The organism is Sporosarcina sp. OR05 (assembly GCF_041414805.1).
Lineage (GTDB): Bacteria > Bacillota > Bacilli > Bacillales_A > Planococcaceae > Sporosarcina > Sporosarcina saromensis.
In genome coordinates, this window is the sequence record NZ_JANKJL010000013.1 from 1 (window position 1) to 57,671 (window position 57,671).

A 57,671-nucleotide genomic window follows, 5' to 3' on the forward strand; every position below is an offset into this window, starting at 1 on the left:
AAGAACAAAATAGTAAGCTGAAAGTAACGCAAGAAAAGACGATTTCTTAGAAAGATCCAAAACATCAAGAACTAACATGAAATCGTCATGAGTGAAAGACTATTAATTGACTGCAAAGTTCAATTTTTCGTATTCACATCTTTAAACAAGATACAACTTTTCAAGGTACATGACAGCTACTCTTCGGACAGTTTGTCAGCCCCTAAAAATTTCCATTATATATTCCATTTAAACGATGCAAGACACTTGAAAACCGTTCCTCATCTAAACAAATGGCATAAATCTTTATTTTGTCGCAATGAAAAATCAAACGCAGCATAATTCCGAAAAACGGCTCATATTCTGCTAAACACCGCATAACTCGTGAAATCGCCGCATACTGCCTACAAACACAGCATATTCCAAAAAATCGCGGTTCACCTCTAAGCAAACCCTTAATTTGTAAAAAGCCATTAGGCGCGAGCTGGGAGCATAGGAGATATAAAACTCCCGCGATCTCGTACATCGGCTCAATAACAATCACGGCATATTCCCTAAAATCGCGGCATATTTCTTACAAACACAGCATATTTCCGGAAAACGGCTCATATTCGGCTCAAACACCGCATAACTCCAGAAAACGCCGCATATCCGCGCCCCATCAAAAATCCCCTATTGCGCATAATCCCCCGTATACTGCACAAGCGACACATCGTTCACGCCTTCAATGTCACCAATCGCTTGAACAAAAGCTGTATTGTCATCCTTCAACCGAATTTCAACGGTCAATTCCGTGAAGCCTTTTCGGACTGTTTTTGACTTCAATTTCGTCTTTAATTTCATGAGCTCAGTCCGTAATTTCACTTCGGCTTCTTCTGTATGGCGGATAATGAGTAAAAACGATTGCTCACGGATTTTGTGTTTGGAGAGCCAGAAGACGACAAGCCCGATGACAAGTGATCCGCCGACGGCAAGCGGGTAAATCCTTGCGCCGCAAGCGATGCCAGCAGCTAAAGACCAAAACATGTAGACAATATCGAGTGGGTCCTTCACGGCAGTTCGGAACCGGACGATACTGAGTGCGCCGACCATCCCGAGTGATAAGATAATATTTGTACTGATCGTCATAATGACTAAAGCGGTAATCATCGTCAGCAGCACGAACGAGATATTGTAATTGTAGCTATAGACAACACCTCTGAAAGACTTGCGGTAGATCCAATAAATGAACATTCCAATTAAGAATGCAAATAGTAGTCCAAAGAACATATCAAAATAGGAAACTGTTCGAAACGCCTCTAATTTTAATACACTATTTTTAAAAAAATCTTGAAAACTCATCTTGTCTGCTCCATTCACACATCATTCTTTAAAATGCTGCAATGTTTTTTCCCTGCATAATACATACTTTGAAATCGAAGACCGGACATGACTTTTCGGGCTAATTAGCATGCGTATGTGCTCTGGTAAGAACGAATCGAATTTCACTTCCATAATTGTCAACTCTGTCGGTAACACTTCTTCCAACGTCAAATTCGGATCGAACACATCATACGTATTGACCGCTGCAGACAGCTTTTTATCAAACGTAATCCGCACATTCCCCCACGTATATACATACGCCTCCCGCCAATAATCGACTATCACACTCGGCCGATAATGGCGGGTCGTGAGGGCGGCGTAAAATTCATGCAGTAAACGTTCCTCCCGTTGCAATAAAAACGAAAAGTCACCCGCCAAAATGGCTGTATATTCCTCTAAACTCAACGGAGCCGATTCCTTACAGACATACTCTCCAAACTTACTCTTGCGTTCTACATTAATAACCTCATTGCTATCGTTATACATCCGAATCCGGTATTTCTCCCGATTGAAAATCCCGTCATTTTTAGTTGTCAGCGCTGTTCGGTGCGGATCGTCAAAATAGAGACTACGAATGTTGTAGCCTTCTTCATTGATGGAATGTTTATCTAAATCCATTACACTGGACAATCGATTCCTTAGCGATAAATAATCATGGATATGCAAATAGTATTTTTGCTCCGTCCGTAATTTACGTCTTTCGCGTCCTAACAATCACTCCACCTCAAATTCTCTAACGCCATCATGGAGGACCTCTTCGTCGTCAACAATCAAATCAAATGCAGTTTGACGATTTCCATGCTCATCTCTTACACTCGACTTCCAATAATAGGTTCCTGTTGGCAACTTAGCAATCTCAACTGTATTCAACCGAAGATCGTTCTTTTCAAACACCACTTCAGTAAATGCTAAATCTTTCGCAACAACAATTTCATAAAACAGTTCATCGTCTTGCAGATCAAATGACAAGTCCCATGTGAACTTCAGCTTCGAGCCAACCGTTTCAACTTCCCCCATATAATAAGGTTTCGGGCGTTCCAAATCGGCATAATACCGTTGTAGACTCGCTTCCGGTGTTTGCATGAGCACTTGTAACTCTTCCTCATAATCGCCTGCATGACTCGGCAAAAACCGAGTATCCGGATAGCGATACAAAAACGGCTCCACAATTGGACGGTAGCGTTCCAGCTGCTCGGCAACACGTTTTTCATTGATAAATTCCGCATGCAATTGTTCAATCTTCGCGGTTAATTTATCCACATTTTCCTGTTGCCTGAAATAGCGGTTTGCAAGCTTCGACACCCAGAAATTGCTAATCCCGTTTTGCCAACTTTGGATCGTTTGAGCTTGTCTTTGCAATTCCCACCCGCCATCATAGTCCCACGGCAGGATGTACCACTTATTATTGTTGATGGGTGAATACAGGAAGAAGTTATTCGCTTCTGTATCCATATTGTCCATCAGAATATTCATCGCCGTCCACGTCAAAAAGTTCTCCTCATCGAAATGCTGTTCCATGACGTCATTAATCGGCATACTTAAATTATTTACATCCTCAAGCATCTTAATGAGCTTGCCATGTTCTTTTCGGCCTTTCACTTCTAAAATCGTCTCGAACTGCTCCAGGTCAAAATCTGGATCTGTTTCTTCTTTAATAAATTCTGCATATCGGTCAAATTCAAAAAACTGCACTTTATACAAATAGCCATTCGGATCGAGCATATGCGCCTTCAAAAACTTCTTATTCGGTTGCTCCACATGTGTGAATAAACCGTAGTCTTCGTAAGCCGCATCCGCCTCACCTCTCGACAAATCCTTCACATACAAATGAATGAACTGCGTCCGCAAGCTCGTCATATTCGGGATTGTCTCCATTAAGTCAAAACTCAACTTATTGCGCATACGGGAAAATTCACTAATGTGCTTGTTTAAGTTGATCGTTTGCTGCCCCATAAATAAGCCCGCTTCGTCGTTCAGTTTAATGCGGAATGATTTTTGCGGTTGGTTCCATGCCGAACGTCCCCGCAGTTGAATTGTCGCGTTTTCCATCGTCGTTCCATAACCGAACATCCCTGAACGCGGCGCACCTTCATCACTAAAGCCTTCCTGCATAATGATCGGTAACTTTTCGCCGTACGTTTTTTCCGTCTTCCGGTTTAGTCCATACCAATCAAGTGGTTCGTCTTTTTGCTTCTTGTCAGGAAGAACTGTAATATACAGTGTCTTGAGCGACTCATCTTCATCCCGCTCATACAACCTTTTATCTTCTAGTAATCGTGTGTCGATTTCGTCCGGCATTGATGCACGATTGGCTTTCGCTTCAGTCTGTTCGTCCGTTCCTTCGTGATCATCCGCTAAACGATCCGGCATACACCCGGCCAGAAACATCGTTGAAACAAGCAATAAGGCCGCAGTCGATGTCGCTTTGCCAAATTGTTTATGCTTTTTCCGTGCGGTCTCCACAGTAATCGGCTGCGCACAAAATGTATAGTAGTCGAGGTTTCGGAGGACGTACAACAATCTTGCAAGTACGAGAAGGACAACAATAGCAGAAGCGATGAACATCCCAAGCCCGTCGAATTCGATTTGCATCATCCAGTAAGTGAAGCCAATATTCAATAGCGCAAACAGCATACTAATGCCGAGCACCCCTTTACGATCATCAAAATACATTAAAATATGCGTGAACATGAAAAAGATGATGAACAAATAGTAACCAAGCGCTAAAATGATGAACAAATCCAGTTGCGCCATTGTAAAGCCGATTTTAGGCAAGAATTTGATCCCTAGTGCAATGGATAAGACGGTGAATAACAATTGAACTTCTACGAGAAACCCAACTTGTTTGATTAACGTCTTCTGCATTTGTTGCTTTGCCGCTTTGATATCCCGAATCGTTCCACCATTTATGATTTGTAAATAATAAATCCTAAACTTCTCATAAAAAGCCGTCTCAACAGCCACGACGAAAGTGACAAATGACGGTAAAACGGTTATGAACGCATAGAAAACCGGCAAATCATAAAAAGGCATAATGCGGAATTGATCGGCCACTTCCCTCCCATTCGGGCTTAGCCAATAAACGAAGTTATGCAAGTAAATGCCCGAGTATACAAAGCACCCCGCAAAAAATAACGAAGAATACTTCTTGAAATAGCGAAGATATTCAAAGAAATAACCGTACTCCGCACGTGGAAAGCGCTGTTCAAAATGGTAGTTTGATAAGATGACAATGACCAAAAAACCGATATCCAAGCTCAATAACGGTATAATCGTCGAATCAATTTCCGTTAACCTCGAAAGCAGCCAACCACTCACAAGTGCGGTAACAGAACCACTGGCAAACCCTTTTACAATACGGACATAATCTTTTAATGCAGATAAAAAGACGCCTTGAATCCACACAATAATAAGCAGCAAAAAGAAGAAGTATGCGGATAGCTTATACAACCATCCAGCGGTCACACCACTTAAAAACAGCGCCCCGATTATCGCCGCAATGGGCAGCATGACAATGAGTGCTCCGTAATAGGCTGACATCAATCGACCATATTTCTTTTCGTAAAGCATGTCAGCCGTATAGCGTGTGAGCACCATCGAAATACCGCTCGTTAAAACGATGGAAAAGATGAAGCAATAAGAAACAGTTGCAATATACAATTCCCAGTCCGTATATTCCATCTGCTCCGTCGCTGTTATGCGTTGCAAGGCGACAATAAGCCCCATGCTCATAATCATCGGTCCCACCGTTGTCAATGAAGAATAGGTATAAGCTTTCAACTGATTTACCAAGCCCTGCTCACGAAACATCTTTCTCAACTCAAAGCCAATGCCCGCCATCTTTTCCACCTCCTATCGTTTCATATACGTTACGGTAATTTCGAATGACCTCTTCATGTTGATAAAATCGCTCTACCCGCTGAAATGCATTTGTCCCCATTTCAAGACGCAACTTTTCATCTTTACATAATTTCACCGCAGCATTTGCAAGTTGTTCATAATGCATAACCGGTACAACAAGCCCTGAAGGTCCAATGCCATCATCCAACCCTTCAAGTAACTCTCTGCAACTACCGACATCTGTTGCAACGAATGGTTTTCCAGCTGCCATTCCTTCTAAAATCGCAAGTGGCTGCCCTTCGCTTATGCTCGTTAGCATGAGCACATCCATCTTGCCAATATAGTCTTTAATCGGCACGAGTCCAGTGAAGATGACGTCTTTAAGTTCTAGAGCATTTACGAGTTGTACACACTCCTCGAAATACGCCTCGTTTTCTTCTGTTGGTCCCATAATGTAGAACACGGCATTCGGCAACTGTTGCTTAATAATGGCAAAGCTTTGTAACATCGTTTTTATATCTTTGATTGGCACAATCCGGACAATCGCCCCGATGTAAAATTCGTTGTTCGGTTTCGTGGACGGCAATTCTACATAATCGGTCACTGAAACGCCGTTAGGAATAATCTTAATCTTGTCTTCCCGGCAACCCAATTCCACTTCGATTTCCTTATTCCGGCTGAAGAGTGTCGTCACGCAATCTGCCCCGTTGTAGGCACTTGAAGAGAGGCGATAAAAATAGTGGATCCACAAATCTTTGAAGTATCCTTTCACCCATTCCGCTTTGATGATTTCCTCCTCGCGCTCGCGTGAATAGATGCCATGCTCCGTCAACAAAAATGGCTTCGCATACACTTCCTTCGCAACAGCGCCGATAATGCCGGCATATCCGGTAGACACACTATGGTAAAGATCCGCTTCAGGTAGGTCCTCCCGGATAATGATGAGCAACGGTAAAATCATTGAGCGAACCGTCCAAAACATTTCAGTGAACGGCACGAGTGGATAGTGCTCCTCACACAACTCGCGCAGAATATCGTAAAAGTCCCGGCTTGTTAGAAAATCGGATACGTTGTTAAAACGTGCACTACGGACCATTCGTATAAAGGCTGACCAGTCCATCTCTCCTTCACTTCCAAGCAACGACTTCACATTGCGTTTTTCCTCATCCGTCAACTTGAATTTACGCCCCCACCTGACCTTCTCTTCCAAATAGGAATCAAGAAATGACTCACGTACTTCAATGAGGTTCTTCGGCAACTCATACTTGAACTGACCTCTTTGCTTTTTCTCCGGCGAAATCGCATAAATGATAAATTCATGCTCAGGCATGTCTTTTATCATACTTTGAATCCAGCTTGAAACACCGCCTGTTACGTAAGGATAAGAACCTTCTGCAATGATACAAATCCTCATTTTGTCACCTACCCAGTTCCATAGAAAAATCATTACTTGTTGCTTTTACTAGAAAAACGCCCTTATCGATTTTTTGTATTGTACAATGTTGCATGTTCCCGATTTTTTTATCCGTACGTAAGATGAAATAATGTTCATCCAAAGTTGTCGCAGTCGTGACCTGAAGCGTGTTTCCTTCTTTTGAAACAACCATCCCGCTTTGCAATTGATCAGCTACACGAATAGCCGCTTCTGAAGACGTAAGGCTGCGCAACCACGGGTAGGTCGTATGCAACCGCGTTAACAACTCTTCAAAGTCTTCATATAGACTTTTCCACGTTTGTCGGCGCCCTCGTTCTTCATCCAACAAATCATCCGGATGAATGAAGTGGGAAAACACACCGATTGAAGAAATCGCATTCGCTTCCACCCATCTGTTGTAATCCGTGTCAAAATACCCCGATGTAGTACGCGGCATATCGAGTACGCCATCTTCCCCCATCTCAAACTCTTGTACATAGGAGCGGTTAAATTGGTCAGGCATATACAAAGAAGCGATGACTGCAAGATTTGGCCAAGCATTGACTAATGCTTTTCTTCCTTCACTGTCAAGCACATTGGAAGGCGGAACATAGGACATCATGCTGTAACGTGGAAATGCCTGCTCGAGATAATTCAACATGGTTTTAATGGACACTTCCATATCTTCAATCGTTTCCCATCGCTTGTAACCAAAATAATCAGCTATTTCTTGATTCATCTGGAGCGACTGATGATTGTACCCATGAACCCCTATTTCACCACCGCTCTTAAGAACTTCCCGTCCATATCGGATTACGTTATGCAATTCCTCATCACCTAAACTCGTAAAAGGCTGTTTGACTTGATCCCCATATGTTTGAATCGCTACTGCTGTATACTTCACGTTGAAGTTGCTCGCCGCTTTAAGCATTTGCGGCCACCATATATCATGGAAAAAAGTCGGAATATCCATTTTATATTCTTGATAAATCAAGGCGTCAATCCCTTGAGGAATGGGTGCAGGAAAATCATCAATGTAGAATAATTTCGTATTAAAAATCGGATAGATGTAATCGGGCGCAAGGAGGCTGATGCCGCCAGCGATAAGTCCTCTTGCGTCCTTGCCAGAAAGATTGCTCCCGTTGAACACCATGAAAGCGCCTTCGCCAAATTGTTTTCTCCACATGAGCGGATTTTGATCGGCCGTCGTTGCCAACAATTCCACTTCTTCATCCAACTCTACAGGGAGCACATCATTGTAAATGAAGTCCCCTTCGTAGCGAGCGCCTGCTTGATTGATTAAAACGTTAGAAGTAAGCGTAATGCCATACTTGCCTTGTAAGTATTCAAAATTTACGATGCCTAATTTTCGATGGATGTTAATAAACGCATCAGAAGGATTATCGGAGCGCATCCAAAACAGATACCCCCCATTTTCGATGAAGTCCAAAATGGCGGGAATTTCATACTCCACACTATCAACAGAAGCTGTCAACAAGACGGCTTGACAGTTCTGTACTTGAAGACTGGTTGCATCCAAATCGATTGTTGAATAAGGCTGTTGCATATAACCGAGTACACGCTCGGTATTGTCTTTAATACGAACGCTCAATTCATCCTCGCTATCATACGCCAAGCAATAATCCTGATGCGTTGATGCCGGCAGAGATTGCTCCAAATTCATCGCCAAATAATCTTCTTTTATTGCTTGATATTGTTCATGTGTCTGCTCATTTACAGTAGAAGTCAACACGAGTTTAGATCGGGTTAATTGCGACACACCTGCCAACAGCAGAACAAACAGTAGTATGATGTATACTTTCTTTTGTAACTTCACATCTCTCTTCATTGTTACGCTCCTTCTGACCAAAACCGCACCATCGTAAGCGCTTCGCTAGATAATTTAATGGGTGAATTCTTCAACCTTTCCAACGTTTCGTGCAGCCGTTGAATTGAACGGGTTTCATAATGGACCTTCATCATCGTTACATACGCTTTCTCACTGTCCGGTACCGCCTCCATATAAGCATGAGCGATCCGTTCAGCGTCTACATAAGATCCAAGTGCCAATTCGAGATCGACACTTTCTTGATACGCCCATTCATGGAGCGGTTCCAATAGCAGCCACTGTTTTAATACCGCACGATATATATAGCGATATTTCAGCAATGTCCGTTCGTCTAAAAACCCGCTCCTCATATAGTCATGCAATACTTCCGCGTACGTTTTCACGACGAGCAAATCTGTCGGATCCTTCTCAAATTTCACCGAGAAATCTTGCAAAGCAAGTTGTAGTTTCCTCTTTGCTTCCATAATTGCGCTCACTGCGTAGTATGAAGTCTCTTTGTCTTCATTGCTAATTGCGCTCTGTAAAATCTCCAAATAATTGACAGTATCTTGTTTCAACATATCAATGAGCACGCGTCTGCGTGTTTTGTGCTCACTGACTAGAAGGGCATCTTCAATCGGAATGACATCAAGTTCTTGTTGGCGCTCGATATGCTGATAAATGCCAATCCTCTTCACTTGATGCTCTTCCGCTTGTCGTGTAATGAATTCTTCAAAGTCTTCCTTGCCCTCACCGATCAATCGTTTCGACCAAAATATCGGCAACAGCCATCCAATACCAGGAAGGGCAGCAATACTGACCGCTTTTAGAAGTCGGTCTTGCCAAGACTTCCGATACAATACAACAATCAGCAAGAAAGATAGTAGTACGTAAATGCTATAGATTAACCAAAACATCTCGTTCACTCCTCTGTTGCTGTGAGAATAATGGAATCGTGTGCCAGTCGGTTGACAATTATCTCTTCATCATCCTTACTCGTATTCGATAAGAGAATGAGCAAATTCCCTGCATAATCCATACCAAGGTAATCCGTCTCTCTTAACTTTGTCGATAAGTATTCGGCAGTAGCACTCGTAGAAAGGTCAAAGCACTCAGTATTCAATAACAGATAAGGTACGCCATAGTCTTCATACATCTTTTTCTTAGAGGTAACGATATCGCTGAATACTTCAGGTTTTAAAATGATGGAATCCTCATAGTAACGTTGTGATTCGGTCGCTGAAATATGTGTGAATGCTTTGTTCAACGCAGATGAGATCAAGTCCGTCGTAATCTTAAACAAGTTTTGGTGATACATCGAAAAGCTTTCAAATGACAAATCGTCAATTGCGATGATTGCGGTCACTTTCTCGTTATGGAAGAGCGGGGCCACCATTAACGGCACATCCTCCCGCAAATGCTCATTCCGATAAATCGCTCCAGTGTTAATGACTTCATTCAAATAGGCATGCTCAGCAACCTTCAACGATTTCGCTAACCCACTCGCGTCATAACCCGAACTGGCCATTAGGCGCAAGTACGTTTGCGGTTTGTTCACGACATAGATTTTTACTTTTTTTACATGCATAATTGATTTCACGACACTAACCGCAGAATTGAAGACATGTTCAGGTTCTAAGCTTTCCAATTCTTTCGTGGCGGCATAAATCTTCCCGTAGCTATCCCCTGCATTTAAAATGCGCGTCTGCAATTCATCTTTTACGTCCCGCACATCCGTATAAATACGGTCGAGAAAAACATAGCGGTTGTTCATCTCATCCAACTCGTACGCTTGCTGTTTGATAATCGTTTTTTTCCGCTCAATCGTATAACCGATGACAAGTCCGACAAATAAATAAATCGCCAACTGAAAGAAGAAGTCCGTGTCATACGTCAGTGAAATGACATCACGCCCACCTTCAAGCTTCTGGTAGGTGAACAAAGCCGTTGACAGGACGACAGCAAGCATTGCTTGACGACTACCGTGCATAATCCCGATGATGGTAATAAAGAACAATTTCAAATCGATCACGCCACTACCACTACTGGGGTAAATGAACGTCAGCCATGTAATTAGACCGAAAGCAACGAGCGTTTCCAATGTAGGGATCGCTTTTGAAAGGATTTTCCTCGCCTTTACGCGGGCTGGTGAAGGCGAACGTTTTTCAGCTTTCAGCGGTTTTTTAGACTCTTTTTTAAAATGGGCTACTGTTTTCGCAAGACCTTCCTCAATTGTATATAACGGCGACCAATCTAAATCTCGCATTACTTTTCGATTATCCAGCACGGAATGCTCAATATCCCCAGCCCTTTTCTCCTTATGAACGATTTCAGAAACTGGCTGGATTTCATTGAGCACTTCGATAATCCGATTGACGGACGTTTGTTCATTGACCGACAAGTTATAAATGCCTGTTTGCGGGCTATTCGCTCCCCGATAAACTGCAAAAGCAACATCTTCAACATAGATGAAATCTCGGGTCTGCTCCCCGTCTCCATGGACAACAAGCGGTTGCTCCGTCAATAATCGATTTGTGAAAATCGAAATGACGCCACCTTCCCCTACCGCGTCCTGACGTGGTCCATAGACATTTGAGAAACGAAAACCGAGCGTTTGCAAACCATATAATCGCTCCCATTTTTCACAATACATTTCACCGCTCAGTTTGCTCATTCCATATGGTGAAATGGGTGCACATTCCATCTCTTCGGTAATCGGAAGTTCCTTTTGGATGCCGTACACAGCCGCAGATGACGCATAGATAAATTTCTTAACACCATATGTAGTAGCAAGATTCAACATATTGACAAGTCCAACGATATTAGAGCCAGCATCCGCGATTGGATTAGAAACAGAATTGGCGACACTTACTTGTGCAGCCAAATGCACAACCACTTCAATTTTGTGCGACTTGAACACTTCTACACATTTCGGATCTTCAATGGATAATTGATAACTTTTGTGCTTAATCGTCACGTTCTCTTTCTTGCCCGTCGTCAAGTTATCGATAATGATTACGTCATAGCCTTCTTGGTGAAAACGTTCTGCCACGTGCGAGCCGATAAAGCCATAGCCACCTGTAATTAAAACCTTCACTTGTATCTCACCTTCCTTTTCAACTCACAAACTGCTGAGACAGTAGTCATCTATAAAAGAGCTTTCATTTAATTAAAAGAGTCAGTAAATGTAAAAAGTAGTATAGACCATTATACTAATGGATTCTTAAAAAACTCTTACATTGGAATTTTCACTATACAATTAGTATATTATCTATCTATTATCATACTTTCGGCGCGTGTTAAATATGCTAGATGACAAAATAAAAGTCGCTAGGACAAATTGCTAAATAGACTGTTCCTCTGCACTCCACTCATAAAAATAAAAAAATGCAGTTGGCGAATTGGCCTTCTGCATTTTTTATCCTAGTCTTCCTACCTTATTCAGTTGTAGTCTTGTTCACGTCAATCGTGACCATCTTACTTGTCATCGGTAGTTTAGCGCTCGGTGAATCGTTCCACACATAACCAATTGAAACGGTTTGGTGGACACCGATTAAATCCGCTAGCGGGATCGCATATTCCACTGCCGTTGCACTGACGGCATAGCGGTTCGTCATCCGATAAGTTGTCACTTTCGACCAATTCCAGTTCGTACCACCCGTGCCGTTGTATTGATAAAGCGTTCCATTTTCGATTAGGAAACTTGATTGATTGGAAGACCAGTACGGCGCTTCGAACGCTTTTACTCCGTTACCAATATCGATGAACAACTGGCCTTTCTCCGTCAGCCGATGACCTTCCACAAGTACATATAACGTATCCAACGTCCTAAACGCTTTAAGACTTCTTACATTCGATTGACTTGTGTGAAGAGCAGGGAACGATGACCAATCATTACCGATTCCATCAATTGTTACGTCCACTAGCTTGGCTCCTATTTCACCCTTTGACGGTGTCCCTTGTTCTGGTTGTAGTTCATCCGGCCACGGCTCCCCTTGTCCAGTCGGCGGATTGCTTGGGGCGTATACGGGTTTGTTCGGAATGTCACCATCACGATATTCAGCGGCTCCAACATCAATCCGCCCACCCTCAACGCGTGGGTTGTTGTAAAAATCATTTCGCATCGATCCGATCACATCCAGCGAACCACGGTTGATCGCAGGCGATTGAGCAGACAAGTAAGGTCCATATCGGTCTATTTCCATAAACAGCGGATCTGCGAAAAGAGAATGTTGATCAAAACCAGTCGCATTTTTAAAAGCAGTCCATGTTTGATAGCGAATCCCGTTGTACCGCCAACTTTTCCCGTCCACTCCATCAGACCGATAATAAACGTTATAGTCAACCAAATTCCCTTTGCCATTCGTTCCACTCATTTTAATAAAGCGCTTGTTTGGGAACGTATAAATGATGTTGTTCAAGAATGCATTGTTCACATTGTAGTTCTGCAACGTAATTTCTGCATACCCTTGCTGCATCGTATCGTTCATATAGAGCGTATTGTTAACGACGTGATTCTGACGAGCCCCGCCATTCGTGGAACTTGATCCGCCCATAATCACCCCTGCGCCATCGTTATGGTGCAAATAGTTATTGCGCACTGTCACATGACTTGTGTCTTTCCCTGGAATTTCACTCGCCAGTTCGATGCCAAAATTACTGTTGTACACTTCGTTATTTTCGACAATGACATTTGTTCCCCCATCGATGTAAATACCGGCAGCAGCACGCACGCCTGTATTGCCATAGGCAGGATTCTGTGAAGTGTCAATATGATGAACGAGATTATGGGCAACAATACCGTCTCGTGCCTGGTCCACACAAGGAGCTGAACACGTTTCATAATGGCCGATAATATCAATGCCAATGTTATTGTTATGATGTACGTGGTTAAAGGAAATGACAAAGTCTTTCACATTTCCGTCAAGCGTTAAGGATTCACTCGACCCGGAAGTTAAATGATGAATCTCATTCCCAGTTATCGTAATAGACGAAATCGGTGTCAATGAATCGCCGTAGACGAGTAGGCCATGGGCATTTCCCTTCGTCGCCAAGTTCGAAATGCTATGGATATCATTATTCGTAATAACAATATGCGATCCGCCCCCACTCACCTTCAAACCCGCCAAATAATCGTGTGGGCTGTCCGACGTGAGTCCGCGTATTTCAAACCCTTCAATTACTACATAACTCGCTTTGTGAATAAAAAATTGGGATTGGTTGCGACTTGTCGGTGTCAAGTTCTTCCCTTCAAGGATCGGCTGCTCTCCTGGATACGCTTGAAAAGTAATATAACCGTCCTTCGCAGAACCCGACCGATGAATCCGAACGAACTCTTCGTAAACGCCTCCCCGCACGAATACCGCCTCACCCGCAACGAGCGTATCCGCCGCCTTCTGAATCGTACGCCAAGGCTCCTCGAACGTACCCGGATTATCGTCATTCCCATTGACCGACACGTAATAAGCATCTTTGGACGGCGCGTCACTCGAATAGACAGAAGGAGACAAATAGACAATCCCGATCATTACTGACAGAAGTGCCGTGAAACTTATTCTGGAGTACCTCAAGAAGCGTTCATCCATTCGGTTAAAGTCCATACGACGCACAACTCCCTTCTGCCCTTATTTGCCATTAACTTTAACATGAATATTTTGTATTTTACAAGATGAGTATTACGGTCAGCATTTTCGATAAGCCAATTTCCATGCATCATCTCCACAATCGCAGCATCCCCCGAAATTCGCCGCATATATTTCTCAATCGCGGCAAACATCCTCCAAACGCCGCATTTCCTCCGAAAACAAGGCATAACCTCTCAAAACAAAGCATAATTCAAAGTTTCGCCGCATACTTGCCACAAACACCGCATAACTACGCAATGTTAATACCCCTCTAAACAAACCCATTAATTTGTCAAAAGCATTAAGCGCGAATGGTAATTCCTGTTTAATAATCCACCCGCGCCAAAAGAACTCCTCATAAAAAGGCAGTACGCGGCATAAATCCAGAAAACGAGGCATATTCGGCTCAAACGCAGCATACCTGTCTCAATCGCCGCAAATTTCCGGCAAACACCGCATAACCATGCAACGACAATACCTATCTAAACAAACCATTTAATTTGTCAAAAGCATTAAGCGCGAACGGTAGTCCCTGTTTAAAAATCCACCCGCGCCAAGTGAACTCCTCATAAAAAGGCAGTACGCGGCATAAATCCAGAAAACGAGGCATATTCGGCTCAAACGCCGCATACTTGTCTCAATCGCCGCATAACCTCGAAAATCGCCGCATAATCCCGGCAAACACCGCATAACCACGCAATGTCAATACCCCTCTAAACAAACCCATTAATTTGTAAAAAGCATTCAGCGCAAATGGAAATCCACGTTAAAAAATCCACCCGCGCCAAAAGAACTCCTCATAAAAAGGCAGTACGCGGCATAAATCCAGAAAACGGGGCATATTCGGCTCTAACGCCGCATACTTGTCTCAATCGCCGCATAACTTCGAAAATCGCCGCAAAATCCCGGCAATCGCCGCATAACCTCTCGAAGTAAAGAGCCTCCTATCCACCAATCCGCCGAATGATCGCCTCCATCTCCTTCTTTCCAAAAATCTTCGGAACGGGATAGAGTGGATTGGCTTCTTGGAGCGCTCGCTTAACCATGAGAGGAATATCTCGCTCAACGATGCAGCCGACAGTTGACGGAGTGTCCATTTTTTCATTCAACGTCTTAATGGCTTGGATGAATGCCTGCGCTTTTTGTTCGGTTGTGTCCGACACTTTTGAAACGCCGGCAGCTTCGGCTAGCGTTGCCAAAGATTCGTGGACAGCTTCTCCGTAATATTCGAGGACATGCGGTAAAATCACCGCGTTTGCAAGGCCGTGCGGGACATTGTAAAATCCGCTAAGCGTGTGCGCGATTGCATGTACGTTACCGACGTATGCACGGGTGAACGCCATGCCGGCCAAGTACGCGGCTTTTTGCATATCGTCTCGCGCTCGCACATTTCCACCGTTTGAATAAGCTTCGTACAAATTATCGAAAATGAGTTTTACCGCTTCAATGCTCCACTGCCTCGTCTGCTTCGTCGTACTTTTGCCGATATATGCCTCAACCGCGTGGGTGAGTGCGTCCATTCCTGTCGTTGCGGTTAGATGGTTAGGCAGATTGACGGTCAGTAACGGATCGAGCACCGCCACGTGCGGGATGAGTGCGGGATCCATCAGTGCGTATTTCTCATGCGTTTGGTGGTTGGAAACGACGCATGCAAGTGTCGCTTCACTACCTGTCCCCGCGGTCGTCGGGACGGCAAAAAGTGGCGGTATGTTATTTCGCACTTTTAAAATGCCTCGCATTGCCGAAATGCACTTCGTCGGCCTGGCTACGCGGGCACCTACCCCTTTCGCACAATCCATCGGCGAGCCCCCGCCGAACGCGATGACACCACTACAGTCCTTCTCATGATACAACTGCAACGCCTCCTCAATCTGGTCGATTGTCGGATTCGGCGTCGTCTTGTCATATACGATGTACCGCACTTTTTCGCGGTCCAATCCTTCAAGCAATCCATCGATGAGACCAGCTGCCACGATGCCCTTGTCCGTAATGATGAGTACCGAAGCAACCCCTCTTTTTGTAATCAAACCCGGCAACTGTGCGACACTATTTTCCCCAGTGATCAGCTCCGGAACCCGCCACGGCAAAAAAGCTGCCGATACTTTCATCACTTGCTGGAAACTGCGGCAATATAATTTGTACATACGAGATTCTCCCTTCTAGGTAGTTATTAGACTACCATAAGGTGATTGACTATTCACTCAGTATTTAGAAAATCCGCAACAACCACTCAAAATCCATTACTCTTCCACATTCTACAAAACTTCATATAGTGCTAATCACTAAGCGTCTAGATACCAGAATTTTGCGTATCATCATTCTTATCGATATACTATTCATATGTATTGGAATTAATTTCCGTAGTGTGGTCGCGGCCACTTTTTCATCAGATTCACCTACATTTGCTTCTCGAGCCATTCGGATATATGGAGGTTTGATTATGAATAAACGCAAATTCAAAAAGTGGCAATGGATCGCCGGGATTTTTGGGCTATTCGCTGTCCTTATCCTTATTTTCGGGATAGCCGTGTATATGAAATTCGCTGACACAGTAAAGGAAATACATGAACCACTCGATCGAACAGTATCGGAAAAACGTGACGAACCGGTTTCCATTCAAAAGCAAGAACCTTTTTCCGTTCTACTGCTAGGAGTCGATGAGCGCGAAGGGGACAAAGGACGTTCAGATACCATCATTGTGTTGACGGTGAATCCAACGACCCAATCTACAAAGATGCTCAGTATACCCCGTGATACGTATACAGAAATTGTCGGCAAAGGCTTTTCAGATAAAGTTAACCACGCATACGCTTTTGGCGGAATTGATATGTCCTTACGTACTGTCGAACAACTACTCGATATTCCTATTGACTACACAGTTCAAGTTAATATGGACAGTTTCAAAGAGATTGTGGATGCCGTTGGTGGAATTACAATAGAAAACCCGCTGGAATTTAAATCGAGCGGCTCAACGTTTAAGAAAGGGCAAATTTCATTGAGTGGCGAAGAGGCATTGACGTATATTCGCATGCGCTATGAAGACCCCCGTGGAGATTTTGGACGCCAAGACCGTCAAAAACTCGTCGTCCAAGCGATTTTACGAGAAGGTGCATCCCTCAACAGTCTGTTAAATTATCGGTCGATCTTCAACGCTGTCGGCAAAAATGTACGAACGAATATGGATTTTGACGAAATAATGGATGTGCAGAAGAATTACAAGAGCGCTGTCGGAACGATTAATCAACTGTTTTTCGAACAAGGTACGGGTAAGACAATGAATGGGATTTGGTACTATATTGCAGACGTAGAGGAGCTGGAAACAATTCAAAATGAGTTAAGAGCCCATTTGGCGTTGTAATCGTTTTGCCAGTTTAATGTTTTCTAGCGGCAAATGTCCTTTAGCACAATACGCAGCTTTTGCAGTTCATATTAGGTGTTTCTGTGATTGGGAACACCCAAAAATCTTGTTTCCATTAATCATCATAAAAAGCTCCACCCTTCCTACATTAGAAAAAGACGGAGCATTTTATAGAACGTAAACCGGTTATACTCCATGCGGGTAGACTTACCCCATCGATACTGCGAACCCACGCACTGTTCTCCATCCATTAGTACGTGGGTCGTCGCAGCATTCCTTATGAAATCAGCTCATCTTCTTTCAAACCAATGCAGCATGATCTATAGGTTCTCCCGCGTAAATTAACTCGCAACTTCAATATCCTTCTAAACAAACCCTTAGTTTGTTCAAAGCATTAAGCGCGAATGGAAATACTCCCTCAAATATCCACCCGCGCCAAAAGAACTCCTCATAAAAAAGCATTACGCGGCATAAATCCAGAAAACGGGGCATATTCAGCTCAAACTCCGCATACTTGTCTCAATCGCCGCATATTCCCGGCAAACGCAGCATAATCCAGGCGTTCGCCGCATACTCACTCAACGACAATACCCCTCTGTACAAACCCTTAATTTGTCAAAAGCATTAAGCGCGAATAGAAATCTCTCCTCAAATATCCACCCGCACAAAAAGAACTCCTCATAAAAAGGCAGTACAACGCATAACTCTCTCTAACACGGCAAACAACCTCTAAACACCGCATAACTTCTAAAATCGCCGCATATTCCCCTCAAACACCGCATAATCCAGGCGTTCGCCGCATACTCACTTAACGACAATATCCCTCTAAATAAAACCCTTAATTTGTAAAAATCATTAAGCGCGAATGGAAATACACCCTCAAGTATCCACCCGCGCCAAAAGAACTCCTCATAAAAAAGCAGTACGCGGCATAAATCCAGAAAACGGGGCATATTCGGCTCAAACGCCTCATAACCTCGAAAATCGCCGCATTATCCCGGCAAACGCCGCATAAACCTTAACTACATATTTCAATAAATAAATATTCCTGCCACTTTAATCATATTGCTCCTTTATTCAAAATATAAAAAAATGGGTGTTGAACTTTTCAGAGCAACACTCCATTATTTGAAGAGTCAAGAAGGATTTAAAAGTGGTATCATGTACCTAAAAGTACTTTCATCTGGTGACTCAAACTTTTCTAACTTTACACCTTTTGTTCTAAAACCAAATCGGTGCACTAGCCTCATAAAATTAAAACACATAAAGGGATCGTACACATTACACTCCATTGTAGCGTAAAGCGTTGGCTCTAGTTGCTCTATATACATATTACCCGCCTTGTCACACAAGTTGGATGGATACTCTTTATTCAGGATGAATCCAATCTCGCCAACCATTGAATTCCCTTTAGATTCCAATGTTCTTATGAAAATGCCTGGTCTAACTCCTAGTCCCAATTTTTTAACCTTCTCTAATTCTGAGGTCATCACAGACTGAAAAGGGTTTATTTCTCTTGGCACTTCATGTCTAAACCATATGAAAAGTACGGGTTCGTCCCATTTAACTAAATTAATATGTTGCTCTTTAGCAGTCACACCACTTAAATATTGTTTTGCGATTTTTAGAGTAGATATCTTTGAATCTACCTCATGGTTCCAATTTGAAATTAATCGTTCCTTCTCTTTCTCGCTTGAATACATATACTGATAAATGTCTTCAATGCTAATTCCAGACAAACGAAGTGAATGAATAATCAATGCGTGTGATACTTGATCGTTTGTATAGATCCTGTAGCCGTTCTCTAAACGTTGTTTGGGCTCTAACAATTTTTTTTGATCATAGAAACGAAGAGTACTTGGTGGCAGGCCAGTTCGCTCAGAAAACTCATTGATTTTCATACCCATTTCTCTCCACTCCCTTTTGCTGTTATGCAGGATAAGACCAAACATTTATGCGGTTTCCATCTAAATCAAAGAAATGAAAACCTGCCCAGCCATTATGGGGATTACCAGCAACTTCGGATGGATTCAAACCATTATCCTTAAGTTGATTGTAGGTTTCATGAAATAACACTGGTCTGACGTCAAAGTAATTCCGAACAGAAGGGTTTGCTTTTTCGAAAGTTATACCTTCAATCTTTTCCAACCATATATTGTCGTAAAACACTTGAGACAGCTGCATCCAATCATATGCATCCTCTACTTGTAAGTGGGCATAATTGTCATTTTGTTCTACTACTTTAACCCCAAGATTCTCACGATACCAAGCGACAGCTTTATTGATATCTTTTACACCTATTCTTACATTAACATCGCCAAAACCTGTTACTCTAGCTTCAGGGAATTGCCCTTCCAAAGATCTATTGTGTACCGCTGTAATCCTTGCGTTATCAAAAGAATGGATATCAAAACTAACTTGTCCAGTAGGTAAGGTAACCATATTTGAAATCTTGATTCCCTCCTTTTCAAAATAGGAAAGGGCATCCTCAAGATTCGTCACTTCAAATCCTACTCTTGTATGTCCTTCAAAATCACCTTCAGATTTTAAATGTTCAAATTCCCCTTCAAAGGACTTCAATGTCACCACACCTAATCTAGGCATTTTGAGGAAAGCCTTTTTTCCGACAGGTGTAACAACACTGTCTAAACAAGTCCATCCCATATGTTTGGTATACCATTCAATCCCCTCTTCAAATTTGTCCCAAGATACCATAATAAATCCGCCGTCCCAACGGAAAGTCATCTGCTCCATCCCCTTTTTGTTAATAGTTTCGGTATGTTCTACCAAATTCATTCTAAAGGTTCGAGTTAGTCGAAGGTCAAGTACAATTTCACATGTTTTTTAAAATAGGTAAATACTATTGATTGAGTCCCCAATTCATTCAATTGCCTTCTCTATAGTGAAACAATTCAGCAAGAAGAGCGTTAATTCGATAGGAATTAACGCTCTAACACCAATTTTCTTATTGATTTATTCCACGCAGTTCCTTAAAGGATGGACTTAGTTCGCTCCATACGTCAAACAAATTTCCATCTAAATCATAAAAAACAAAATTGTTCCCAGCATGTCCACGGTCTTCAATTACACCGACACGGACTCCCTGTGCTTCAAGGGCATTATAGAATTCGATTAAACGTTTAAATCCATCCACTTCGAAAGTCATTGTAAAATGTTCCTTCCCGTGGACATCTGAAAATCTCGCAATCTCTCCTGAACTAGCTCTTACAAGGAAGAAGCTCTGATCTGCAAAATCTAAAATTGCCTTATCTTCATTTCGAAAATTTTCAACTGCACCAAGTTTTTCTTGATACCATTTTGACGACTTTTCAGGATCTGATACAGGTAAGTATGTAGTCCCTACTCTGTGAATAAATGTACTCATTATATACACCCCTAGATTAAGTTCTTTAAAATTCCTCTTAGAAAGTTACAATGCCCAAACCATTTCCATCAGGATCGTACAGATCAAAAAAGCGCATACCGTCTCCTCCGTGAATTTCGCTTACTCTGTAATTATGTTTGGATAAATAATTATGGTATCCGTCAACATCATCACAATAAAAGTTGAATGCAATGTGATTCCGTTCAGGCATTTTCCCAACTTTATAAAGGGTTAAAGCTGTTTTAGTCCCCCCGTCATCGCTAAAACGAAAACCTACATATTGTCCATCGCTGCTTCGGTAGACCACTTTAAAGGGGAAAGTGTTCAAATACCAATTTTCCGAACTTTCCAGATTGGTAACAGGAACAAATACAGCATCTATCCTCTTAACAGATTTCATTAAATCACCTCCTACTTAAATAACGGATGAAAAACAAAAAAAGATACGGCCACTCTTTAGATTTTTTCTTTAACCCAAAAACGGTTATTATCCGGGTCTAACAATTCAAATATAAAATGGTCATCTGATTTATTGATCTTTATTCCTCTGGAAACTAAAAGATGGTATGTAGATACAACACATTTGAAATCATTTCGTTTCAGACCATTCAACATTCGATTCAGAAGGTTTAGAGAAGGTTCTTCATTGGTCCGTTGCGAATCTTCTAAGTTTTGTAGATTATTTCTTCCTCTACTAATCGCTGCTTTCACTCCACCTAGAGTCATGTCCAGCATCTTTGCAATCTCATTTGAAGTAAATCCAAAATATTCTTTAAGCAATAGAGTAGTAGCTTGTTTAAACGGTAAAAGAGAAATTAGAATTTCAACGGATTCTAACAGACTATAATCAACAGTACCCAACTCAACTTCGTTGTTAATTCCTATGATTTCACGCTTTGTTTTCCTAATTGTGTCGTACCACTGATTCGTTGCAGTCTTAAAAATATATCCTTTAGGATTTGGATGTACAGAAAGACTCGAGTGATTAGTCAATAGTTTTAATAAAGTATCCTGGAATAGGTCTTCTCCATCCCAAGGTGTACCCGCTAACATATAGCAGTACTTTTTAAGTTCAGTTAAAAATGGCTCAAAATTATATTCTGACATTAATTCAAAGCTCCTTCTTCAAAAAGGGCGAAACCCATTCAAGGTAAATTAATCTGTCCAAATCAATACTCCCCCTTTTAACAATTATAACCGTTTATTACCACTTAAAAAACAACAAGATTCGGCTATAAAATTCAGCTACTTCTTAAACTAATCTGCTGCGTTAGTTTAAGTGAATAACATATTTTATTACAATAATTACCGCTAATTCAATTTACACCGAACTACTTAATTAAGTAAGTAAGTCTCTTACAAGGAAACAGCTCTTAGATAAAAATCCAATGGTGTAAAGCTACATTTTGATTTTATCTATATGCAATTGTAGTAAATTGTGATTTCAACCTTACACCAAAAAAGCAGAACCCTGGACCATTCCCAAGTTTCTGCCCCTTTCTCATACTCCTCGTTCCTTATTCAGACCCTCCCTCCATTACCCCACGCAATTTCTCCAACAACCGTTGCCGCCTCTTCTTCACACCCGCTACAGAAATGCCTAATCGTTTGGCACAATCCGCCTGTGTATCCCGCTCAACAAACAACCAGTTCAGCAACTGCTTCTCTTCCTCGGCTAGCTGCTCAACAGCCTGGCTTAGACGATCAACCCACCCCTCTTCTTCGGATACTCCCTCTTCAATCCATAACGTCAGCTTTTCATTTTCCGCCGGCATGAATCGCTCCTCCGATCGATTTTCCTTCATCATCTCATCCATCATTGCGCCACGGATGGACCGGTAGGCATAAGGTGTGAAATTCCCTTTCTCCTTATCAAACTTTCGCCACGCCTGCCACAGTGCCACCCTCCCTGTTTGCCTGTACTGTTCATGTTCACGATAAATGTTCAATTGCCGGATATTCGCGGTAATCATTGGCTCATATTGTGCCAACACGTCTTCAAAATTCAACACTTGCTTGACCTTTCCAATCGTGCACGATTCAACTATTCCTAGGTGGCTTCATCATAAGGTGCATTTGAAAGGAAAACCAATTCCAGTTTGGAGCAGTTACGCTAGTAGGAATAGGTGAACGGCTCGTGCATACTACACGTTTGGTCGCACAATAGAACTTGAATCCAAGTATTTTCTTTGTGTCGCGGCCTATTCATTCGTCCCACTCTTTACATACACATTTCTATAGAACAGCATTGTACGCAGCTTTACTTTTTACGACTCGTTTCGTTCGTAGAAATTCTCCAAAACAAGGTTCATCAAGATTCCCACTCCAACTAAAGCAAAAAAAGAGACGCCACGTAATCAATCATCGTGGCGTCTCTTCGTTCTTCAAATTTTTATCAAACCGCTTGGCTTTAACGATTCATGTATTCCTCCGATTCTACTTGTTGGAAAGTATAGTTCAACTGTCCGCTATGTTTACTGACTTCGTATGTTGTACGTTGTTCACGTATTTGTTCCGTTGCTCTAGCAGTCCGTGTCTCAATCTCATAACGAAGTGTGCATGTACGTTGAATCTTCTCTTCAAGCGATTTCTTGCTAATTGGTACAATGATAAAACTTCCCCCGATCAACCATACCTTTGTATGCGTTTTATCGACTACTTCGTAGCTGTGTATGTTGTGTAAGGCAAGCCATATACAAACGGGCTTTGCTGGAGAGATGACCGGAAACCAATAGTGTCCAAGTGTCTCATTCACCATAATCGGCATTTTTTTAATTTTGCCAAGTATCGATTGGGCACCATCTCTTGCTCCACGCAAGCTGGCGCCATAGTATAGTAGCGTTGCGTTCAAGATTTCTTCCTGCTTTTCCTCTACCAACAACATACCATTCCTGGTGAGCACTTTTGTAAACTGTCTTCCGTTCCTAAATTCCGGTATTAATGCTAGCGCATCTTCATCTAATCGATACTTCTTCAGCTTCATATACGTCTCATCCCCCAATTTCTAATTTTGTTTCTTACTTTTTTGAAGTGAAAAGAGTATACTAACCAATAGGTTGGTTTTCTCCAATCTCTTCTCAGGTGAGATCTTCATGTCTGGCCGGACAAACTCTCACCTGGGATGTCTTACGTTATAAATTCCCCAACTCACTCACCCCCTTTTTGCTGCAGCCAATTAATTAAAGCCCTTCGATTGCTATTGCTAGGATCTAAGTAAAAATACGCCTCCCTGCCTTTTACATCTCCCTCAAAACGCGTCCAAACGTCTTGGTCCCTCTCCCAATTGATCGTTGATAGATTCCGCATCCGACGCTGCACCGTCTTTATTTGGTCTTCGAATGCTAGCTCTCCAATGGAATCGACTGCATAACTTGCAACTGCATAGAGTAATGGAAAGTTCGCAAGCATCGATTCATGGAAGTTGCCAATCGCCTTTACCGGATACAGCATGAACAATTCCTCAAACCAACTGTTTACAAGTTCAATATAGTTCTCCTCTTTACTAATACTATCAACATCTCTTTTCGTCTTTTGTCCGGTTTCAATTTCCGCTATGAACAGTTCAACAATTCTCCGAAGTTGAGCGAGTGACATCAGGTTTTTGTTTGCTGGACGCATAACTGCATTCTTTTCTTGTTCCACGCCTGCTTCTTTTAATTGTTCATTCGCGTTCAACAAGCTGTTTGTAACGACGTTAATCTGATCCCTGGAATCATACGCAATTCGTTTGGACAAGCCAACTTTCTTCCCCTTCCGGTTGTGATCGATGTACAGCTGATTCACTTCTTCGGTCGACAAACCTTCAAATATTTGAAAGGGTACTTCAATTGAATCGAGCACGCGCTGCAGATTAATCGCCTCGCTATATTCCACATCGTTGACACTGGACATCCCTTTCAAAATATATGTCTCTAGCTGTAAAAACGCTTTCAGTCGATGGTTACCGTCAATTACCACAAGTCGCGACGGTTTCCCTTCAAGCTCACCTTCCTGACAGCTCGCAACCAAGGGAGGCAAGTAAATATCCCCTGTTGCATAATTCTCGGTAATGTACGAACGCAATTTCCGCACATTTTCTTTCCTTGTCGTGCGCGTTTCAAGCCGCCCCTCCGTTTCCATCTCCATCAGCTCAGGGATTGAATACGTTAACAGCGCTTGTTTCGCATTGAAAACGCTTTCGATTGTCATTTAGTTAGCCTCCTCTCTATCAATTGCCGCTATCAAGCGAAGAGCTGTTCTTTTGACGGCTGTACCGCTAGAATGTCCCGTTATCCGCTTTCCTTCCGCATCATACATATGGGCAAACAGCGGGTCATCGTGCTTCCAGGAACAAACCTTTTTCAAGCAATCAAGCTTCCGAAGTGCTTCGGTATAGCCCTTCTTCTCTTGTCTCACATAATGAAAGACTGTAAATGCAAGCGCGATTTGGATGCCACTAACCCCAGAGACGTACTTCTTCCGATCAGCTGCTTGCTTCGGAAAAATCTGTTGCAACTTTTTAAAGAACTGAATCGCTGTCTCTTCCATTTCAAATTCGCTCTCCGGGAGGATTAAATCGCCTGACATAATGGTCAACTTCCCTTCAAAGAGAGCGACCAGGCATCTTCGCATAATCGTCAAAGAAGTGAGTGCAGGATTTCCGAGCATGAGCCGGGATAGTTCCAGTTCAATTTCCATTACATCCCGCAATTGGTCCGCAACATTCCGAGTCAAACCAATGTATTCATCACGCTGATCATACTTCATGACGATGCCCTGATGGATTTCCCTCCGCTCAGAATTCAAATCAGAGAACATTTGCTTCTCCTCTTTTTGAGATAAATCCAAATAAATTTGAAGCGCGACCGGATAGTTTTCAATTTGACTAAGCTGCCTTGCAATTCTTTCAGCCTCTTTGTACTTGCCCATTTCCTCCAGCTTGATCTTGCTATTCTCCAGTACATTCACAGCAGCAGCCATAGCCGAACACCTGTGCTGTCCATCAGATATATACAAAGTCGTCCCTGGCTCAAGTTCAAATTCTCCATTTACCTCTCGCAGCATCCCCCTTGCAGAGAAGATGAACGGTGAAAAGTAGAAGTATTCATTCGTATCAAGACTTCGGAGGATGAAATCACGGATTTCAGCTCGACGCCTAGGGTCTAATTTCCGTTGCACTTCATGGTCTACTTGGAAGAAAGCACGCAAAGTCCCAAATCGCAGTTGCGTCACCAGAATTTCTTTGTCAAACTGTTTATAGACGGTTCCCTTGAATCTAACAGTAGTTCCTGCTATAGTCATATTTTCCTCCAACCTCCTTTATTACCAACTGACTATATTGTACCTACTAATTCTACGCTTGTCTATTAAATTCAGTTTTTTCCGAACTTTTATCTGTTTACCTGTAACTCTTGTCTCCTTTGGATCTTGGTTCTTTACTGTTAATAGAGGAAGTACTATACTAGTAAGTTTACAAAAATCTGTCATTTCACAAGGTACTTCAGGTATATTTACCAACCCTCGCCCCAAAAGTTCTCTTCGAGTAAGTGAGGAGCTTACAAACCAATAAAAAGGCCTCCCGCAGAAGCAGAAGGCCTTACACAACTTTAACTAGCTACTTAATGGTATACACAATCATACTTGAATTCTTGACGGTACTTGCACCAGAAACTTTCACGTTAATTTAGTAAAATCGAGTGGATATGCATGAAAACAACCTGGCACAGGCACCTATTCTCCGTTAGAACGGAACAATATCACGGTAAATTAGCTGTACAGCTGTATGGGTTTTATCTTTTTTGAGAGAGAGCAATACCGAATATGTCCCCTTATTCCAGTATGTAGCAACACTTGTCTCTTTAATGGGTTGTACGATATCTGGAGTTCCTAATTCTTTTTCTGCCCTACCATGAATAATTGCATGTAAATACATCATTTCATTCCAAGACAGGTTGTATTTCTTTCCTGGATCGAGATCATACACGATCGAGGTTAATTTCCCGTCAATAAAGGAATACGTCAGGTGGGCATTATACTTAAATTTTTCTACTTCATAAATCAGTGAAGTTTTGTTTCCATCAACCACTTTGTTAAGCAATTTTGCAGTTTCAGCTTTTTCAACCTGACTTGGACTCATCGTAAAGTTAATGCCGGGAATTACATAGGTGCCTATTCCAATGTCGGGATATTTTTGCATGGCCCTTGCAATAAATGCCGAAATCTGACCTCTTGTTAATGGATCATTTGGACGAAAAGTCTTATCAGAATAACCGGTTGTAATGTTTGCCTTTACAATTTTTTTAATCGCTGAGTAAGAAGCGGTCTTAGGGTTAACATCTTTAAATTCCAAAGGTGACTCTACACTTAGCTTGAATGCTCTTGCAATGAAAATAGCCATTTGCCCTCTCGTTACAGCTTCATTAGGTCTAAATGTTCCATCTGAATACCCTTGAATGATTCCTGACTGAACAGCAGAATTGATATACCCGGAGAACTCGGAACTTTTTGGGACGTCTTTAAAAGGTGTAGTAACCTTGTCCCCGTTCAATCCTAATGCTCTTGAAATCATTACTGCTACTTCTACGCGGTTAACATGTTCATTTACACCAAAGGGTCCCGATGAGGAAATAACGCCTTTAGTCAATAAAAAACTAATTTCTTTTGAAAAAACGTGATTTGCAGGAACGTCATTAAAGACATTTGCCGCTGCTTGTTTATTGCCGAACATCGGAAACACCAAGAACATTACGAGTAACGCAATCATTAATTTCTTCAAGTCTTATCTCCTGCTTTCTCTAGTACTACTATAATAGTACATTATAGACAAGAAAAAGGATAGATTGGAAAAACTCAGTATCTAATTATTTTGACGATACGTTTGCAAGAAACATTAAAATTCTCCCAACCATGTATCCCTTTCGACCACCCCCATCTATATAGAGGGTAAAGGGGGTATTCACATGACACACTACTTAGCGCAATACACGAAATTCGAGTCGATTGAAGAAATGGATGCGGCGGCTGAACGGCATATGAAGCGCCACTGGGACGAGCTGACGAAATCGGATCGGCAAGTGTTCGATAACATCCGTCGTTATTCGGTCAAATATGGCGCAGCACACTTAAAGCACGGCACGATCGAGGACGCAATCGGCAAATCGAACACAACGGTTAGGCGGGCGATTCGTAAACTGACAGCGCTCGGCATCATCGAAAAAGTGCCCTTCATCCGCCCTGTGATGAGCGGGCTTGGCGCAAATATTTACATCATTTTGCCGTTTGATGACCAGGGGGGAATGAACGACCGGGACACAGTGGACAAACCGCATGACTGCAAGGAAAACGAGGAACTTTCGACAGATGAAGCCCTTCTTCCTAAATCTTCTTTAACCCATAAAGTTCTTAAGAACACGTCTCTGCTCGAACCGTCTACGTTATCCACAAGTCTGTTCAGTAGAATGAAAGAATTGCTTTCGAACACAATTGGAGACACGAAACTAGCCCGTGAATTTTTCGGCATCCACAAATCCGTATCCACACGTATGTTGAAATTTGAAATCTATCAGCATGACCACAAGATTTTCGAGGAATTGGCCTACCGTGCACTCATGATCACCGTCATGGCCACGAAGAAAAAAGCGATCCGCAACTTGCCCGGCTATTTCAAAGGCGTGCTGAATCAGTTGGTGGAGGAAAAGTATTTTGAGGAGATGTTTATGCTGTTTGATAAACCAATTGTGTATGACTTGCCGATGAATGTACGGGGATGAAGGATTTTTGACGGTCTCTTAACAAACGCTTTGTGCTAAAATGAAGCTAAAAAACGGAGTGACTTGAATGAAATGTACAATTTGTGGAAACAGCCCGTCGCGCGTACAGTTTAATGGGCAGCCATTTTGTATGGATTGCTATAATGCTATGATGGCGGAAGAATTCGAAGTGGATCTCCCTAACCTTCCTAAAATATTTTCGATGGACGATGTGAATGGGGTTCAACGTATTTTCGAAGTTGAACGCCAAGTCATGAGCACCGCAATTGTCTTAACAGCTCGCGAACGATGGGAGCACGGCTATGAATTTGCAGTGGATGGAGAGCTACAGGCCGATCAACATGCATTGTTCGACCGACTCAAAGAAAAGACCAAACAAGGTCTGTCGGAGACTTATGTAGCAACCGGTCAGTTTCCAAACGGCATGCCATACACTTCTGTCAAAGGCAATCAGTTGAGAGGCGTGCTTTCGTATCATGAAACCGACAGCGAAGGACCGCTCGTTATCATTGACGGCAAACCCTTTACATGGATTGAAGTCGGTCATCTTTTGCAGGCATTTGAAGGCTTTCAAGTGAAGATTGAAATGAAGGATATAACGGATGCGTGGGACGAATGAAGTCCTCAGGTATTCGATTAAGATAATTTGTATGGATATGCAATCAAAATATACAAACACCTCAACTACAACATTCAATTATTATGAATTTTAGTTTGTAGCCGATTAACTGAATTCAACCTTACACTGGTACCCCAAAAATAATTCTTTAGGTTCGCAAAAAAGTCCCGAATTAAAATGACAACAAACTTATCCAATTGAGCGGAGTGAAAAAGATGTAGGCATTTTTAATTGTCAGGGAAGCGTTTTCCTTATTGTAGTGCTCCATTAGCTCCGTCTCCTCTCGAATGATCGGCCGTATGAAAAAAGCCAGGTTCTAGAACAAATTCAAGTTCTAAAACAACCTGGCTCTCCTAGACTACACAAGGATACAACTTTCACTGCAACATTTCCCTCATTTTCTCAATTTCCTCTTTTTCCAAGTGCGTCACTTCTGCTATTAAATCCGTTGGCATTCTCTTTCTTAACATTTCAACGACCACTTTTTTCACGCCTTGTTCCAAGCCTTGCTCCAAGCCCTGCTGAACACCCTTTTCCCATTCCAGATCAAAGGCATTCTTAATTGTCGGGGAAGCGTTTTCCTTATTGTATAGCTCCATTAGCTCCGTCTCCTCTCGAATGATTGGCCGAATTTCGTTTGATAGCTGTTTCGTATAGGCTTCTGACAATTGTAACAAGTAGTCGATAAAATGAAAAACGGCTTGCACGGCGGTGCGGGAGTAATGTGTCAAAAACATTCATGTTAATCCTATCAATTCATATAAATATGCACTCAATAAAAACAAACACACTAACTACAGCGAATCAGTTTTATGTATATGCTATTGTAGGGAATTAACTGAATTTAACCATGCAGAGGCACTCGATTTCAAGTAAGCGACTGACGCGAGAATTGTTTTGTGTGAATCATTTTCCATGCGAAGTTATCAACCCGAGCATGTCGTGGTACGTATTTGTAATGCACTTCTTGAATGCTCTCGTCACGGCCATGTGCAACTAAATCGGAAGTGATGTAAACAACCCCTTCGTACTTATTCATCTGCGTTCTCTTTTCATTTGTTACAACCGTAATTAGATCTGTCGCTTGTGCACGTAGATTTTCAATCAACGTTTCCGTTTCCGGATAATCTCCCCAAATAATCGCATTCGTGTACATTTCCATATCCCCTTTGATGTTTATTTGCTTTCTCATCCCATTATACCACTACTAAAGCAAAACGGAACTATATTGTATAATTTTTTAGAATAAAATAAAAATTATAGTCTAATCCTGACGATTCCGGTTTACAACAAACAAGTTTTAGGGACATGTAATTGGAGTGAATCAACTGAATTCCACTGTACACAGGCCCTGATTTAAAAATTATAAAAAATATTCTCGCTCCCATGTATCCTTTTCGCTAACCACCATCTATATAAAGATTGAAAGGGCTGTTCACAATGGAAAGGGGAAGATGAACATGAATCAAGGTTGGATTAACATGCAGGGATCACTGATTGACAAGCCGGTGTGGAGGGAGACAACAAACGAAGAGAAATCGACGTTTATCACGATGCTAGTGTGTGTGAATGATCGCGAAGAAGAAGGGGTTTGGAAAAATGAAACGATAACCGTTAAACCGGGACAGTTGCTCACAACTTTAGGAGCATTTGCTAGACAGGTCCACTACTCAATGACAAGTGAGAAGGTCAAGGTTGCTTTAGAAACACTTGCTCGCTTAGACGTTTTGAAGTATGAAATACATGGACAAGACTTGCTCATTACAGCTTTAGAGTGGAACCGGTTTGACGGTGGGGAAGCATCGAGGAGACAACGCTAAGCTTATGGGTCTTCTGCAAGTACGGTGAAATATAAAAATACGAGGAGTGTGTATGATGAATAACAAATATTATGGACATTTTAAGTTCGAGAGTCATAATTTTGTCGGTGCCTGTGCAAGAAACATTCATGTACATTCAGCCATTTTGTATGAATATGCAATTTAAAAATACAAGCACATCCACTACAACACCTCAGTTTTATGTATATGCAATTGTAGTGAATTGACTGAATACAACCTTGCACAGGCACCCGATTTACTATCCCCTAGGTCGAAAGAAACATGGTAATATAGAACTGAATACGAAGTACGGCCGGGGGGAAGAAGTGTGAGTTTAGAAGAACTAAGAAAAAAGAGGACGGCGTTAAGTAAGGATACTGACATCACATTAAATAACATCACTACAATTGCTGAAGAATCTAATCGAGTGGCATGTGTGGCGAATCAAGCAGATAAATATTTGCGCGAATTAACGTTTGAATTTGAGAGCCAAACTGGGCTAAATGGGGTAGATTTGAAATTTTTATTCTTTGCTACTGCCCTTCAATGTGCTAGACAATATTTGTTGACTCCATTTCAAGAACGTTTAAATGACAAAGATGCAGCAAAAAAAGTGAAGAGCAATCATCCGAAAGAAACGAGTAATCGGATGCATCAATGGTACTGGCCAACTATTGAAGAAATCCAATCAAATCCTGTCCCATATGATGCGATCTATGGTTCAAAAGATTTTAATTTAGGCTTTAGCGGGCATAACCATCGCCATAAAACACTTGGGCATGATCCTTTGCTTGGATGGATTTTTGGTCTTTCCAATATTGTAACCAGCACACTTACTACATGGGATTTTCAATCGTTTCATGTTAAAACTGGCCTAACAGCTAATGCACATCGACGGGATAAAATTAGCAATAGAGCAGATACCTTGAAAGTCCTATCCTATACCAAAGATCGCTTTCTTGAAGATGGGGTAGAAGGAAAAAAAGCTTTAGAAATTGCTTTATTTAAACATGCTAGCCACTTAAAATCTGATCAGTATTCGACTGCAGGGTTACCGATACCAGCTATTAGTACTTTTTCCCCTCAGTTATCACAAAAACTAGCTGAATATGGGATAGATATGGGCAACGTCGCAACAGTAGGTAAACAAACGTCGCTGTCGATTTTGATTAACACTTTGATTGCCACTATACATGGCTTGTATTATGACCCAACCAAGTATTCGTCGTGGTCACAATACGAAGTAAAAACAAGGAAAATACTAAGCTATTCGAATCTAATTGCTTCTAGTAGCAACCTCATCTATGTAGGGCTAAGTAGAGATGTTAAAAAACTAGATTTTGGTGGTCTTGCCGTCACATTTTACCGATTGATCTCTGATATTGACTTTATCCAACAAGTGAAAGATGAGTTTGTATTTGGCGGCTTCAACGAACTTATTCGAGGGAAAATCTAACATTTAGGAGTGAGCTACTGTGGGTTTTAAACGATTTATGAAGAAAAATTTTGTTCCATTTTATAATACAAGAGACATGATAGATAAGGTTCAGACATACGGTTTGGTTGATGGCATTAAAGAAAAAATACGTGAAGACTTTTTAGAAGATACCCCTGTAACTAGCCATATATATAATGCTGGCAAACATGAAGGCAAGATAGATGGTTATAAAAAAGCCTCTAGAGAATATGAGGAAAAGTTGCTCGCTCAAGCAAATGCTTTTCTTAACCAAAAGGAAATATTTGAAGGGCAAAAGCAAGAATATGAACAACTTCTTCAAGAATACGAAAACTATATCGATGAAATGAATGCAAAAGAGCATCTAACTAGTGAAGAACAAGATAACCTTTTACAAATCATTAGCATGGAACGAAAATTAACAAAGTTGGTAGTGTAGAAGAACCTGTATTTGTGACGGTGCCTGTGCTAGAAACATTCACATTAATTCAACCAATTTGAATGGTTATGCATGAAATACTATAAAACACAACGCCTATAACATTCTGAAGTTATGTGTATGCAATTGCAGTGTTTGAATGAATTCAATCTTGCACAGGCACCCGATTTGATACATTAATTAGCATTTAATTCTGATTTAATTTCCAAGGGACTAACCCTATTACTTGATCGGTGAATAAAACAAAAGTGGTTACTTTATATACTTCGTTATCTATCGACTTAATAGTAACATCTTCAAGTATGATTGCCTTAGTATCCATATTTCCAGGACTATAAGCAATTTCTTCTGTATTTCTCAACATAATCCCTAAATTCGCATCCGCAATTTGATACAGACTGACAGTTTCTTTTCTTTCCTTCCTTTGCTTAAGTTCTGAATAAAGCATCTCACTAGATTCAGACGGTAGGCTTTCCACATCTACCTTTTTGCCCACAATTACACCAAAGTTAGTGAAGTAAGTAAAATAACCAATTTCCTTTTCGGGAATTTCTTCCGCCATCATAGATTGAGAAATTAATAACGAGCGAATCAAGTGTTTTTTTATATCATGCATTCTGTCCCCTCCCCATTTACATCAATTCGCCAGAGAAGGTGTCAGTTCCTCTTTTTATCACTCGTATGTATCATTTTGTCGGTGCCTGTGCCAGAAACATTCATGTTAATTAAACCAATTTGAATGGTTATGCATGAAATAATATAAAATACAAAGCCTACAACTCTCTGAATTTATATATATGCAATTGTAGTGAATTGACTGAATTCAACCTTGCACAGGCACCCGACACTTTTGTCTACCTGCTTATACAAACAATGTTGCAAGCGCTGGATGCCTATTTCCTGATGATTATCTTTGTGATCTTTTGCTTGATTGCAATGCTTACAGCGTCGAGCAGTGAATTACATGGTTGGACATCTCTATTAATCAAGAACGTATGGCTGGAAAATTCAATGACAGATAAAAAAATAGCAGGTTATCGTCACCTCTCTGTTTGGATACTGGCACTTGTCATTTTTGTCATCGTCTCGATTGCTTTACCGATGTCCCTTTCCTTGCTCTTCTTTTTCGGGAATCTGTACGCAGCTTTGATCCCAGCTGTGCTGTACATATTGATTATGGAACATCGCACCGGACCTGCCCCTGCTATAATCGTTGCAATAGGTTTTGTCGTAGGAATTATGAGTCAGCTTTCACTCCATTCCTTCTTTTCAATTTGGGCAAGCTTTTTGGCGGCACTCCTACTTTCTATAGCGTCTTATTTATTCAATATACAAAGATATAAGAGAGCAGCAGAATAGGCGTAGCTTTACGATTGAAATATAGAGCGGCGACTTAAAAGAAAAGACTGTGCAGTCACCAATCTTCATGGTGTTTGCCACCATCTATTTCGGCGAAACTAATCATCATCAATGCTTCGTCCTAGGGCGAAAAACAGAGAAAATAGAAATAGCAGACCGTCAAGGATATCCCACTTCCATGGCGGTCTGCTTCTCTTAATCACGCGCGATCTTTGTGTTGCGGACTCACTTCTATTCGTAATGACCTACATTCCTAGCGTTGCCCACGCTTTCCTTTCTCAATGTCAAACTTCTGCTATGTCTGCGAGAGAGCCACCCGCCCATAACTCAAGTCTAATATTTGACAATTTTGTTCAAAATTCAAAAGCTAAAAACCCGCACCCATAAAACACATCAGTCATCCAACTAAAGCCGCCTCCCTAACCGCATCCTCCAGTTCCACCCTATACCGACCTGCCTGCTCTTCTGTCCAGTTGAACTCTCGTTTCAGGAATTGGCAAACGGCTTCTTTATGGGCTTGCACCCATTGGATATCAAAGAACAAAGCCCCTGTCCGCCTGATGAAGAAGTCAGATGGTTTATAGATCAGTTCGTGGTCAATCGAATAGCGCAGTTGCGCGTAGACAAGGGGATCCATGTTTTCTGCTTTTGCTGCACTTTTCCCGTTTTCGTAATGGGAGAAAACTGCATCGACATTAGATCCGTATCGATGGATCAGTTTTTCAGCCATTTCTTTTGGCAACCCGAGCTTCATTCCTTTCTCCACTTTTTCGGTGATGAATGTATGGAACCCTTTTGCACCGCCGACATCTCCCCCTGAAATCGGCAGATGTTTCGTCCGGGAGCCGGGGTAATCCTTTCCTTGCGTTTCATTCAATTGTTTGACAACGACATCCATTACGTGTTCAGCCATTTTGCGGTATCCGGTCAATTTACCGCCGGCGATCGAAATGAGGCCTGACTCGGAGACGAATATTTCATCTTTCCTTGAAATTTCAGTCGGGGATTTTCCATCCTCGTGGATTAACGGCCGCAATCCCGCCCAACTGGATTCTACGTCTTCCGGTCCGATATTCACAGAAGGGAACATGTATTCAATTGCCCGTAATATATAGTCGCTATCTTGCACAGTCACTTCCGGATGGGCGATGTCGCCTGTGTAGACGGTATCGGTCGTACCGACATAGGTTTTCCCCTCTCTCGGAATCGCAAAAATCATCCGGCCATCCTGACCGTCAAAATAGATCGCCTGCTGCAACGGGAACTTTTTTCCATCGAAAACAAGATGGATCCCCTTCGTCAATTGAAGTGATTTCCCTTTCTTTGAATGATCCACCTCCCGTAACGTATCTACCCACGGGCCGGCAGCATTGACGATAGTCGATGCCTTTACTTCCACCACTTTACCGTCAATCCTATCTTCGACTTTGACACCGACTGCCTGTTTATTTTCATAGATGAAATCCACCACCTTCATATAATTCAATGCAACCGCGCCTTCCTCTACGGCTTTCTTCATAACTTCGAACGTTAAGCGCGCATCATCCGTTTTGTATTCAACATAGTAGCCAGCGCCTTTCAATCCTTCTTTTTTCAATAAAGGCTCATGAGCTGCAGCAGCATCCGGCTTCAACATCTTTCTCCGTTCACTCTTTTTGACACCTGCCAGATAATCATAGACCCGCAGCGCAAGATTTGTTGTGAATGGACCAAACGTCCCTCCTTTGTAAAAAGGCAGCAGCATCCATTCGGGCGTTGTGATATGGGGCCCGTTTTGATAGACGATTTCCCGTTCTCTTCCGACTTCGGCTACCATTTTCACTTCAAGCTGCTTCAAATAGCGCAACCCTCCATGGACAAGTTTCGTCGACCTGCTCGAAGTTCCTGCCGCAAAGTCCTGCATCTCCAGTACAGCTACTTTCAAGCCCCTCGTTGCAGCGTCCAATGCGATACCCGCCCCTGTAATGCCTCCCCCAATGACGAGTACATCGTATGTCTGTTCCTCCAGTTCGTTCTTTAATCCAGCCCTGTTTGCATTTGAAAATCGCATGATCATCCACTCCTGTACGTATTTTGTGAATAAAAAAAGAGACCACGAATCATCTCCATTTCCTGAACGGAATATGGAGTGAAGTGGTCTCTCGAGTTCTCTACCAAATTTATTAACTTGTCTATAGAATATCATGAAGCGCTCTATTTTCAAAGCATTACCGCTTCACTTAAAGGCCCTCGCAGCAGCAACCGCTTTTTTCCACCCTGCATACAACTCTTCCCGTTCTTCTTCAGAAATCGTAGTTGTAAAGGTCGTTTCTCCTTCCCATTTTTGCAAAATCTCCTGTTGGTCTGCCCAATATCCGACAGCCAAACCCGCTAAAAATGCAGCGCCAAGCGCAGTGATTTCTTTAACAATCGGGCGATCGACAGGTACGTTTAAAATATCGCTTTGAAATTGCATCAGGAAATTATTTGAAACCGCCCCGCCGTCAACACGGATCGACCCCAGTTCAATACCCGAGTCGGCAACCATCACTTCAAGCACATCCCTCGTCTGGTAGGCCAATGATTCAAGCGTCGCCCGGATGAAATGTTCTTTTTTCGTCCCCCGTGTCACTCCGAATACGGCACCGCGGGCATCACTGTCCCAATAAGGCGTTCCGAGGCCGACAAAAGCGGGGACAACATACACACCTTCGGACGAACTGACGTTTAACGCATACGACTCACTATCCGCGGCGTGGTTGAACATGCGTAATCCGTCACGGAGCCATTGGACGGCAGACCCGGCAACAAAATTACTGCCTTCAAGTGCATAGGTCACTTTTCCATCAACAGACCATGCAATCGTTGTCAATAAACCATGCTTGGACCGGACGCAATCTTCTCCTGTGTTCATCAACATGAAACTTCCTGTGCCATAAGTTGTTTTAGCCATCCCTTTTTCAAAGCATGCTTGCCCGAATAATGCCGCTTGCTGATCGCCTATCACACCCGCAATCGGGATCCGATGACCCGAAAATGGATAATCTTCCGCATAACCGTAGATTTCCGATGAAGATTTCACTTCCGGCAGCATGCTTGCAGGGACGGACAATATATCCAACAGTTCTTCATCCCATTTTAATTCCTTAATATTAAACATGAGCGTGCGGGAAGCATTGGAATAATCCGTGACGTGGGTGCTGCCACACGTCAATTTATAAACTAACCATGTATCGATCGTCCCGAATAGCAAATCACCTGCAACAGCTTTTTCCCTTGCCCCTTCGACGTGATCTAATATCCACTTCACTTTCGTACCTGAGAAGTAAGGGTCGATCAGCAGTCCCGTTTTTTCAGTAAACAGCTCACTGTATCCATCACTTCGCAATTGCTCGCAAATTTCTTCAGTCTGTCTGGATTGCCAGACAATTGCCTTATGGACGGGATTGCCACTATTCTTATCCCAGACCACTGTCGTTTCCCGTTGGTTCGTAATGCCGATTCCTGCTATCTGTCCAGGGAGCACATCTGCCTTGCGCAGCACTTCTGCTATACAGGAGAGCATCGAATTCCATATTTCATTTGCATCTTGTTCGACCCATCCCGGTTGTGTAAAGAATTGTTCAAACTCCTGCTGTGCTGTTTCAACGACCCTGCCTTTTTTATCAAACAGGATCGCACGTGAACTTGTTGTCCCCTGATCCAGGGACAGTATGTATTGTTCCAATCTACTTACCTCCGCCCGTTGCAAAAGTAACGCCTATAAAAGGAGCTCGGGACCCCACGTCCCTCGCTCCTTCCGAAAGGGTTTAGAATATCGTGTAAAGCGTTGTATTAGCTATTGTCACCATCGTCATTACCAACGTGTTGATAAAAGCGCCTACATAGACGTTGCCCGTAACCTTGAACAGATACCGGTTGAAGATGGCAGCAATCATCAAAATCGGTACAAGGCCGATTACGATAATGGAAGACAGGGATTCTCCCGGATAACCTGCTGTACCCGTTATGAACAACAATCCATACTGATAGATGAGATAAAGTGCCAAACCGCCAACGAAGTGAAGGATTGAAATGGCATAGCCTTTTATACCATCGTATTTTTCCCCCGCTGTGTTCACGTTGACCGACATGCCTACGATGAAATAATAAACAAAGAATAGCGGTGCGTATTTCAGAAGTGCGATGAAATGGTGCACTTCGAACGTCTTCACTGCGACTGTCCATAGTCTGAAATCCACTTTGAACAATGCGTCTACCGCAAACAAAATGCCAAAACCGATGGCAGCTGCCAGGATGGCTGCCGCAAGCGAAGCGGCAATCGTTTTAACGTTCGCCTTCACGCCATAATTCGCAACTGTAGCACCTTCAGATTTCTTGGCAACATAATGGTAGCAAATTGTCACCATCAGCATGACAACCGCAACATTCAGCGCCCAGTAGACAATCGGGTTGACCGTAGGCGCTCCGAAAAACGGCGTTGTTTCAAGGAACTTTTCCTGACTTCGCAAAAGTACATATTGAACGACGCTCAACACCAACACAAGAAGCGATCCTGTTTTGGTATTTTTGCTGTTGTTCTTCATCAACGAATAAATATAGACGATCGCTGACAGGGCAATGAAGATCATGCTCACTTGTCGCAACAACCTCATGCCTGTTACGTCTCCTCCATAGAGCGACGAGAAGAACAGCGCCGGGAATAGGCTGACAAAGACGATGAGTAAAAATCTCATCAACTTCGATGCTTCCGTCTTCGGTTCGTTCATTGGAATTGTTTTTGTCGTATAAATCGATTTGAAGAAAGGCAGTTTAGCCAGCAGTAGGATGACTGGGATGAAAAGCATAAAGAATCCGATCAGCGCGATGAAGGAGGCGTACTCTTTAAACATCCATGATTGACCAGTCTCGCCGACTTTTACAAGATCGTTATAATCCGCAAACGCCATATCATAAAATCCGATTGCATCCCCTGTAGATTCCTTCGAAAAATGATTCCATGGATGTGTTTCATTCGGCTGATAAATCACCCTTTTGCCGCCATCCACTTCATATACTTTTCCTGCTTCAGGATTCTCGGGATTGCCAAGGAAACCTTGACCTTCTTCCGTTCCGACATAGTTCTTCTTCACGACTGGTTTGCCAGCCCCCGCAGCGGCTGCATCAAAGAAGAATTCATCATATTGTCCGGCAACTTTACCGGATAACCTCGGTCCATAGGCTTTGTTAATATCCTCTTCACTAAGCCCTAACATTTTAAGCCATTGGTAATCCGAACCCATCGTAAGGGAAGTGAAGATTTTCCTCACTCCGGATTCCGCGAAATCGGCTTCATCCAGTACGACTGCGTGTGTAGATGAAAAACCGCCCATGGAATGGCCAGAAACAGCAATTAGCCCATTTCCGCTTTCATCTTTCAGCACATACTCCTGATCATACATATACTGAACGGCATCATAGATTGCATGAGGCCAGAAAGAGAAAAACGGCACTGGTTTCTCCATCGTTCCTGTAGAGTGTCCATGATCATACTGATCCAATGCCAACACAACATACCCTCTTTTGGACATCTCGATTGCCTGCGCATCCTGCATTTCCCCCGAATTCAAGTACCCATGTGTCGCAATCAGGGTCGGCCTCGGCTGCTGATCTGCTCCTTCAGGTTTATATAATAGACCGGAAAGCTCCCCTCTTGGTGTATCGAAATAAATGCGTTTTACATCGACATCTCCCCCGGAACTATTAAACTGGGAGGCTGCCGCACTTCCGATTAAAATCAATACTAACGATATGACCAACCATACGACCGGTTTCTTGAATCTGTTCATAATATCCCCCTCTTTTTTCGTTTTTCCCGCTTAACGTTCGACTTCCTTCTAAACTATACGTCTGCTTCAATGGACAAATACATAGTCAACTACTAGTAGATCCATCGCCCTTATAATGAAGCCACCCCCAATTGAACATTGTTATAGCGGACGAAAAAAAGACACATTAAACCTCCCCGGTAAAAACCCCGAGGAAAGCAATGTGTCTCATCATCTCATCACTAGCTATTAACTTATTGACAGTATACAATTCTTTGAAAGCGTTGTCAATTCACTTTATGCATAAACTCCTGCACAATATCCCAGACCCTTCTTCCTAGTGGCATGTCGACAAGCCCCATATGGTAGGATAGAGGCAGGTAGTATTTATAAATTAAAAGCTACCATATATAAAATTATCCAGGAGTGATAATATGGGCAAAAGGATCATACCCGCGGTACGCAACATGAAAGATTTTGATGACGTGCTCAAGACCGATCATGAACTCATCATCTTTTTAGAGACCCGCCTCTCTCAGTTGGAAAGCACTGTCAAATACGCCAAACAACATAAGAAGAAAGTGCTGATCCACGCAGACCTTGTTCAAGGATTGAAAGTGGATGAATATGGGCTTGAATACCTGATTCATAACGTCAAAGTCGACGGCATCATTTCAACGAAATCCAAAGTGATCGCCTATGCAAAAAAGCATAATATTATCGGAATACAGCGCCTGTTCGCATTAGATAGCCATGCCCTCAACCACAACTTGAAGATTTGCCAAAAGATCAAACCCGACTACATCGAAATCCTGCCTGGTGTAATTCCTGAAATCATTCAAGAAATCTATGACGAAACAGGGATCCCCATCATTGCCGGCGGCTTAATCCGCACCCAGATAGACGTGGACAACGCTATCAATGCTTCCGCTTACGCGGTGACGACTTCTAATAAAGAATTATGGTAATCACCACACCCTCTTGTCATAGCCCGATTATATCAATAGTAATATATAGTTAATAGTTCACCACAGTGTCAAATGCCCAATGGCTGCTCCATTCATATGCATATGATCGTCATGTTTCAATTTGCCTTTCAACTATCAAGTGAAAATAGTAAAGGATGGATGAATGAAAGGAATTAAGCAAATAAAAAGAATTGCGTGCATAGGCGTACTATCAGCGGGGCTAGTACTGTCCACTGGGTTTACGGGGCATGTAGGGAATGTGTCAGCCGAAGAAAGTGTGAACTTGAAGACTGGAGATATGCATCTTCTCTATAGTGTAGATATGATGTTCCAACCTGCATTTTTCAATGTCGTCAATGGAAAGTTTGAAAAGAATAAATTCCATTACGGTGCACGGATTGAAAAGCATTTCCAAAGTATAAATCAACATCCCACGGGCACTGGTTATGCAGCAGGCGTGAAACAAAAAATGACAGAAGACAAACGGTTCGAAAGTGATGATTCAACGTTTGGTAAAGACGATTACTTTGAAAAGATCGAGTGGATTGAACGAAATGGTGTACTCTCGTTGAGTATCTATCCGAAATTCCCCTCCTTTATAAAAGAGGATGGTAAATTGGATGAACAGCGTATTCAGCATTCCTTCGAGTTAATTGAAAGCGAATACGGAGTAGATGAAAAGTGGAACAACACCGATTCAATGAAGGTGCAATATGAATGCCATGCATATTTTGCAAGAGATCGTAAAGTGCCGTGGAATATCGAACCACACCGAACAGAGTCACGGTTTTCGGAGACGGTATTGAAGTCATGCAACCCGTAGATATTCCAACAAGTGCGCCTTATTTTTGTTTCTGAATAAAAGACAAAACTACACAACCATCCATTCTCACGACTGATTCGTGGGATGGGTGGTTGTTCATTGTTTTCGCAAAGTTATTTTTTCACGCAGTATCCTTTCTGACCCCTCCCATTTATATAGAGGATAAAGGGGGAAATAAAATGACACACTACCTAAAACAATACGCTAAGGAACGCAGTGCCAGGCACCAATTCTTCAAGGCCGTATGCAGCTAGCTCTTACCACCTCATCCTTTATCCAATTAATAAATACTCTACCGATTCGACTTTGAAGTACTCTGAATTGTATTGCTGCCTAGTTTCCAACACTGATCAGAACGAAAATTGGTTTCAACCACAATAATACAGAAAATGTGCCAAAGTTCAGCAAGATGAAATATTTTAATGTAGTCCTGGCCCTTCATAACTAGTAGAATAGTAATATGTACTAAAGGCGGTGAAAATCATGTGGATAGCAATCACTTTAGCAATCCTCTTCGTAATAGGAATTGTTCTATATATGAAAATCAGACGTACAAATGGATTCGATTTCAGTAAAGAAATTGAACTTCCAACATACGAAATGCCATCAGCTCAGGATATATCGCGGAAGCTGTCAGTGAATGACAGCATTTTTACAATAGAAGGGAAGGAAAACCGTTTCATTATTACTAAAGATGATCGGTTCGAATTTCTAGTCGAAAATGGATTGATTGTCGCTTGCAAGGATTTAAATAGGCATGAGGTATTCATTTATTACGAGGAAGTGAACAGTCAATGAGCATAATCGATAAACTTGCGAAAAAAGTACAGGACAGCTCCGGGGAAACGGAGCGCCGAGAACTAGTAGAGGAAATGAAGGACACGCACGATAGGCACGTTCGAAATATCCAATCGAAAGTTGAACTACTCAACAAAAGCATTGCGCTATACAATCGGGTCATACATAACATAAATGACGTGAGGAATAGAAAAATCTCCAAAAGACTTTCTTCACTCCATCAATTCCTGAATCAGTTCGGCCAATTAAAACCGCGTGAAACCTATCAGGCGGAACATGAAAAACAATCATTTCACCTTCCGCAACAAGCATTCGTGGAAGCAGAGCAATACATCGGTGATATAGACTGGTCCAAGGATTTCGTATTCAAGCAATCATTTAAGAAAGGGTTCTTCGGAACGAAAAAAGAGAATCGCAAATCCAATCTAACAATCATCGGAAAAATTGGCGAATACAAAATCACTGCGGATGCCCAGTTGGATTACTTAAGGATTGAAAATGAAACAGTCCAACTTCAAGAAGAGGTAGCCAACATATACGTATCTACGATTACTGGCATTGACGGTGTCATCGAAGCAAAAATCATGCCTGAACTGGAACTTGCCCATGCTTTTCTCGAAGCGGAAGAAGTCAAGAACCACCTCATTTCGAATCGGAACATCCCACAAGTTCTTGAAAAAACGGATGTAAGCCTGCTGCAAAATACACGATATCATCATCATTATCAATTCGTGAAAAACACTTTCCTATTTTACGTACTATCCGAAAAAGTGTACAGCACACCAATTTTGACCAATCTTATGAATCAATCGGCTACAAAAGAAGATTACTTTTTGTTGAAAGGTCAAGCGCAAGAGTTGGCCATTCAAGGGGACAAGCTGACAAATATCGAAGAAAATGACAATAGGGGGAGCAACTTATGAATGTAGCAGAGTTGCTGGAAGTGCGGAACGTGCTCGCCGTTGAACACCGAAATTTCTACTTGAAGACGATCAATAACCTCAATGAAACGTATAAAGATGAATTGAACAACGATCTTGGCTATAACTTCTTTGTTGCATGCAAGGACGATCTGCTTGGCCAATTCGTAAGACGCTTCTTCAATACGAGTGACTACTATTTGACAGTCGATCAGCTTTGGCAACGAATTTCGACGTTTTCATATGAAGATGATTACAATCCTTTATTGACAGATGAAGGCTACAAAAAATCAGTCATGAACTATAATGATCCTTCCAGAAACAAACAGTGGAAATCGACGACGACTAAATGGATTGATGAAATAAATGAAAAACATACAAAACTCGTTTACGATGAAAAACGATCCGGCAACGAACCGATGTATGGTGAGGACGGAAAAAAATATTATGACCGTACAGAATATAAACGGACGCAGATTAATCCTGATTCTGATTTCATGGAAGACGAACTGACTGGCGCTACCGTGCGTAAGGACTCACTGCAGGGCGATCATATCATTCCCCGAAAAGGCGCAACCGCGAACGAACGGTATATGAAAGACTCCTTCAATGAGAATAAAGAGAAGTTCTATGATTCTCGTTCCAATATCCAATATATAAACGAACGTGCCAACAATGTGAAGTCGAATGAAGTCGATGTAGCGGCCGTCGTGAAAAAGTGGGAAGAGACGAAAACCGCTGAAAGCCGACAGATTTTGGAGGAAACCGGCTATCTGAACAAAGACGGAACCGTCAACAAAGATGTGAAGAAACAATTGGAGAAGACAATAACTGCCGCTGAGAATAAAGAGAGCCAATTCAAATTAAAGCATGTGGATTACAAGCAAGTGGGCCAAGACTCCGCAAAACAGGTGGCTGGTGCTTTATCGAAGATGGTGGTCGGACAACTGATCTACTACGCACTCCCCCCTATCGTCTATGAAACACGGCGGATCATCAAGGCGGGTGTAAATACGCTTGATCAATTCTTGGAAAGCTTTGAGCTTGCCATCAAACGAACGATTAATTATGTGGCTGCAAACATGAAGAACATGTTCAAAAATATTTCCAACAGCGCTATCAAGAAATTCGTAAAAACCTTTTTCGATATTTTATTAAGTTTGGTGAAGCATACCGTCCGCAGACTGCTCATGATCGTCAAAGATCTGGCGCTCGCGGTCATCGATAGCATTCGAATCCTCTTCAGCAAAGAGGCTACAAAGGCGGAGAAAGCAGATAGCATCGTTAAGCTTCTCGTGCTGACGATTTCCAATACAGTCGTCATCATTGGATTGGAGTTGTTGGAGAAAAGCCTTGGACTCCCCTCATTTGCCATGGAAGGAATCGAGTTGCTAGCGGTCATCCTAGTGTCGAATCTAGTCACACTCCTATTGCATAAAGCGGATTTATTCGATGTGCAATACGGATTAAAAACAGAAAACTTGAAGCGGCTCATCGATGAGCATCACATCAGCTACACGATGCATGCGGATGAACTCATTGAAGCAGCAAACAATAAATCGGAAGTCATCCTCTCTGCACTCAAAAACGACATAACAGAAATCCAGAAAACGTTGTCGACCAAGGATGTATACAAAGACGATTTGTTTACCGAACTCAATAACATCAATGACATATTCAACATGGATATCGATTTTGACCGAGAGTGGGAAGACTTCGTAGCAAAGGGGATTTAAATATGATTATCATACTCGGTATAATAGTGCTATTCATTGTCTTCAGAGTCATATGGTCACTTCTGAATAGCAGATAAGGAGAGTAGATTTCGTGGAAACCAAGTACAACAGCTCCCAATCGATACAAATCGATTTGGGAAAGAAGAATGGATTAACCGAAACACAGCTCGACATTTATCGCGAAACCGCCTATTCGGGCGAACAAATGGAAGCAATCCGCGTAAGCCTCCAAGAAGGGGTCAATTCCATTCAGCTAAAGCAATACTGCAACCCGGCAATCGACTATAAAACGTTGCGCATCATAGGCTGGGCACTCAAAAACAAATTCACACAGGACGAAATCCAGCAAGTGCTGGCAGCGGAAGAACCGTTTGCGGTGTATGAAGATATTCTTGTGGAGAAGGAAGGGCACTGAGTTTTTTTCGCACAAGCCCCGTATGTAGGTAAAGTACCAGGCACCCAGTGCCCAGCGTCTTCCTCCCTTTAATGAAAAAAAGAGCCCTCAAATGAGGACTCTTTTAGTTGTTATAAAGAAACTTCTATATGTGCAAAGTCTTGATAATCGAGTTCATTTACGTCAATTTCATGAGATCTCATAAGGTCAATTAGAGTGGCTACTTTCATGGAAACTTTAGCACTGAAAACCGGCTCTTCAATGTTATTATTAAAAACTTTACAAGGTACGTTTTTTACAATGTATTTCTGATCACTATCCAAAAACTCATAGTCTTGTGTGTAAACAGGTTTATTGCCAACCAGCTAATGTATTGACCAGGTCACTCCCAAAGTAAGGTTGGATTTTTAGTAACACAATCAATGTGCACGTTTGTCTTAATGGTACCTCCAAATGTGTGATTGGAGCCGAATGCGATGTGAATGGTATTGTACGCTTTTTCATCTTCAAGTATATTACCAGTTAAACGGGCTGCATGGTTTGTCCCTATGCCGAGTTCACAAAGATACCGTCCATCTCCATCGCCTAACAGTGTGAGCAACGTTTCTCCATCTGTACCCGTCGCATTCACGAGACGGCCATTTTCGATCGTCAAGACAACTGGATATTCAAGTAAGCCTATACCGGCAATCGAACCGTTGATTTCAATCGTTCCTTCTGCTTCGCCTTCCGGTGGAGCTATGTAAGCTTCACCTGATGGAAGATTTCCTGATGCACCCGGTTCCCTGAACACGCCTGTGCTTGGTACACCGTTTCTACCTTGTACAGGAATGACGAGCTCATAATTCGCTCCAGTACGAATGGTAACCGTTTTAGCCTCTGTTAGTTTTAGCGTCATTTCATTCGTTTCTGCTTCTACTTTGCTGTAATCTGCTGACATCGCACCATGTAAAAACATATCTTCGGTAATACCGGGCATTGTGATCACGCTTATTCCTTTAGCGTTTGCATTTTTACGTGCCACCGTATGTGTTAAGGAGTGCTTCGTTAAACAGAAGACGAGTTCATAATTCAGCATTTCATTAGCTGTTTCTTCTGGAGGCTCTTCACCCGATTTTTCACGATCTTCCATGCAGTGATTGCTGACTTGCCAACCGTCATCCTTCAACGCTTCTGCAAATTTCCTCCCTACTTTTTCTGTACTTCTATCCATCAACACTAAAATACGCACATTCTTTTCCAGTGAAAAGTTGTTCACCATTAATGCAGCAACTGTTTGTTGGAAGTTATTCATTGTTCAACATCCTTTCGTTTCGATAAAAACACACTGTATAAAACTAACAATAACGCAATGAGGGTTCCAATACCAACCGGTTCATGCAATAGAAAGAACCCTAAAAGAATCGTCGTTATCGGCATTAAATATGTAATCGACAGGGCAAAGATGGCGCCCCTTGATTTCACAATATAATAATAGAGGAGATTACCCACACCTGAATTGATTGCACCTAACATAAAGAAAAAGAAAATATTTCGAAATTCACCTAATCCTCTATAGCTTGCGGGTTCCACGAACAACATAAGAGGGGCTGCAAATAATGTCCCCATGACCATCGTAACAAATGAGAGCGTTACGACAGAATAGCCGTGTAGGAATCGATTTGTTAAAACCGCAGACAGTGCGTATAAACTAACAGCCAAAAGCAACATAAGCGCACTGGTGAATTGAACGTCTCCCACAGAAGAAGAACCAAAGAGGAATGCAATGAATATGCCAGTGAACCCAACCGCTACACTTACTTTCTCCTGCTTTTCTACATGCCCTTTCATTACAAACAACGTAAGCAACACACCAAAAATGGGTCCAGTCGCATTTAAAACAGCGCTGACCGTCGTATCCAAGTGGCGTAAACTACTGCTCATAATTATCCAAGGTACACCCGCACTTAGCAGAGAGATTCCCATTAACAAGTGGATCTTTTTCCAAGATAGTTCCTTGTAGCCTTTCCCGATAATTAAAAGCGGCATTAACAGGATAGCTCCGAAAAGACATCGAAAAAAGACGATGGATATAGGATGGAATTCGGGCAAAAGTAATTTTGTGAAATAAAACGTAGATCCCCATAACAAACTAAGAACGAGTAATGCAATCGTTGGCAAACTACTCCCCCCATCCATAGGATTTTTCTCAAATTCTATAGAATCCTAAAACAAGCAAAACAGCAGGACTCCTCGCTATTTGCGCGTCTATTGGCGTCCCAGCTGTTTTGCTGATATTTATCTTCTGATAGTATGTTTTATTCAGCGATATACTCGGCAATGACCCTTGAAACGAGTGTACGAGGTAGTAGGACAGGCAGCCCGCTTCCTTTTACAGCCTCCGATTTATGTTGTTCATTGTATCCCATACAATCCAACACAATTAGATCAGCACCTTGCTTTTGTAGTGCACGGGCTGCGCCAGCAATATCACTTTCCTCATATGGCGAAGCAACCTCGGTAAATATCTTCAACTCTTCCTGTTGCCATTTCGAAATCAATGTCTCACGCTGCTCTTCAAGTGGAATGATGAGTCCAAGAGACCCCGAAGGCAGAAGTGCGCTGACGGTATGATTTAGCACTTTATCGGGATACACAATCGGTTTGTTCGCTCTTAAAGTCGGAAAGTCTCCTGTGCAGAGCATAAGCACGATATCAACTGTCTCTTCAAGCGCACTCAACTCCGCTTGTAACAAAGGCAACAATTTGCTCTTGCCTATTTTTACGGATTTTCCGTCACGCATCCTTGAAATATAAGTTGTATCAGATTCATCTGGTGTAACAGACTGTACGGTTTCATTGGTTAGGCTGTCCAACCCACCGCTCTCAACAATCGACACCCTTTTCCCAAGAATCGATTCTATGGAAGGTGTTACATCTGTGCGCGGAGATTGTCCAATTGTCAAAACGCCTACGCTCTTAGCTGACATTACTTGTCACTTCCTAATGTTTGTAAATGTTTCATGGAACCATAAAGTTTCTCCAAGAGGGCGAATTCCTCTACGTCATAGAATTCGATTTCACCTCTTGTAAACTCTTTTGCAATTTCAATTGAAAATCGAACAGCTTGGGCTATATCCACTTCATGACTTGCACCAGTCCCGCTGCCAGGCACAGCTGTTTGTGCCGTAATCGCCACACCGACTACAGGAGCATCTGTCGCCACTGCTGGTTGAAGAATGCTATTAATATGATAAACATCATTGCCATACGGTGTAATGTCTTGGGTCGTTACCGTAAATGTCACTGGAAGTTCACCCGTTGTCATCTCCATAATACGCAGTAATTCATCAGCAAATTTCAAAATATATCCTGACTTCACTGTTGGTGAAAGGGCAATTCCACGATGATTAAATACACGATTCCCTTTCGTTGTATCAATCGAAACGACCGCATCCATTTCAGGAACGACTTCATATTGGTTCATCGTTAAAATATCAACTGGCGATCCCATGAAGTCGACCGGCTCGTGCGGCTGCGTCGGAGCGGTCGGACAAATATGAGTCGTGACGATCACATCTCCAGGCAACCGATCCCCTTTAACAGACATGTTCGCAAGTTTCAAAGCGATGGCTACTGCTGCCGCAGCTCCGTCACCGTCCGACACAAAGCCAATACGCTGCGGGCGGGCTCCTAGTCCACCCAACCGGCCGACAATACCTAATGTGCGCGCGTCTCCTCCGCTTGACTTGCCTTCCGTCCCTTTAATGACAACTTTTACAAAGTCGGTAGAACCCTCTTGTCCCGCAACCGTTTCATATGTTGCTGTACAATGTTCAAAACCATCAAATAGACGCACTACCGATTCTCCGTTTGCATTCACGTCATCTAGCAATTCAATAACTTCCATTGTATATTTTAACGACATTTGTTCATCATCCTTTTCAAATAATACTTTTATTCACAATTGGTTCAATTGCTTGCAGTAGTTTCTTATTGGACATCGTAGAACTTAGCTTCAAGTATTCTTTCGGAACTGAGATGACTGCGATTGCAAGACCTTCTTTTAACTCCGCACTCACTAAAGGCATTCCGGTTTCCGCATCGAAAGTCATGATGAGATCTGGAAACGTCCCTTTTCGTTCTCCATTCATTTCCGCTGTCATATATTCGTTCCAAAATGTCAGCTCCAAACTGTCTACTTGAACGAATCCTACGTCAAACCCTTTGATAGCCTTTAATTCAAAGCTGCTGATGGTGCCAGAATGAATGACGCGTCCATGCAAATGGGATGCAACAGCTTCAATTCGTTCCGGTCCTTCGGGTACAGAGAAGAATACGTCTCCGAGTTCAATTGCTTGTGTAATTCCTCCGACAGCAGCATGCTCTTTTACATACTCTACGGACACGGGATTCCGGCAAACGGCAACCATACCACCCGCCTCGACGGAAACGGAACGAACTATATTGGAGGAAATATCAAGCGTACTGGTCACTACCCCTTCCACTTCCATTGACCCTTTTCCACCAGCGAAAGCCTGAATCGATTGATACCCTTCGACTTCCGATAAATTCAAGGAGCCCATGGAACCGGTCGGATGCGCTCTTCCATTACACGGTGCATCGAGGAAAGGAAGTCCTGTTGCAGCGGCTTGAAGCCAACCATTAATTGTCGTTGCTGCTCCATTTTCATTTGTCATCAACGCTTGAATCGGTCGATCAAATTCCTGTTGCATCCGCTCTACAGTTGAAATGAGTTGTTGACGGTCTGTATATGCCGCCTTTGCAGATGGGGCTCCGACAAGTGAGACACATGCCACATAATCCGTATCCTGCAATTCGTCTACTGTGATGAGCTCAGGTGCCCCGATTGCAAATGCCTGCTCGGTCTTCGCAAGGCCATCATGAATCCAGCCACCCCCTCCTCCACCTAAAATACAGCCTCCATACACGGCTTTCATTGCATCTACTTTTGTCAGTTTTCTTCTTGTCATACTAAAACCTCCATTATTTCGCTTTCCATAAAGAAGTGAAGAAGCTATAAATTGCATCCCCTGCGATAAACCCAGCGGCCATCGTATACATCGCATTTTCCGCTTCCTGTCCTTTTACTTTCAAAACGATGAAACGGATTACTATCCCCGCAATAACAGCCCATCCGGCAATCGGATTTACAATTAATAGCCCCGTCGCAAACAAAATCCCCATCTGACGCTTAGGTCCACCTATTAACTGAATGATTGCTCCAGGAATGGCCCATAACAGCAAGAGCATACCAATGTTTCCACTCAACCCACTGTCGATAGTCGCAGCATACACATGATCGACAGGAGGAACGAGATTTTGTGAGAAAAAGGAATTATGGAACAAAGAAACCATGGCAATAGCGACTCCAAAACCGATTAATGAACTTTTCAATTGCTGTCTTCGGCCAAATAGTTCCATCGCCATCTTTTGGTCTTTCCGTAAAATAGCGCCGGATTTGAAGTCATACCCCAAATCTGCAAACGCCGGTCCTGTTGCCGCTGTAAAACCTGTTAATAACGCTAGAGCAACAGGCGGGAAGCCAAGCAGCATACCGAGCAGCAGCGAAATGAGCGTGACAGCAAATGCTGGAAACCAGCCGGAATGCATGGCAGCAATCCCGACAATAATCTCACTGGCAAGTGCAGCAAAGGCAGCAAAAACAACAAACATGACAATCTGGAACACAGACATGTCGCCAATAATTCCGCTTATGACAGCTAAAATGGCAGCCGCTAGCAAGTAAAGAACAAATCCAATTCCAAACCCTTTCTTGATATCAGCGTCAGTACGTGAATTGATATGCTCCCCTTCTTGAACGTCGCCTGGGTTCTTTTCTTTCCTTGACTTAACAAGCACTAAAATGAATTGCAATAAGGCAACGGTTCCTGCCCCGATCATCATGCCGTGGGGGATATAATACGCATTCAAGTCAACACCGAACAATGAATCTGAGTAGCCTCGAAGCAACAAACCGATCCCGAACATGAGCAAAGCCCATATGTTTCCGATAAAGGCAACTCCGAATGCCGACATGGCAACGCCAAAATGTGAACCGACAATCCCGCCTACAATCCCAATCCCTAAGAATTTAGCTTTGGATCCACCTTCATCCCCAGCCTTCAATGCCTCAGCGGTGGCAACGCCAGGCGGCCATGTTTCATCTGATGAAAACAACTTAGAATCAAATACCTTATACAAGATGAAAACATCAACTAATAGGGCAAGTCCCGAACCGATCAACATCGGAATAATTAGTTCCGGCATTCCCATAACAAAAGGAATTCCGATGGGAATCAACAAACTGTTCGCAGCCCCAAACGTTGCAGCTGAGATTGATGTTTGGATTAAGTTCTGGTTTTCGATCGAACGGTATTTGTAAAACATCTTCATCGGAATCCGAGCGATCAACATTGCAATCAATGCCCCGACAATGGAAGTGTTGGGCGTGATCCCCAATGATGTAATCAGTTGCATACCGATTATTGCGCCAAAAACGGAAATGATGATTGAAAATACGATGAATGGAAAATCAAATGTCTTAGTGTTCATCCTATCTCCTCACCTCTTTTCATGAGTTCGTATACTTTAGCTTGTGCCTCCACTAAGTCAATTACTGGAATATCGATATGTGTAACCAAGTAATCTTTCAACCTGATTGTGGAAAAGCCTGTACAAGCGAATAAAATAACATCAGCCCCGTCAGCGATAGCGTCCCGAGCTACGGCAAGCAACTTCTCTTTCGCATCCGGCGACACTAAATCCGTTGTTTTTCGTAACGTCGGATCAAACCGATACGAATGGAATCGATCTTCTAATCCCTTTTCAATCGTTAGTAGAACTTGGTCCGTAATCCCAATGACAGCAACGCGTTGACCAATCAGACAAGCCGCCATGACACCACAGGCACCTGCACCCAATATCGGAAAATCAGTCAAAGCCCTTAATTCGTCAAGTCCGGGGTCGGCAGCGCAACTAATTGTGATGGCATCAATATCCCCCCGTTGCATGAACTCATCGGCAAGAGCGATGATTTTAGGAATGGCAATCGTTTCCGACTCATCATCATAAATACCGTTTGGTTGGTCTTTGATACATTTTGTAATTGTCTTTACTTGATGGGTTTCCCACATTCGTTTTCCATGTTCGAGCAACACGTTATCGTCATCCGTCGTGAGCACTCTAATTATTCCTAACATTCCAATCACTCCTTTTAACTGATTATAAATATTTAAATTATTCTTTGTAATGCAAGAAGTGTGAAATAATAAGTTCAAACTTTTGCCCATCTTTTCTATCATCAGATGACTACACTTGGAGAGAGTCACTAGACTTATGTAAATCGTGATTGCCAAATCCATATAAAAAAGTCGATGAGAAGATAGTCTTCTCATCGCCCTTTTAAAAATATCATTTATTGACTTGTACAAGCATTCATCCTGATAATTGCTTGATTTTCAAACAAAATTGAAGGATAAATCTGCTCTCTGCATCATCCATATTCACATTCAGCAATTCCTCTATCTTCTGCAATCGATACGTAAGCGTCCGCCGATGTATGAACAGTTTTTCAGAAGTCTTGGTCGCATTTCCATTCTCATTCAAATACATTTGTAATGTATCCAAGAGTTCTTTATTCGAGCCTTGCAATAGAGGGCTTAACAATGTATTCGCATAGTTTTGTACATGCTCATCAGCCGTCAACCCAATTAGGATTTCATAGATTCCTAATTTATCGTACGTATAAAACGTCTCGTCCTGCTGTAATTTACGGCCGATCTCCATCGTTTTATCAACTAAGCGGATAGCATCGTCCAACAGCCGGCTATGTCCTAATAGCGGTCCCGCCGCAACAAATAGGTCATCGTATACTTCGTTCACTCGTTTACTTAACTGTCCTATTATCATTGAATACTCGTCTGAATTACACTTGACAACTGCATAGAAGTGATAATACTTTTCAAAGATAATGACTGAACGATCCACTAATAGACCAGTAAGCAAGGCATGCAACTCTTTTAAGACGAGGCAAGAAGGATCGAGTAAATAGGGAGATGAAGATATAAGTTTTTCTGTCCAATTTGCTTGAAAACGTATGACAAAGTATTCTTCTTCATCCTGCCCGCGAGACGAAAACTCTTCCAATTGCTCCAAATGCTCGATCCGCTTTTTCTGCAAATACAACTGCTCATTCATGAACAGTTCATTCAGCTTCGCAACCAACGTCTTCAATTGACTGGACGACATGTGAATCGAATGAAGTCTTTCAACATATGAAATGTGAATCGTAGCAAAAACTTGCTGATTGGATACGAGCGGCAAAATGAGACAATCACGGAAGCCTTCTATTTTAAGAATTGTCCGGTCCCGGGTCGCTAAACTTATCTTCCAATCATCCAGCACTTCAGAGTAAGAAGGATATTCCGGCTTTGAGAAGAGTGCATCGGACTTTCTCCAGCCGTTCGGAAGAAAGTCTTTTGAAGAATACATAAGCGCCCCTTCCATATCCTCTATATAAACAGGACTGCCAACGATATCATTTATTTCATCCAATGCTTCCGAAAGGGATGCGTGGCTCTTTGACTCAAATTCAGCAAAAGGATTGTTCACGCTATCCACTAATTGTTTTTCTTCATAGAGCTTCTCATATAACGGGGTAAGCACATTGATATACGAAACGCTCTTCGGAATAACGATAATCGGAAAATCCTTCTCATTCGCAATCGCTATCATATCAACCGGTATCGAATCGACAAAACGGCCCAGCTTGATCACAATCCCGGCAGCTTCCTTATCAATTAACGTCTGCACAATCTCCACTTGCTTCCGTTCATCATGCCGAATGGAATAAAACGCAGTCATTACGAGGATGCCTGGCGTCACCCAACTTATCACTTCGGGAACCTCCATCACTTCAATAGAAGTGATTTGACGACCTACCCCTCCATGCCCGGCTACAATCGTACTATTCGCCAATTCACCAATCTTTATGGCTTCTCTAACATCCACGTCTCCCCCACCTCTCCATCGTTACTTAAAAAGATATTGTTCCTATCATAGCATTATTTTGCTAGCCCCTGTAGAGGGGGAATGTATAACATTTTATTCAAACTAAAAAAAGAATTGGGGGAGATGGATAGAGCGTCTAGTGGGGGACTTGTACTAGATTACAAAAGAATCAAAAGAACTGTATTCCTGTGTGAAGAATTCGTGCATATGCACATTACTTTCATTTAAAATAATTTTGTCGGTGCCTATGCCATAAACCACTAGCGTTGCACCACAGTAAAAAAATAGATGATTTATATAAAAGCTACAATAAAAGACTTGAAGAACGACAAAAAAACTCCTAATGTAGGTAAGGAAGCGACGACTAAATCAGTTCCCTTACACTACAAAAAGGAGTAAGCCATGAAAAGTGTAAACCCTAATTTAGTCTTTCGTCAACTCTTATCCAATTTACCAGATAGTATTTTAGCTTGTCCTTTAATGAATGGTACGAATAAAATTACTGACTTCTCAATCGTAAAACTCTTTATTATGGCGAATGTTGCACAATGGCATAGTCATCGGGACATTGAAGCAGGAATCCAGTCAGACGAGGCATTTAAGAAAGAGCTTGGAATTGATTTTATCAGCTATTCTACAATTAGCCGTCGTCTGAATGGATTAGATACTGAACACTTAGTTGATCTCTTTAACCGTATTGCACGAAGGTATTGGCAAGTAAAAGGAGTAGCTAAAGGAATAAATTCTAATGTTGGAGTACTAAAAATCATAGATGCAACGTATGGGAAATTACCAAAAAATGCGTTAAACTGGACTGCAGTTTCTAAGGACTCTTGCGGCATTAAATTGCATATACGGGTCGCTTTAGCCTCTGCAAATAGCGTCTATCCAGAGAAAATGATTCCTTCTACTGGGAATATAGCGGACTCCGACGCTGTCAATCATATTATTGATGCTGATGGCGCATTATATGTCATGGATCGTGGCTACGCCCACAAGACAAAGATGGGCGGCTGGATGGAAAGAGGCGTTCAATTTCTCGTGCGTACGCGCAAGAATTTCCGAATGGAAACGCTAAAATCAGAAACGCCAACGCATGATAAGGTCCTTCGCAATGAGTTGGTTTCGATACTCACGCGCGAAGAACCACTGCGCTATATTGAGTTTGTAGATGACAAAGGAACTCACTTTCATCTAGTAACCAATCGATTGGATCTGACTGAAGAAGAGATCATGGAAACGTATAAAAACCGTTGGTATATTGAGCTTTTCTTTAAGTGGTTAAAGCAGCATGTCAAGATTGATCATTTGTTTAGCACTTCTCCAGTTGGCATATGGAACCAGATGTACATTGCGCTCATAACAGTGGCATTGGCAGAAATCCTGCGACTCATTCATATGCCTAATCGAACACTTTGGACACTCTTTAGAAACGTCAGGTTGTATGTGTTTAAAACGATTAGAAAACTGTTAAACTACGTCAACCGAAAGCTCAGAAAGAGTAAAGGAAGGCAAAAAGTGTCCAAGGAAGAAGAGAAACCAATAAATTATGGTGAAGACTCTGCCATTGTCGACCCGATAAATAAAGAACATTTCATCAAAAAAGAGAAGAAGTTAAAAGCAACAAAGAAAAACAAAGCTAAATAAATTAAATTACAAAAAAAGGGAACTGATTTAACTGTAGACCCCTGTTCCCTTTTTTAAATTTTACCGGAGTACCATAATGTAAAAATATAGATTTTAATGTATTTAGTGTAAACTATGCAACGCTAGTGGTCGCACAGACATACAGATCACTTCCTTGTCAAGGTTAGTCTCACTTAACATATGCCTGATGGGTGTAATTGTGTTAAAAAAGTATTGGATTACAAGCTATTTCAACTCTATCAATCTCACGCGCGTCGTGAACTATAACTATACTTATTTTCTACGACGTCCATTCTCCATGAACAATCGATACCAAATATAATACACCATTGCTTTCTTGAAAAACCAACCGCAAACTTCTCCAATCCACGCCATCATGCTGTGGGTCGAATCCTGTAAAATGAAATTCAATATACGCCCCATCGGGATATTCTATAGCTACATTATCCATCATGTTACTCTTTCCGATTGGTGTATTAACACCGATTATATGTGCATTTAAATAATCCTCATCATAAATAAATCGATTATAGTAATCGTTAAAGACAAAATTAATCGTATCACCTGTTCCGTCAAATGTCCCCCATTGATACACGGTATTGTCTTGAGTTAGATTGGCTACTTGTTGTGGTGTGAATACTTGGTTATTTGGAATGTCTACAAAGAAATATGGAGTAAATCGAACTCCTTTACTAGGATGAATGTGGTTAGATAACTCATTAAAATCTTTGTCCTTAATAAGTTGAAGCACCTCAAAAGATTTACTAAGGATGTTTTGTTGCTGAGCTGTAGAATTCATACTTTTTATCTTGTCATGTAAAGTGCTATTCTCTTTTTTCAGCTCTTCTATTTCAGCTTTTAGTTGTTCTTCTAACTCGTTTATAGACGTCTTGCTTTCATCTACAATCGCCTCTTCTTCGCTCTCCTCATCTAGCTGTTCATCAGACTGAGTACTATCCTGAACATTAGCCTGTTCACTTTCTCCTAGACTCTGTTCAATGACATCTTCATTGGTATTTTCTATTCTGCTCTCAATTTTCTCACTATTGCAAGCTGCTAAGAAAAACAAAATAACAAAAGCCCATGTAATCAATATCGTTCTATTCCTCTTAATATAATCACCCTTCCTCCCAATTGTTAGCTGAATACAGCATTCCACTTCTCCCCAATCGCAAAAATATCTTACACTATATATATACCTCCTCATACTTTTCATGTTCTTTTTTCACAGTAAATTTTCTTCTTTATTCTCAATAAATATAGTTATACTACGCCACTAAACTGATTATGTACCTGTTACTGTAATGATATGGTGGGAGCTTACATCTTTTTAATCTTGCCATCATGAAAGAAACC

At 42.1% G+C, this 57,671-nt stretch carries 48 protein-coding genes; 14 read left to right on the forward strand and 34 right to left on the reverse strand.

Annotated features, from left to right (window positions below):
- Positions 1–651: 651 nt before the first annotated feature.
- The 9 genes from NRI27_RS15000 to NRI27_RS15040 form a co-directional block, all read right to left on the reverse strand.
- Positions 652–1,320: a DUF4956 domain-containing protein gene (locus NRI27_RS15000; RefSeq protein ID WP_317943170.1), complete on the reverse strand. Its 669-nt coding sequence runs from the start codon at positions 1,318–1,320 to the stop codon at positions 652–654.
- Positions 1,321–1,341: 21 nt separating this feature from the next.
- Complete coding sequence (locus NRI27_RS15005) at positions 1,342–2,055, reverse strand: polyphosphate polymerase domain-containing protein (RefSeq protein ID WP_317943172.1); 714 nt, start codon at positions 2,053–2,055, stop codon at positions 1,342–1,344.
- Positions 2,056–5,181: an exopolysaccharide Pel transporter PelG gene (gene pelG / locus NRI27_RS15010; RefSeq protein WP_371391457.1), complete on the reverse strand. Its 3,126-nt coding sequence runs from the start codon at positions 5,179–5,181 to the stop codon at positions 2,056–2,058.
- Entirely contained in the window at positions 5,162–6,595 is a 1,434-nt protein-coding gene (gene pelF / locus NRI27_RS15015) for a GT4 family glycosyltransferase PelF (RefSeq protein WP_371391458.1), read from the reverse strand. Before pelF ends, pelG begins: the two co-directional genes overlap by 20 nt.
- 4 nt (positions 6,596–6,599) lie before the next feature.
- Entirely contained in the window at positions 6,600–8,444 is a 1,845-nt protein-coding gene (locus NRI27_RS15020; RefSeq protein WP_371391460.1) for a DUF2194 domain-containing protein, read from the reverse strand.
- Positions 8,445–8,446: 2 nt separating this feature from the next.
- The gene (locus tag NRI27_RS15025; protein ID WP_371391461.1) at positions 8,447–9,340 is read right to left on the reverse strand and encodes a hypothetical protein; all 894 of its coding nucleotides are present in this window, start codon (positions 9,338–9,340) and stop codon (positions 8,447–8,449) included.
- 5 nt (positions 9,341–9,345) lie between these two features.
- On the reverse strand, positions 9,346–11,520 hold the full coding sequence (locus tag NRI27_RS15030; RefSeq protein ID WP_371391462.1) for an NAD-dependent epimerase/dehydratase family protein: 2,175 nt from the start codon (positions 11,518–11,520) through the stop codon (positions 9,346–9,348).
- Positions 11,521–11,860: 340 nt separating this feature from the next.
- A complete protein-coding gene (locus NRI27_RS15035) occupies positions 11,861–14,023 on the reverse strand; it encodes a right-handed parallel beta-helix repeat-containing protein (protein ID WP_371391463.1) in 2,163 nt (720 codons plus the stop codon).
- A gap of 968 nt (positions 14,024–14,991) precedes the next feature.
- Entirely contained in the window at positions 14,992–16,191 is a 1,200-nt protein-coding gene (locus NRI27_RS15040; protein WP_371391464.1) for an iron-containing alcohol dehydrogenase, read from the reverse strand.
- A gap of 296 nt (positions 16,192–16,487) precedes the next feature.
- Here NRI27_RS15040 and NRI27_RS15045 point away from each other — a divergent pair, with 296 nt between their 5' ends.
- Complete coding sequence (locus tag NRI27_RS15045) at positions 16,488–17,405, forward strand: LCP family glycopolymer transferase (RefSeq protein WP_371391465.1); 918 nt, start codon at positions 16,488–16,490, stop codon at positions 17,403–17,405.
- Between the two features lie 1,136 nt (positions 17,406–18,541).
- Here NRI27_RS15045 and NRI27_RS15050 read toward each other — a convergent pair.
- From NRI27_RS15050 to NRI27_RS15095, 10 genes are all read right to left on the reverse strand, one after another.
- The gene (locus tag NRI27_RS15050) at positions 18,542–19,312 is read right to left on the reverse strand and encodes a helix-turn-helix domain-containing protein (RefSeq protein ID WP_371391466.1); all 771 of its coding nucleotides are present in this window, start codon (positions 19,310–19,312) and stop codon (positions 18,542–18,544) included.
- A gap of 22 nt (positions 19,313–19,334) precedes the next feature.
- Positions 19,335–20,150, reverse strand: coding sequence for a VOC family protein (locus tag NRI27_RS15055; RefSeq protein ID WP_371391467.1), 816 nt, complete (start codon positions 20,148–20,150; stop codon positions 19,335–19,337).
- A gap of 220 nt (positions 20,151–20,370) precedes the next feature.
- Positions 20,371–20,790: a VOC family protein gene (locus NRI27_RS15060; protein ID WP_371391468.1), complete on the reverse strand. Its 420-nt coding sequence runs from the start codon at positions 20,788–20,790 to the stop codon at positions 20,371–20,373.
- Positions 20,791–20,827: 37 nt separating this feature from the next.
- Complete coding sequence (locus NRI27_RS15065; protein ID WP_371391469.1) at positions 20,828–21,190, reverse strand: VOC family protein; 363 nt, start codon at positions 21,188–21,190, stop codon at positions 20,828–20,830.
- Between the two features lie 56 nt (positions 21,191–21,246).
- Positions 21,247–21,897 (reverse strand): RNA polymerase sigma factor, encoded by a 651-nt coding sequence (locus NRI27_RS15070; RefSeq protein WP_371391470.1) that lies wholly within the window; start codon positions 21,895–21,897, stop codon positions 21,247–21,249.
- Positions 21,898–22,307: 410 nt separating this feature from the next.
- On the reverse strand, positions 22,308–22,802 hold the full coding sequence (locus tag NRI27_RS15075; RefSeq protein WP_371391471.1) for a sigma-70 family RNA polymerase sigma factor: 495 nt from the start codon (positions 22,800–22,802) through the stop codon (positions 22,308–22,310).
- Positions 22,803–23,200: 398 nt separating this feature from the next.
- Complete coding sequence (locus NRI27_RS15080; protein ID WP_371391472.1) at positions 23,201–23,773, reverse strand: competence protein ComK; 573 nt, start codon at positions 23,771–23,773, stop codon at positions 23,201–23,203.
- A gap of 164 nt (positions 23,774–23,937) precedes the next feature.
- Positions 23,938–24,978: a DNA sulfur modification protein DndB gene (locus NRI27_RS15085; RefSeq protein WP_371391473.1), complete on the reverse strand. Its 1,041-nt coding sequence runs from the start codon at positions 24,976–24,978 to the stop codon at positions 23,938–23,940.
- Positions 24,979–26,070: a DNA sulfur modification protein DndB gene (locus NRI27_RS15090; RefSeq protein ID WP_371391474.1), complete on the reverse strand. Its 1,092-nt coding sequence runs from the start codon at positions 26,068–26,070 to the stop codon at positions 24,979–24,981.
- Between the two features lie 439 nt (positions 26,071–26,509).
- Positions 26,510–27,544 carry an S-layer homology domain-containing protein gene (locus NRI27_RS15095; protein ID WP_371391475.1) on the reverse strand — a complete coding sequence of 345 codons (1,035 nt, stop codon included), beginning with the start codon at positions 27,542–27,544 and terminating at the stop codon, positions 26,510–26,512.
- Positions 27,545–27,728: 184 nt separating this feature from the next.
- Between NRI27_RS15095 and NRI27_RS15100 the strand changes: the two genes are divergently transcribed.
- A complete protein-coding gene (locus tag NRI27_RS15100; RefSeq protein ID WP_371391476.1) occupies positions 27,729–28,538 on the forward strand; it encodes a hypothetical protein in 810 nt (269 codons plus the stop codon).
- 67 nt (positions 28,539–28,605) lie between these two features.
- Complete coding sequence (locus NRI27_RS15105) at positions 28,606–29,157, forward strand: DUF7686 domain-containing protein (RefSeq protein ID WP_371391477.1); 552 nt, start codon at positions 28,606–28,608, stop codon at positions 29,155–29,157.
- A 377-nt stretch (positions 29,158–29,534) separates the two neighbouring features.
- On the opposite strand, the gene NRI27_RS15110 is transcribed toward NRI27_RS15105, so the two are convergent.
- The gene (locus NRI27_RS15110) at positions 29,535–29,894 is read right to left on the reverse strand and encodes a hypothetical protein (RefSeq protein ID WP_371391478.1); all 360 of its coding nucleotides are present in this window, start codon (positions 29,892–29,894) and stop codon (positions 29,535–29,537) included.
- A gap of 131 nt (positions 29,895–30,025) precedes the next feature.
- The gene (locus tag NRI27_RS15115; protein WP_371391479.1) at positions 30,026–30,349 is read right to left on the reverse strand and encodes a hypothetical protein; all 324 of its coding nucleotides are present in this window, start codon (positions 30,347–30,349) and stop codon (positions 30,026–30,028) included.
- A 268-nt stretch (positions 30,350–30,617) separates the two neighbouring features.
- Between NRI27_RS15115 and NRI27_RS15120 the strand changes: the two genes are divergently transcribed.
- From NRI27_RS15120 to NRI27_RS15130, 3 genes are all read left to right on the forward strand, one after another.
- Positions 30,618–30,977 carry a hypothetical protein gene (locus tag NRI27_RS15120; RefSeq protein ID WP_371391480.1) on the forward strand — a complete coding sequence of 120 codons (360 nt, stop codon included), beginning with the start codon at positions 30,618–30,620 and terminating at the stop codon, positions 30,975–30,977.
- Between the two features lie 328 nt (positions 30,978–31,305).
- Positions 31,306–32,433, forward strand: a complete 1,128-nt coding sequence (locus tag NRI27_RS15125; protein ID WP_371391481.1) for a hypothetical protein — start codon at positions 31,306–31,308, stop codon at positions 32,431–32,433.
- A gap of 19 nt (positions 32,434–32,452) precedes the next feature.
- Entirely contained in the window at positions 32,453–32,872 is a 420-nt protein-coding gene (locus NRI27_RS15130) for a hypothetical protein (protein WP_371391482.1), read from the forward strand.
- 187 nt (positions 32,873–33,059) lie between these two features.
- On the opposite strand, the gene NRI27_RS15135 is transcribed toward NRI27_RS15130, so the two are convergent.
- Complete coding sequence (locus tag NRI27_RS15135) at positions 33,060–33,488, reverse strand: hypothetical protein (protein WP_371391483.1); 429 nt, start codon at positions 33,486–33,488, stop codon at positions 33,060–33,062.
- Between the two features lie 287 nt (positions 33,489–33,775).
- Between NRI27_RS15135 and NRI27_RS15140 the strand changes: the two genes are divergently transcribed.
- A complete protein-coding gene (locus NRI27_RS15140; RefSeq protein ID WP_371391484.1) occupies positions 33,776–34,231 on the forward strand; it encodes a hypothetical protein in 456 nt (151 codons plus the stop codon).
- 397 nt (positions 34,232–34,628) lie between these two features.
- On the opposite strand, the gene NRI27_RS15145 is transcribed toward NRI27_RS15140, so the two are convergent.
- The 3 genes from NRI27_RS15145 to NRI27_RS15155 all read right to left on the reverse strand — a co-directional run bounded on the left by NRI27_RS15145 (position 34,629) and on the right by NRI27_RS15155 (position 40,038).
- Positions 34,629–36,281 (reverse strand): glycerol-3-phosphate dehydrogenase/oxidase, encoded by a 1,653-nt coding sequence (locus tag NRI27_RS15145; protein WP_371391485.1) that lies wholly within the window; start codon positions 36,279–36,281, stop codon positions 34,629–34,631.
- Positions 36,282–36,446: 165 nt separating this feature from the next.
- Positions 36,447–37,937, reverse strand: coding sequence for a glycerol kinase GlpK (gene glpK / locus NRI27_RS15150; protein ID WP_371391486.1), 1,491 nt, complete (start codon positions 37,935–37,937; stop codon positions 36,447–36,449).
- An 82-nt stretch (positions 37,938–38,019) separates the two neighbouring features.
- The gene (locus NRI27_RS15155) at positions 38,020–40,038 is read right to left on the reverse strand and encodes an alpha/beta fold hydrolase (RefSeq protein ID WP_371391487.1); all 2,019 of its coding nucleotides are present in this window, start codon (positions 40,036–40,038) and stop codon (positions 38,020–38,022) included.
- A gap of 413 nt (positions 40,039–40,451) precedes the next feature.
- Between NRI27_RS15155 and NRI27_RS15160 the strand changes: the two genes are divergently transcribed.
- From NRI27_RS15160 to NRI27_RS15185, 6 genes are all read left to right on the forward strand, one after another.
- Positions 40,452–40,985, forward strand: coding sequence for a glycerol-3-phosphate responsive antiterminator (locus tag NRI27_RS15160; RefSeq protein WP_371391488.1), 534 nt, complete (start codon positions 40,452–40,454; stop codon positions 40,983–40,985).
- 163 nt (positions 40,986–41,148) lie between these two features.
- The gene (locus NRI27_RS15165) at positions 41,149–41,808 is read left to right on the forward strand and encodes a DUF2599 domain-containing protein (RefSeq protein ID WP_371391489.1); all 660 of its coding nucleotides are present in this window, start codon (positions 41,149–41,151) and stop codon (positions 41,806–41,808) included.
- A 483-nt stretch (positions 41,809–42,291) separates the two neighbouring features.
- A complete protein-coding gene (locus NRI27_RS15170; protein WP_371391490.1) occupies positions 42,292–42,606 on the forward strand; it encodes a hypothetical protein in 315 nt (104 codons plus the stop codon).
- Positions 42,603–43,529 carry a hypothetical protein gene (locus NRI27_RS15175; protein WP_371391491.1) on the forward strand — a complete coding sequence of 309 codons (927 nt, stop codon included), beginning with the start codon at positions 42,603–42,605 and terminating at the stop codon, positions 43,527–43,529. Before NRI27_RS15170 ends, NRI27_RS15175 begins: the two co-directional genes overlap by 4 nt.
- On the forward strand, positions 43,526–45,262 hold the full coding sequence (locus NRI27_RS15180; protein ID WP_371391492.1) for a hypothetical protein: 1,737 nt from the start codon (positions 43,526–43,528) through the stop codon (positions 45,260–45,262). Before NRI27_RS15175 ends, NRI27_RS15180 begins: the two co-directional genes overlap by 4 nt.
- Before the next feature lie 91 nt (positions 45,263–45,353).
- Positions 45,354–45,677: a hypothetical protein gene (locus tag NRI27_RS15185; protein ID WP_371391493.1), complete on the forward strand. Its 324-nt coding sequence runs from the start codon at positions 45,354–45,356 to the stop codon at positions 45,675–45,677.
- A gap of 361 nt (positions 45,678–46,038) precedes the next feature.
- Here the strand turns inward: NRI27_RS15185 and NRI27_RS15190 are convergent, their stop codons facing one another.
- The 8 genes from NRI27_RS15190 to NRI27_RS15225 form a co-directional block, all read right to left on the reverse strand.
- The gene (locus NRI27_RS15190) at positions 46,039–46,950 is read right to left on the reverse strand and encodes an aminopeptidase (protein ID WP_371391494.1); all 912 of its coding nucleotides are present in this window, start codon (positions 46,948–46,950) and stop codon (positions 46,039–46,041) included.
- Positions 46,947–47,816 (reverse strand): DMT family transporter, encoded by an 870-nt coding sequence (locus NRI27_RS15195; protein WP_371391495.1) that lies wholly within the window; start codon positions 47,814–47,816, stop codon positions 46,947–46,949. The genes NRI27_RS15190 and NRI27_RS15195 overlap by 4 nt, the downstream gene beginning before the upstream one ends.
- Before the next feature lie 137 nt (positions 47,817–47,953).
- A complete protein-coding gene (locus NRI27_RS15200) occupies positions 47,954–48,625 on the reverse strand; it encodes an AroM family protein (RefSeq protein WP_371391496.1) in 672 nt (223 codons plus the stop codon).
- The gene (locus NRI27_RS15205) at positions 48,625–49,563 is read right to left on the reverse strand and encodes a DUF1177 domain-containing protein (protein ID WP_371391497.1); all 939 of its coding nucleotides are present in this window, start codon (positions 49,561–49,563) and stop codon (positions 48,625–48,627) included. The genes NRI27_RS15200 and NRI27_RS15205 overlap by 1 nt, the downstream gene beginning before the upstream one ends.
- Positions 49,564–49,579: 16 nt before the next feature.
- Positions 49,580–50,629 (reverse strand): S-methyl thiohydantoin desulfurase family protein, encoded by a 1,050-nt coding sequence (locus NRI27_RS15210; RefSeq protein ID WP_371391498.1) that lies wholly within the window; start codon positions 50,627–50,629, stop codon positions 49,580–49,582.
- 13 nt (positions 50,630–50,642) lie between these two features.
- On the reverse strand, positions 50,643–52,211 hold the full coding sequence (locus NRI27_RS15215) for an OPT/YSL family transporter (protein ID WP_371391500.1): 1,569 nt from the start codon (positions 52,209–52,211) through the stop codon (positions 50,643–50,645).
- Positions 52,208–52,858 (reverse strand): aspartate/glutamate racemase family protein, encoded by a 651-nt coding sequence (locus NRI27_RS15220; RefSeq protein ID WP_371391501.1) that lies wholly within the window; start codon positions 52,856–52,858, stop codon positions 52,208–52,210. Before NRI27_RS15220 ends, NRI27_RS15215 begins: the two co-directional genes overlap by 4 nt.
- A gap of 235 nt (positions 52,859–53,093) precedes the next feature.
- Positions 53,094–54,668, reverse strand: coding sequence for a PucR family transcriptional regulator (locus tag NRI27_RS15225; protein ID WP_371391502.1), 1,575 nt, complete (start codon positions 54,666–54,668; stop codon positions 53,094–53,096).
- Positions 54,669–55,070: 402 nt separating this feature from the next.
- Between NRI27_RS15225 and NRI27_RS15230 the strand changes: the two genes are divergently transcribed.
- On the forward strand, positions 55,071–56,315 hold the full coding sequence (locus tag NRI27_RS15230) for an IS4 family transposase (protein ID WP_371391503.1): 1,245 nt from the start codon (positions 55,071–55,073) through the stop codon (positions 56,313–56,315).
- Between the two features lie 280 nt (positions 56,316–56,595).
- On the opposite strand, the gene NRI27_RS15235 is transcribed toward NRI27_RS15230, so the two are convergent.
- Positions 56,596–57,408, reverse strand: coding sequence for a hypothetical protein (locus NRI27_RS15235; protein WP_371391504.1), 813 nt, complete (start codon positions 57,406–57,408; stop codon positions 56,596–56,598).
- Positions 57,409–57,671: the final 263 nt, after the last annotated feature.

What these genes read in the sequence shown, in the direction of transcription:
- NRI27_RS15220 (WP_371391501.1), bottom strand. Translation starts at nt 52,858, where the DNA reads ATGTTAGGAATAATTAGAGTGCTCACGACGGATGACGATAACGTGTTG.
- NRI27_RS15085 (WP_371391473.1), bottom strand. Translation starts at nt 24,978, where the DNA reads ATGACAATCGAAAGCGTTTTCAATGCGAAACAAGCGCTGTTAACGTAT.
- NRI27_RS15120 (WP_371391480.1), top strand. Translation starts at nt 30,618, where the DNA reads ATGAATCAAGGTTGGATTAACATGCAGGGATCACTGATTGACAAGCCG.
- NRI27_RS15055 (WP_371391467.1), bottom strand. Translation starts at nt 20,150, where the DNA reads ATGACTTTCCGTTGGGACGGCGGATTTATTATGGTATCTTGGGACAAA.
- NRI27_RS15020 (WP_371391460.1), bottom strand. Translation starts at nt 8,444, where the DNA reads ATGAAGAGAGATGTGAAGTTACAAAAGAAAGTATACATCATACTACTG.
- NRI27_RS15025 (WP_371391461.1), bottom strand. Translation starts at nt 9,340, where the DNA reads ATGTTTTGGTTAATCTATAGCATTTACGTACTACTATCTTTCTTGCTG.
- NRI27_RS15175 (WP_371391491.1), top strand. Translation starts at nt 42,603, where the DNA reads ATGAGCATAATCGATAAACTTGCGAAAAAAGTACAGGACAGCTCCGGG.
- NRI27_RS15060 (WP_371391468.1), bottom strand. Translation starts at nt 20,790, where the DNA reads ATGAGTACATTTATTCACAGAGTAGGGACTACATACTTACCTGTATCA.
- NRI27_RS15100 (WP_371391476.1), top strand. Translation starts at nt 27,729, where the DNA reads ATGACACACTACTTAGCGCAATACACGAAATTCGAGTCGATTGAAGAA.
- NRI27_RS15210 (WP_371391498.1), bottom strand. Translation starts at nt 50,629, where the DNA reads ATGACAAGAAGAAAACTGACAAAAGTAGATGCAATGAAAGCCGTGTAT.
- pelG (WP_371391457.1), bottom strand. Translation starts at nt 5,181, where the DNA reads ATGGCGGGCATTGGCTTTGAGTTGAGAAAGATGTTTCGTGAGCAGGGC.
- NRI27_RS15065 (WP_371391469.1), bottom strand. Translation starts at nt 21,190, where the DNA reads ATGAAATCTGTTAAGAGGATAGATGCTGTATTTGTTCCTGTTACCAAT.
- NRI27_RS15190 (WP_371391494.1), bottom strand. Translation starts at nt 46,950, where the DNA reads ATGAATAACTTCCAACAAACAGTTGCTGCATTAATGGTGAACAACTTT.
- NRI27_RS15230 (WP_371391503.1), top strand. Translation starts at nt 55,071, where the DNA reads ATGAAAAGTGTAAACCCTAATTTAGTCTTTCGTCAACTCTTATCCAAT.
- NRI27_RS15215 (WP_371391500.1), bottom strand. Translation starts at nt 52,211, where the DNA reads ATGAACACTAAGACATTTGATTTTCCATTCATCGTATTTTCAATCATC.
- NRI27_RS15105 (WP_371391477.1), top strand. Translation starts at nt 28,606, where the DNA reads ATGAAATGTACAATTTGTGGAAACAGCCCGTCGCGCGTACAGTTTAAT.
- NRI27_RS15045 (WP_371391465.1), top strand. Translation starts at nt 16,488, where the DNA reads ATGAATAAACGCAAATTCAAAAAGTGGCAATGGATCGCCGGGATTTTT.
- pelF (WP_371391458.1), bottom strand. Translation starts at nt 6,595, where the DNA reads ATGAGGATTTGTATCATTGCAGAAGGTTCTTATCCTTACGTAACAGGC.
- NRI27_RS15050 (WP_371391466.1), bottom strand. Translation starts at nt 19,312, where the DNA reads ATGGGTATGAAAATCAATGAGTTTTCTGAGCGAACTGGCCTGCCACCA.
- NRI27_RS15090 (WP_371391474.1), bottom strand. Translation starts at nt 26,070, where the DNA reads ATGACTATAGCAGGAACTACTGTTAGATTCAAGGGAACCGTCTATAAA.
- NRI27_RS15140 (WP_371391484.1), top strand. Translation starts at nt 33,776, where the DNA reads ATGATTATCTTTGTGATCTTTTGCTTGATTGCAATGCTTACAGCGTCG.
- NRI27_RS15040 (WP_371391464.1), bottom strand. Translation starts at nt 16,191, where the DNA reads ATGTACAAATTATATTGCCGCAGTTTCCAGCAAGTGATGAAAGTATCG.
- NRI27_RS15035 (WP_371391463.1), bottom strand. Translation starts at nt 14,023, where the DNA reads ATGGACTTTAACCGAATGGATGAACGCTTCTTGAGGTACTCCAGAATA.
- NRI27_RS15155 (WP_371391487.1), bottom strand. Translation starts at nt 40,038, where the DNA reads ATGAACAGATTCAAGAAACCGGTCGTATGGTTGGTCATATCGTTAGTA.
- NRI27_RS15160 (WP_371391488.1), top strand. Translation starts at nt 40,452, where the DNA reads ATGGGCAAAAGGATCATACCCGCGGTACGCAACATGAAAGATTTTGAT.
- NRI27_RS15165 (WP_371391489.1), top strand. Translation starts at nt 41,149, where the DNA reads ATGAAAGGAATTAAGCAAATAAAAAGAATTGCGTGCATAGGCGTACTA.
- NRI27_RS15135 (WP_371391483.1), bottom strand. Translation starts at nt 33,488, where the DNA reads ATGCATGATATAAAAAAACACTTGATTCGCTCGTTATTAATTTCTCAA.
- NRI27_RS15115 (WP_371391479.1), bottom strand. Translation starts at nt 30,349, where the DNA reads ATGAGAAAGCAAATAAACATCAAAGGGGATATGGAAATGTACACGAAT.
- NRI27_RS15070 (WP_371391470.1), bottom strand. Translation starts at nt 21,897, where the DNA reads ATGTCAGAATATAATTTTGAGCCATTTTTAACTGAACTTAAAAAGTAC.
- NRI27_RS15180 (WP_371391492.1), top strand. Translation starts at nt 43,526, where the DNA reads ATGAATGTAGCAGAGTTGCTGGAAGTGCGGAACGTGCTCGCCGTTGAA.
- NRI27_RS15205 (WP_371391497.1), bottom strand. Translation starts at nt 49,563, where the DNA reads ATGTCGTTAAAATATACAATGGAAGTTATTGAATTGCTAGATGACGTG.
- NRI27_RS15200 (WP_371391496.1), bottom strand. Translation starts at nt 48,625, where the DNA reads ATGTCAGCTAAGAGCGTAGGCGTTTTGACAATTGGACAATCTCCGCGC.
- NRI27_RS15170 (WP_371391490.1), top strand. Translation starts at nt 42,292, where the DNA reads ATGTGGATAGCAATCACTTTAGCAATCCTCTTCGTAATAGGAATTGTT.
- NRI27_RS15000 (WP_317943170.1), bottom strand. Translation starts at nt 1,320, where the DNA reads ATGAGTTTTCAAGATTTTTTTAAAAATAGTGTATTAAAATTAGAGGCG.
- NRI27_RS15145 (WP_371391485.1), bottom strand. Translation starts at nt 36,281, where the DNA reads ATGCGATTTTCAAATGCAAACAGGGCTGGATTAAAGAACGAACTGGAG.
- NRI27_RS15080 (WP_371391472.1), bottom strand. Translation starts at nt 23,773, where the DNA reads ATGAAGCTGAAGAAGTATCGATTAGATGAAGATGCGCTAGCATTAATA.
- NRI27_RS15110 (WP_371391478.1), bottom strand. Translation starts at nt 29,894, where the DNA reads ATGTTTTTGACACATTACTCCCGCACCGCCGTGCAAGCCGTTTTTCAT.